The organism is Acinetobacter sp. 1294243 (assembly GCF_000588015.1).
Lineage (GTDB): Bacteria > Pseudomonadota > Gammaproteobacteria > Pseudomonadales > Moraxellaceae > Acinetobacter > Acinetobacter pittii.
In genome coordinates, this window is record NZ_JFXG01000008.1 from 114,282 (window position 1) to 171,952 (window position 57,671).

Below are 57,671 nucleotides of genomic sequence, written 5' to 3' on the forward strand. Positions count from 1 at the left end.
GGACTTGTTTCCCGATGCAGTGCCAAATTTGGTAAAACAATTCGTGATGATTACAACTGGAATCATTTAGATGAAGTGAACCAAGTGCTTGGTATACGTTCTATTTTTGCTTCCGATCCTGTATCAGTTTATCGTCAACACGCAAACCGTTTGAAGCTTCAAGGACTATAGTTTTTAAACAAAAAAATGCGCCAAAAGGCGCATTTTTTTACTCGCTATAAGCTTACGCTTTACGAGCTGGTAATTTTTCACGAATACGTGCAGCTTTACCAGACAAGTCACGAAGGTAGTAAAGTTTAGCACGACGAACGTCACCACGACGTTTCACTTCGATTTTAGCAACAACTGGTGAGTGAGTTTGGAATACACGCTCAACACCAACACCGCTAGAAATTTTACGTACTGTGAACGCAGAGTTCAAACCACGGTTTTTCTTAGCAATTACAACACCTTCAAATGCTTGAAGACGTTCACGATCACCCTCTTTTACTTTTACTTGAACGATGACAGTGTCACCAGGAGCAAAAGCAGGGATATCAGATTTTAACTGTGCATTTTCAACAGCTTGAACTAAAGGATGTTTACCACTCATTGTGGGAATCTCCAATATGTGCGGAGTCAGAAGAGGTCTGAATTTCCGCTGGGGATAGAGGCTAAAGCGCATATCAACCCGTTTATCTTTCCCTTTACGACAATATGTCTATAAAGAGCCTTTAAATTTACATAAAACTATTCATTAAATAGAATTATGCTTTAACTCGAAGCATTGCTTCTCGTCTTGTTGCAGAACTTTCGTTCTTGAGAATAACGATTAAGAATTACCACCATTCTCTTGCGTATCTTTTAGCCATTTTTTTTGCTGCTTAGTCAACTCTACGTTTTCGACCAATTCTGGTCGGCGCTCTAGAGTTCTTTGATATCGCTGCAAAAAACGCCATTTTTCAATATTGCCATGATGTCCAGATTTTAATACCTCTGGCACATCCAGCCCTTCAAAATGGTCAGGCTTTGTATATTGTGGACAATCTAAAAGACCGTCAACAAAAGAATCTTGTACTGCTGATTGTTCATCTGACATTACATTCGGCAAACGGCGAATAATACTGTCAAGTAACACCATAGCGGGCAGTTCACCACCAGATAGAACATAATCACCAATTGACCATTCTTGATCAACATAATGCTGGATCAAACGTTCATCGACTCCTTCATAACGTCCACACAGTACAATTAAGCCGTCATAATCAACAAACTGCTGTACTGCCTGTTCATTTAAGGTTTTGCCTTGTGGGGACATATACACCACAGGAACATGAACATGTCCTGCTTGTGAGGCAAGCTGTTTGGCATGTGCAATTGCTTTCGCCAAAGGCTCAGCCATCATCACCATACCTGGGCCGCCACCAAATGGACGTTCATCCACTCTTCTGTAGTTTCCCTCAGCAAAATCACGAGGATTAATACAAGTGACTTGTACAATATCTCGCTTTGCCGCACGTCCGCTGATGCCGTAGGCTGTAATCGCTTCAAACATTTCAGGAAAAAGCGTAATGACTGCAAAAAACATCACAGACTCCTCTATTTTCCTGCTGTATTAATCCTAAAAGGATTAATAATCTACGCCCCAATTGACGTAAATACGACCAGCTTCAAGATCAACACGTTGTACTACATCTTTATGCCAAGGAATCATGCGCTCTTCTGAATCAATGCTGTCTGGGGTAGCATGCACCACCATCACATCATTAGCTCCAGTTTCAAACAACTCATGAATTTTCCCTAAGTTTACTTCCTGTTCTTCTTCATCAAGACCTAACACAGTTAAGCCCTTTAAATCTGACCAGTAGTATTCATCTACATCTGCTTTTGGCAGTTGAGACTTAGCAATCCAGATATTAGCGCCAACCAAGCTTTCCGCCCCAGTGCGATCACTCACACCTTTCAACGCAACAACTAGGCCTTTGCCATGTGGTTTCCAACGTTTTACATCTATTGTTTGCCAACCGGCCTTGGTCTCAATGTACCAAGGCAGGTAGTCAAACATGTTGCTCATAGGTTCTGTATTTGAATACACCCAGAGCCACCCATTCAATCCATAAGCTGAACGTAACTGTCCAATCTGAATACGATCTTCGGGAACATTCTGTGTTGATGTCATGGGCTACCTACTACAAAAATTATGCAGTAGCTTTTTTAGCTTGAGCAGCTAAAGAAGCAACACGTTCAGAAGGTTGAGCACCTTGAGAAACCCAGTGAGCAAAACGGTCTGCATCTAAACGAAGTTTTTCTGCTTGACCTTGTGCAGTCGGGTTAAAGAAACCGATACGCTCGATGAAACGACCATCACGTGCATTGCGGCTGTCAGTCACAACGATTTGATAGAATGGACGTTTTTTTGCGCCGCCACGTGCTAAACGAATAACAACCATGATAAAAGCCTTATAATTCTTACGGATTATCCCTGCGCCGACCATCGGCAACACTTCAAACCCCTTTCATAGAGGGCGACATTCTACGTGATTTTCGCCCTGAAAGAAAGATTATTTTTTGAGTTATCCGCAGTTTTGAATTTAAAATTACTGTAGCCAATTTGATGTGGCAGATAACGCACAATCAGTTGCACCTTTTGCCCAAAATTTTTGCCCTTGATCATTAAGACAAATGATCCCATCACCAGCTTGAGAACTAGTAGCAATAGGTGTAGCAGTTAACACCCAGCTTGAATCAGTTATGCTAGAAAAAGCTAAGTTATATAAGGCTTGGCCTTGTTGAGGACTGACACTAGAACCATAAATCGAAGTAATCGTCGCATTCGACGGATAACGATTGTGAACTACTTTTTCTGATTCTAATGTTTGGGCAATATTCATCATTTCAGATTGAACAGCTGTACGATGCCCTTTGCGTAAATACTGCAAATATGAAGGTGTCGCTATAGCTGCTAAAATTGCAATTATTGCTACTACAATCATGAGTTCTATTAAGGTAAAACCATTCTTCATTGCCAATTCTCACTATTTGTTTCACATACATTGCAAGTGACCGCTCCACCACAGTCATTATCAACAGCCGTAGCTGTTAAACTTTGGCAGCGCAAACCTGAATTCTTAGCAATAAAATTAAAGTTTCTTGAATCTGTAGTTGTCGCTTTAATGACCCATGTTTGCCCATTTGCAGCAGCATTCGTCAATAAATTTCCTGTCGTCGTATCATCACTAATTTCAATCGTATAACCACCCCGTGGCAAAGTTACAGATGTGGTGGTAAATCCTCTATAGGTAAAGTTCTTGGATTTATGCCGTTCCAACTGTTCTGCCAATTTTAGAATTTCACCTTTAGCAGCAGAAGCCGTCGCTCTACGGCTATAACTTTGATATGAAGGGATAGCAATCGAAGCAAAAATAGCGACAATCACGATGACAACCATGAGCTCAATCAAGGTAACACCCTGATTAAACCGTTGGATATAGTATTTATTCATAAGTCATCCTTTAGCGATAACGCTCATACCAGCGCGCAGGAACTAAGTGACTTGTACATTGCCACTCGCCCGTTCCACTCTCGTTTCCAGACAGCTTTAATTTCCCACAACTATTAGTCGCAGGTGGGTTATCCTCCGTTGGTACAAATGTTACGCCACGAATACCGGAGCCAATAACGTTTTTATTACATTCGGAAGCTCCTACTGGGCAATTAGTACCAGTTTGTGTTTTGAATCCACTTCCATTCTCTTTATTTTGATCAATTGACCCATCAGAATTAAGACAGGCACCAAATGGTAAACAGTAAGTCTGTTGATCCGTTTCACCTACTACACGGGGTAAACATGGGTCTGCCGCTACAATACCTGTTCCCTGCGGGTCATAAACAGGCACAATTAAAGTCCCTGTAATTGCCATAGGCTCTTCAAAAGCTTTTAGCCCACCTTTAATACGGAAATTATTATTAGCTTTCTCGGTACCATCGCTCATACTAGAAAGCGAGCGATACCAACCACTTTGCCCGACCCCAGTGTTTGGAAAGAAAATCTGTGCTACTCGTGTTTCCCCAGACCGTAAAATTTGTGGATTTTTTCGAAGCGTCGATCGAGTAATATCTTTTGTTTCAAGCTGGCTATCTGTTAAAGACATTAAATTCTTTTTAATAAAGTCTTTATCGATAATTCCATAAACGTTGTTTACAGGTCTTCCACTTAATGCTGTACTTGGTGACATCCCCTCACGGCCTGTAAGCGGATAAACATCTAAAGGTGTACTACGGTCACCTGAAGCAATACCGACAGTAATAAAAGTGCGGATTCCATAATCGTGAATTGTCACTGTGGGCGGTTCATAAAAACGCGGCGCATTCCCAGCGGTATAGTCGTTCGAGCTATCATAAGTAGCATCATTCGTTGCCAAATTGGCTAATCGAACAACTCGAACCCCGAAACTGCTATAAGTTGAATTTGTTTTTGTCTGGTTATTATTAAGATCGATACGGAAAATTTGCCCGCCTAAATCGCCAAAATATAAATGGTCGACTAAACCATCAGCATCTCGATCTAAGGTACTAATGCGACTAACAATACTGTGCTTCATATTAGAGTTATCTATATTAGAGCCTGTATCACTAGTCCACCATAAGCGCTCCCCAGTTTTAGCATCAATAATATAAACAGCATTCCCTTTTGCTTTTCCATTCGTAAAGCAAGAATTGCTCAAGGTAATATTCGGGTTTTCATAACATTGGTCGTAGCCACCACCAACAATCATAACGCGTTTAATAACTCCGTTATAACGTATATTTGCAAGTACAGGTTTAGACCAACTCTGCCCCATACGACTATAATCAGTTTGGTCTGCTCCTACTCTAAAGAGGAGCTTAGGTGAAGCAGGATTTAAGACATTTAAGCCATAATAACTGCTGCCCCCCATTCGCATGCCACCATAAATATTCATTTGCTTTGCAGTTACTTTTGATACTGCTGAACTACCGCTTCCTGTTGTAGTAATACTATATGCAGGATCAGATACCCAAGCCCCATCCATACCGTGAGCCGGAGCTGTAGTGTCACTTTGGCCAACCACTAAAGCTTTTGATGCAACTGGATCATTTAATATATCAGCGGGAACGAAAGCCATTTGTTCTACACCAGTTGAAGCATCCACAATATGCAGACCACCTTCCATCGTTCCATAGAGAATAGATTGTGCACGAGCAGATGTTAAATTCCCATTTTCATCTAATGTTCCATTATAGGTAAGCTGTACTGGTAAAGAGTGAATACTACCGCCCATCGATAAATAGGGTTCATTCAATGTAACTAATGACGAAGGTAAAGTCGTAGCGCTAATATCAGTTGAGTAACCTAGATAATTTAATATTTTTAATTTCAAGCCAATCGGGAAAGCTTTTAAAATATCTTGTCCAGTTGATGCATTAAATTTTCCTAAAACATAACTTGCTGTATTAGCCACACTATCAAAAGGATTAGTTCCTTCGGGGGGAGCAGCTGGGATTTTTAGCAAATTAGTTCCAGAAGTCGATATTTTCGTTAAGCTACCATCTGCCGCAACAGCGGAAACATCAGTAAATAAGTTGCGGATTTTAGTTTGTACTGCGTAATAATATTTTATGATATTTCCATCTTCATCACGTGTTTCATTTTGTCCAGCAATTGGTAAAGGAACTTTTGCATATGAACCACCTAAAAAGACGTTACCTCCATCATTATAATTAGAGCTATTCCAATAATCTTTCGTACCCGTTCTAAAAGCCCCACTTGCATTGTAAACCAACCCACCAGTGTTAGCTTCAAAAGCACCTGCATTGCCCCCTGATAAAACAACATGATATTTCTTTAAATTTCCACGCCATGTTAAGTAGGTGTTAGCTGGGTTTGGCTCTAAAGCCCGTAAGTAACCATATTCCTGTAAATTTTTAGGGTTTAGTGCATCATAAGGAACTGAGATAGCGCCAGTGGTTAAGGGTTGTAACGGAACTTTTTCTAAGTTATTAATAAATGCGATAACACTGTCTGTTACACCTTGCGCACTTTGGGTAGGGAAAAAACCTCCATTCCCATAACCAGGTGCAGCGACCGCATTTGTGGTCTGATTCGGTGAACACGCATCATCTCCTTTTCGGTCAGATTGGGTTCTCGAACTTAAACGACAGGCATTTTTTACATCAGAAGAACTTAAACTAGAAAAGTCACTACCAAAACCGACAAATGCTGTTTGAATAGAAACCCCAGCTGGGTTTTTTGTTTTATCAAATAATCTTTTTGCAAATTCCCCCATACAGGCCCAACCAGAGTCTGCTGTAGTGTTAGACAAACCTCCAGAACAAGTAAAATTTGCTCCCAAAGTGCTGCCTAGGGCTGTCGACATGACAGTTGCAGAACGCGTATTTGTTGTATTGTTCGGCTCCCCATCTGATAAAAAGTAGATTCCTTGCCCATCACAACTCTGGCGATTGGTCACCGCAGGTAAAGGAGATTGGTAAATAGCATTTAAATTAGAGGCATTTCTATCTACAACAATATTGGGATTGCTGGCTGTATCGTTTGATTTTGATTTTGGGATACCACTATCTGCATTTGCTACAGCATAATTAAAGGTGGTGTAGTAATAAGTATAAGAATAGGTCCAATCCGACGAAGTATCATAAGCAGTTGCCGTATCCACACCCGGATTAGAAGTTGACCAGTTACTCCAATAGCTATTAGAGCGACAAGGTTGCCATAGATTTGTGGTATCGATTTGTGAATCGCGATAATTCGTACAATATGAGTATTCCGTTCTATTATCAGATTTTCGCACACGCTTTATATAGCTATCTTTTCGGATAGCATAATTCGCCTCTGAATAGGTCGTTGTACCCATCAAATAAGCAGCAGCTTCCGCATAAGCATGTGCTGAAGGCGTTGACCCGCCAGCAGTTAAATTTGCAACAGCCTGTTTTAATTTATAACGTTGAGAACCCACTGTATTTAACGTACTCGCATCTCCTAAAGGAGCAGCAGCCACTAAAACCTGCCCACTTCGGCTATCACCATTTGCAGAGAAATTTCCCAACCCCACACGAGTGTCATTTAAAACAGGATTATTACTTGCTAAAAAAGCATTCATACCATTTTTAAGCATGGCCAGACGGTTTTCGCCATAACTATTGTTGGTCATACTTCCTGATGTATCCAACATCATCACAATAGTTTTTTTACCAGCTGTAGGTGAAGCATAAATTTGTAAATCACTCGCCTGCACAACGGAGCTTGTCATTAGCCATGTAAAAGCAACTGAACTCGAACAGATGGCATACCATAAATTATTTGGCTTAAAATTCTTCAATTTTAGTTTCACGATATTCCCCGTTATGAACCTGGTGCCGTAATTTGAGTGAGTTTATTGGTATAGTTAAATTCTTGAACTTGAGTACTAAAAGGCACGTTATGATTTGCCAAACACTCCGCCAATGTTTGTTTAGCCGTTAATGCGGTATCAAAATTGTCGCTAATTTTTGCTGCACTCGTGCTTAAGCAATCTCTTTGTAAAGTTTCAATAGAGGTAGATGCATAGGCTGGCAAAAAAGCAGTTGTAATCACCCGAATACGTTGCGTAGACAACATGCTTTTAGGTAGTTGCGTACCTTCCGAGGTGTTTGTTCCTCGTGGTAAATTTGAACCTGGAATATCGTTAGCAGCATCTGTTGGAACACTTACAGCAACTTGGGTAACCACTGCTTGACGATTACTTCCATAGTCAGTTGTTAAATTGCAGAAACCCGCCACTCCGCCATCTTCGACAACCGCATTATTGGCACTTCCTGCTCGAAGTAAACTTGCGCCTCTAGTCTGAGCAAAATTTGTTGATGTAGAAACAGGCTTATAACAAAAATTGTATTCTGCACCTGGGTTACTTTCATGCTCTTTAAGCGCGGCACCAATCACATTAGTAATATTAGTTAGGGTGGTAGGATTCATCTGCACAATGAGTTCTAAAGGAGTGTCAGATGACTGAAAATTTAATTGGCTAACTTGGCTATTGGTAGCAACTTTTAAAGAAACAATAGCCACTCTTATTGCTAAAACGCCTACAGAAATAACAATCAATAAAATAATAAGCACAACAATAAGGGTTGCCCCTTTTTCCTTAGATCTACTCTTATGAATTAAATGGGTCATAGACTTTCCCCCATCGCGTTGCGTAGAGCAATTGTTAAGTTATAAGTGCGGCGTAAGAATCGAGTTGTATTATCAGAAGCATGCACGGTTTGATCTAACATAAAAAAAGATTGCTCAGGATCTATTGCTTTGCTTTGGGCATTATTAGTAGAGCGCGCTAATACAGATATTTGTATTGAAAGAATTCGTGGCGGCATCACAGATGGTGTGGCATCTCGGGCAGCCTGTGCAGCAGCGCGATATTGGGGAATGGTATAATAAGCAAAATTGCCAGCCGCATTTTTTGCACCAAACAGCACATGGAAATGATCAATACGCGGCAATACAATTTGACCAGCGTCGCCTAACCCAGCAACAGTGGTCGGTTGAGCTGTGGCTACAGTAGAGGGAGTATTTGCATCACATGCAAGTGCATAATCTTGCTGGGAACTACCATTGCTATCCAGACGTAAAAAATAACGCTCTACAATTAAGTCACCTGCAAGTACATTTACACCTTCACAATTGGTCATATTCGTAGGTGCAATAAATTGGATAGTCAGCTGATCACTTTGCACAGCAGCATTTGAAGTGTTCTGTATATTTGAAAGACCTTTCCAGTGATTACTCACAGCACTCACCGTATCACCTGCACCACGACTAAGTAATGTGTCAGCAATATAGGTATTTGTTCCAACGTTAGGGACAAAATTAACATTGTTGTTATTGGTTGCAGTTGAACCAGTTAATACAACACCGCCCCAAGGGGTCGTATCAGTTAATATTGGGTTGGTTACATTTCCATAATTTAGAAGGCGTATATCACGGGCAATATATTCCAAGCCAAAAATACCGCTATCTTGTATTTCAGCATTTGCTTTTTGTAGACGGCTTGATAGAAGTCCACCAATAAATAATTGAGTCGCCGCGGCTACTAAAATTAGACCTAAAGCCAATGCAACCATCAGCTCAATTAATGTAAAGCCTCGTTGTTTCCATAATACAAATGAGTGAGCCATTAATATGCCTCCATCATTAAACAGTTCGAATTATTGACATAAACGCCATTTGTACTCATACAGCTCGACACATCCGCGCTCGTGACTCCCTCATTTGTTGTAATTACTGGAGCGGTTTTTCCCCAAAAAACAAACAAACATTGCCTCTGCTGGGCCATTGTGCTTGTAACCCCTGGGCAATTTGTCATTGTAATTTTCATGCCAAGTTGATCAGCATTTCTTGCTGCTTGATATGCATCAAATTGGGCAAGCTGAGAAGGTGTACAAGCTGCATTGAAACACAACGTAGGAGCTGCGGTGGTAGATGAATAATTGCTATAACTACGGACAAATGCGGGATACTGACTAGCTTGAGAACTATTTACGCGAATGTTTTCTGCTAATCCTCTCATGATCATAATCGCTTGAGATTTGCTTAATGCCTCTGAAGAAGCATCCATAGCACGGACTTGCAAGGCAACATATCCTAAAACCCCTATCGCAATTAAAATTAAGGCAACCAACACTTCTAATAAACCCACCCCAACTTGAGCCTTTTGTTTAGAGCCCTGCATTAACATGTCTCCTCAGCTTTAAAAATTAATGTGCCAAGCTTTGTTAAAATAAGAATTTTCTTTTTATTTATTTTTGAATTACAGATAGATAAAAGTGTGTCTTGGGTAATATTAGTTATCACCCCATTCGCATTAAAAGTTAAAGTCGTCGCTGTTAACGAACTCTGCGTACCATCAGCAGCGATATTTTTAAGCTCAAGACTGTTATTGGAATCAGCTTTCCAATTCAAGGAAGTGGGAGTATTTAAAGCTGTTGAATTCAGATTAATAGAAACGTCTTGTCGACCAAGTATGGCTTGGCTCTTTGCTTCCGATAAAGTATTGATTAGATCTCGTTGGTTTCCATCTAGTCGTTTGCTTTCTAATAAATTCGACATAGATGGTGCAGCCATCATCGCGATAATAGCCATGACCGCAATCGTCACCATAAGCTCTACCAAGGTGAACCCGTCTTGCGGAATAATTCCCCTCATCCCCACACCCCAAATAAACTTTAAAATTTTTTATTTATTAATTAAATTTTACGTCTTATGTTTACAAAACAAATACAAAGCAGATAAAGGGTATAAAAAAACAGATAACTGTCATATCAACAATTATCTGTTTAACTTTTTAAAATCAGTATGTTAAATACATCACACTTTACGCTTGAGTCACATGAATGCGTAATTCTTTAGGAAGACTAAAGGTTATGTTCTCTTCACGCCCATCTAATTCTTTCGGCGCTTGAGCACCCCAATCTTGTAAACGTTGAATCACTTGTTTAATCAAAATTTCTGGCGCAGAGGCGCCAGCTGTAACACCAATTTTACACGTTTCATTAAACCATGACTGCTCTAACTGATCAGCATTATCTACAAGGTAAGCGGCTTTACCCATACGCTCTGCAAGCTCACGTAATCGATTTGAATTTGATGAGTTAGGTGAACCTACAACTAAAACCACATCACACTTCTCAGCTAAATCACGTACAGCATCTTGTCTGTTTTGAGTAGCGTAGCAAATGTCATCTTTACGCGGACCCTGAATATGCGGAAATTTTGCACGCAAAGCATCAATAACTTTAGCTGTATCATCAATAGAAAGCGTTGTTTGAGTTACAAATGCAAGTTTTTCAGGATGTCGTACGGTAAGTGCGGCGACATCTTCTTCATCTTCAACCAGATAAATATTACCGCCTTTTAATTTGTCATATTGCCCCATTGTGCCTTCGACTTCTGGGTGCCCTTCATGACCAATTAAAATAGCTTCAGTACCTTCACGCGCATATTTAGTCACTTCAATATGAACTTTTGTCACTAAAGGACAAGTCGCATCGAAAACTTTTAAGCCTCTGCGTTCAGCTTCTTGTTGAACTGCTTTTGAAACACCGTGCGCACTAAAAATTACAATTGAATCATCTGGAACCTGATCTAGTTCATCAACAAAAACGGCCCCTCTTTGACGCAAGTCATCTACCACAAATTTATTGTGTACAACTTCATGACGTACATAAATAGGAGGATTGAAACATTCTAAAGCCCGATTGACGATTGCTATGGCTCGATCAACACCGGCACAAAAACCACGCGGATTAGCTAACACAATTTCCATAACAGCCTCAAAATTAATAAAACAGGGGAATTTCTCTTGAATATTTGCAATTAAAACTATTCAGTTTAAACGCACGGTACACTACAATAGCGAAGATATTTTATCATATCAGGAAAAATATCATGTCGGGTCTATTGTTTGTCGTTTCTGCTGCATCAGGAACGGGCAAAACATCTTTGGTAAAAGCCCTGCTTGACCGTGTGAGCAATTTACATGTTTCAGTCTCGCATACAACCCGAGGTCAACGTCCCGGTGAGTTAGATGGTGTTCACTATCACTTCACTACAAAAGATGAATTTCTAGACCAAGTTAACCATGATGGATTTATCGAATACGCTGAAGTATTTGGTAACTACTATGGCACTTCTCAAGCTACGGTAAAACAACAGCTAGCTCAAGGACACGATGTCTTACTTGAAATTGATTGGCAAGGTGCAGAACAAGTACGCAAACTTTTCCCTGAATCCAAACAAATATTCATTTTACCCCCAACTCAATTTGATCTACGTCAGCGTTTATCTAATCGCGGCACTGACTCAGTTGAAGTCATTGAGCATCGTTTAAGCTGTGCAGTTGAAGATATGCAGCATTACACGAACTTTGACTACATCATTATCAATGATGATTTTAATAAAGCCTTACATGAGCTTGAAGCTGTGATTACAGCGAACCGTTTGGTGCTATCGCAGCAAGCAAAACGTCATCAAGCTTTAATTCAGGACTTGATTACTCCTCAACCAAAACAGGAATAACTTGAGTCTAGATCGAAAGCCTTTTATACTATTTAGTCTGTTCAAATTTACCATTCCAGAACGAGAACTTTTATGGCACGCGTCACCGTTGAAGATTGTTTAGATCATGTAGACAACCGTTTTGAGCTTGTGCTCGTTGCAAGTAAACGTGCTCGTCAATTGGCACGTCAAGGCATGGAGCCAACTGTAGAATGGGATAACGACAAACCGACTGTAGTTTCTTTGCGCGAAATCGCGGCAGGGCACGTTACTAAAGAAATTCTTAAACAACGTGAGCAAGATTATCAAACTTCTAGTCTTGATCTTGCCCTTTCTACAAACAGCTTGAATTTAGAAGGTTTTTCTTTCTAATTCACTCTGTTTCATAAAAAAACCATCGTTTTTCTGCGATGGTTTTTTATTTGGCTTTGCGCCATATTCAAACATATTGGGAAAAGCAATTATTTTCATTGAAAAAAAATACACTTTTTCAAATGAAAAAATTGACAAGTTCCGCAATATGCTTTTCATTAAGAAGCAGATAGATTTAGTTTTTCAGCAATAGGAAAAAGGGTGATTTATGCCAGGCGAAGAGGTCAGCCAAGCCAAGCAACAGCTCAAATTAATTATCGACCCTTACTTATCGGTAAGCGAAGTCGAAAAAGTGCTTGCTGCCTGCGATTTTGCCGATCTAGCGCATACTGGCATTACACGTAAAAGTGGCGAACCCTATATTTTGCATCCGATTGCGGTAAGCTGCATTCTTGCAAACATGCGTTTAGATGCTGAAACTTTAATGGCAGCACTTTTGCATGATGTTATTGAAGATACTCAATATACAAAAGAAGATATTATTGAGAAATTTGGCTTAACAGTTGCAGAGCTAGTTGATGGTGTAACCAAACTTAGCCAATCAAGCGATAAAGAATATAACAAGGCAGCTTCATTCCGAAAAATCTTGCAAGCGACCTTACAAGATCCACGTGTCATCATTATTAAATTAGCAGATCGCTATCATAATATGACCACTCTAGGTGCTCTACGTCCAGATAAACGTGCCCGCATCGCTCAAGAAACTTTTGATATATTTGTACCGATGGCAAGATTAGTCGGCATGAATGAAATGGGCGATAATCTAGAGAATCTCTGTTATCAAAACCTTGATCTAGATATGTTTGATAACGTTCAAAATGCTTTGCTTCAAACAAAGCCAGAACGCTGTAAATATCAAAGTATTTGGGAACAAAACCTCGCTGAACTTCTGCATAATTATCATATTCAAGGCCGTATTAAAAAGAAAAATAACAATATCGAATTATTACGCCATTTCGTTAAAAACGAGATGGATCTCCAAGAGCTTACCCATAGTCATGCTTTTGAAATTGTTCTACAAAGCATTGCCGACTGTGACCGCTTAGAAGAAGCATTAAGAGAAAACTTTCAGGTTATCCAGTATCAGGACCATATTCGTCGCCCATTACCCGGCGGTAATCAGTCTTTACTGATAAAGCTTAAAGGCGAAAAAACAACTCTATCTCTTACCATTCAAACCGAGCTCATGCGTAAAGCTGCCCGTTTTGGGGTGGTTTTAGGTGAAAATGCACCGCAAACTTGCCGCTCTGCCATTCAGGCTTCAATGCAGAACTTAAATACATTGATTGACGGCGAATGTGCTAAAACAACTTTTAATGATTTGCTGGATTACCTACATCAAGAAAAAATCTGGGTATATACGCCCCATGGCCAACTGCATGAGCTACCGCAAGGCGCTACCGTAGTTGATTTTGCTTATTCAGCAAGTTTATTTTTAGGTAACCACGCAGTTGGCGCAAAAGTCGATGGTGAGATTAAACCACTTTCCACCCCATTAGTTAGCGGTCAGGTTATCGAGATTATTACGGATGTTTTGGCAACACCAAATCCAGACTGGCTAAGTTTTATTAATACGCAGAAAGCTCGTCGTGCATTACAGCATGTACTAAAAGATCAAGATATCGAAGAACAACGTCTAGTTGGTGCACAAGCCCTTTCTCGTGCACTGAAACTCTTTAATCGTTCAATCAATGATCTTTCTGAAGCTGATTGGCTAGATCTATTGCAATGGCGTCACATTGATAATAAAAATACATTGTTTGAACAAATTGCGGTTGGTGATTTACTACCTCAGCTTGTAGCAAACCACCTGTTTGCTCATGATAAACATCCGCAAGTAGAAAACTCAGATCGACTTATTCAAAGTACTGAAGGGGTCGACGTTAAATATGCACACTGTTGCAATCCAATTTTAGGCGATCCAATTCAAGGACATTTAACGCGTCGCGGGTTAATTGTGCATCGCATTCGCTGTCATAACTTACTACATGAACAACATCTACACCCTGAAAATATTATGCCGCTTCAATGGAAAGCAGATGATGTAGATGATGTCCGCTTTACAGCCTACCTTGCTATTTATATGGCGATGAATGATGAACAAGTATCAGATCTGATTTATCAATGCCGTAAAAACAATGCTGGGGTAGAGATGGTTCACTCAAATGAGCAAAGAACTTTTGTGAATATTGTAGTGAATAACCGTAAGCACATTGCAAAAGTCATCCGTGATTTACGCATGCACTATGGTTTCCCACGTATTGAACGTTTAGATGCCCCTGCTCCACAAATGGAAATTTCAAAAGTAAGTTAAATTTTTATAGAAACTATTGGTTATAAATTTTTGTTTCCTTAACAAAATCAAACTTTCCAAATTCACTTAATCAATTAAATCGATGATACTTTTGTCCAAAGCTATCATCGATTATGATGGAAATAGATTTAATCAAGGAGAACCAAATGTCCCGCCAAGTCATTCATACTGAAAATGCCCCTGCTGCTATCGGCACATACTCTCAAGCTATTTTAGTAGACAATACGCTATATCTTTCAGGGCAAATTGGTTTAGACCCATACAGTATGGAACTTGTAGAAGGTATCGAAGCTCAAATTCGCCGTGTATTTGATAATTTAAAAGCAGTTTGTGAAGCTGCTGGTGGTTCACTTGCAGATATTGCTAAGCTCAATATTTTTTTAACTGATCTATCAAATTTCCAACTCGTAAACCAAATTATGGGTGAATATTTTGCTCAGCCCTACCCTGCACGTGCAGCTCTTGGTGTAGCAAGCTTGCCAAAAGGCGCACTAGTGGAAATGGACGGAATTGTAATTATTAATCAATAAGATATAAATTTTCAAACTATCCAATTTTAAATATTTAGTTTTTAAAAAACGAACCACCTTGGCATAAAAATCTAAATTCTTTTTAGATTTCCGCTTAGGTGGTATTTTTTTATCCAAAATCCCAATAATGATAAATGAGATTTTAAATGAATTTCATTGACAAACGATAATAATTATCAATAATATCAATTATCGCATTTATATCTGGGGATCACTCCCATGTACGTTTGCTTGTGTCGTGGCATTACCGATCAGGATATTAAAGACGCTATTGAAAATGGCGCTGAAAGCTATCGTGAAATTCGCGATTTGCTTGATCTTGGTACATGCTGTGGACGCTGTGCACCAGAAGCTCGCGCTATTATTAGCGAAGAATTAGCAGAAATCGCTGCTCGCATTTCTGTAGCTGCATAATAAAAATTAATATTTAACAAAATTTATTGACTCCTCCACCGCTTTTTGCGGAACCTTTATAGTTCCTCATTCAAGCGGTTTTTTTTGACATAAAAACCTCCTTTTTAATATTGTGTTGTTTTTGATTGCGATTTTCATTTGCTGTTCCATAAATTACTCGCCATCTCCATGATTGTTCACTAAAATGGATTTATAGATTGCCTTAATTAAGTTTGAGGCAGAAATTGTTTTGGAGTAGCTACAATGAAAGGCAATCGTGATGTCATTAATCAGCTTAACCAAGTGCTGTATCATCATTTAACTGCAATTAATCAATACTTTTTACATTCACGCATGTTTAATGACTGGGGAATTGAGCAGCTTGGCTCTGCTGAATATAAAGAATCAATTCGTCAAATGAAGTATGCAGATAAAATCATTGAACGTATTTTATTTTTAGAAGGACTACCTAACCTTCAACATTTAGGTAAGCTTTATATTGGTCAACACACAGAAGAAGTTCTGCACTGTGACATTCGTAAAGTAAAAGAAAATATAGAAGCAATTCAAAAAGCGGTTGCTTTAGCTGAAACAGAGCAAGATTATGTCACTCGTGACCTTGTTCAAGAAATTCTAGAAAAAGAAGAAGAGTACTGGGACTGGCTAGATACTCAAATTGATCTTATTGGCAATGTTGGTATTGAAAATTATATCCAGAGCCAAATGTAATTTCTCATAAAAAAATCCCCTTATACTTAAGGGGATTTTTTATTACTTCTCTTTTAGTAATTCCGATAGCGTTATTTTTTGCTTATAAAGATGTTGCAAAATAAATATTTGCTGCTGTGCCTGTTCTACTTTCCCGTTGTAAGCGAGCAATTTTGCGTATTTACGTAAGTTATATGGAGTAGGCTTATTCTTTATAAAATTTTCCCATTCAACCAAATCACCTTCAGATAAAATATTTTGGGGATTAAGTTCTATCCAACTTAAACGCTGCTCAAACTGTGTTAAAACAAAAATTTTACTACTTCCCATAAATTCAGCGTTTGGACGCTTATTATTAAAAAGCAAATTACTATTCAAAACATAGACATTGTAATCACGTAGAATTGCAATGATAAGCAATAAACTTACAACCCATGATAAGCGAAAAAGATGTTTGTTGAGGATAATTCCCTTAAGTACAGTAGTTTGTGCTTGTACAATACCCAGTAGGAATCCACAAGTAAGTAAGAAATAAGCATAGCGCTGTGGAAACTCTAACATGGCATGAATAAGCACTGTACAGACCATCATAATCGCTATAATCGAGATGGTATTTTTAGCCTGTTGATTTAACCAAATAAACCAGCAAGCAAAGTAGGTAATGATTACAGCACCCAAGGGAATACCATTCCAGATAATTAAATCAAGCAGTACATTATGTGCACTGGTAGTCCACTCTCCTGTTGGGAAAGCATGGTAAACTGTCATTTGTGCCACGCTGGTTTGATTCCAACCATAACCTAACCAAGGGTGCTGCTGTACAGCAAGCAACATTTGTGACCAGATATTAAAACGCAAATACCCAGAGCTTGCTCTTTCAACCAAACTACTTGCTTCGGTTACATCAGTACTTGACCATGCTTCAATTAAATTAGTAGCAAATGGTAGAATCATACCAGCCATTACGAAAAAACCGGCGCACCACAAAAAACCTTGAAAAACTCCAAATCTTTTTTGTTTCCCAAATTGTTTAACTATCCAATAGATGAATAAGAATGGAAAAACGATCCATGATGTTCGTGATTGACTTAGAGCAATTGTGAACAAAATAATCAGTGCTGAAGGTAATAACAACCAAAGTGTTACCTTATTCTTTTCATATAAGTATAAACATCCTAACAACCCAATAATTAAGAAGGTTGCCATGTTGTTGGGTTGACCAAAATTTCCGTAAGGACGGTTACCAATCAGATGAAGGGTATAAATTAAATGTGATTCAATATTCAACCATTGAAAAATTGCTATAAGACTAGTTAATAGCGATGTAATAATTACTAATAAACTAAAACCTGAAAAAATTTGATCTCTCTTTTTTTGATCTAAAGATAGGTTGTAGCCAGCCAAGACCATAAACCAAAAACCTAATAAGTAAAATGTACTTAATAAAGCCGTACTTAAATCAAAAACTAAACCAAAGCCCCACTGCACAATAGGAATTAAAGTAAATGGTAGCAACAATATCTGTGCTCTAGGAATTTTAATATTATGTTGAAGTAAAGCAATTAATACACATAGCCCAGCCCCAAAAGTACTGACTTCACTTGAGAACATGACCCACGGGCTGTAGTGAAATGGAGACAACCATGCAAAACCCAACAGGATTGCAGCGAAGAACAGAAAGAATACTTGCATAGTGAGAGGCTAGAGACCAAAACTTGTGGGAATTATACATGGAAGCCTAAAAGAAAATGTATGAACTCCTTATGAAAAGATCTTGATAAAATGTACTTCAAAAGTTAAGGAATTTGTGAAGCTGGTACTAAGTGCTCAGCAGCACCATAAAACCAAAAATTTGGCGCCATTCTTCCAATATAACTACCACAACCCCAACACATTAAATCTTGTCCTAAATACATGATCGTAATGTAAAAAAATAAAGACCCCCATAAAGCAATTAGTAGTTTTGTAGCTCTATAAGGATATTTCAAATATTCTTTAGACTGCTCCGGCTGAGAAAAAGCAAATACTAAAAATAATATACAGGCCATTTGTGAAGCGGGATAAACCATACTTCCTGAGAACATCGCATCAACTAAAATTGCAATTAAGCCAGCTTTCGTAATAGGTAAAGCATCCTTATCTCGAAATAACTTAACAACTTGATATATCATCCAAACTAAAAAAATACACCCAACTATTCCCCATTCAAAAATTAACCTTAAATATAAATTATGTATGTGATGTCCATATTTATATTGGATTTCTGAGAGATATCCTCCCCCAACTCCAGACCATGGCTTTTCTTTCCATTGCTCAAAAACAAAACTCCACATCTCTGCACGCATGGATGTCCCCACTCTCATTACGGTCATGGTATTTTTATCAGCGAAATAAATCGTAGTTTTATAAACTACAAAAGCAAAAAAAATGTAAATACAGCTTTGCAAAATGAGCTTTCGATTTTCTCGAGAGTAGATAACGAAAACTAACAATCCTGTCGCTACAGCAAGTAAAGCGGATCTGGCTCCATCAAAAAACCATGCTAGAGCAAAAAAGAAACTAGCAAATGGATAAAAGTAATGAATATATGGATACTTTTTATTTTTTAAAAAAATTAGAAAAAAGAATATAGGCACGATAATACTGTCATAAATTCGGATCGTGCCAGAGTTAAATTGCCAATCAAACCATTGTTTATATAAAATAAAATTAGCGATAGAGATGCAAATAAATAAACATGGAATAAATGCTGAAACAACGATCAATGCTAAGCCATGTTCTATATTTTTTACATTCTTTAAATCATATGGCAAAGCAGAAAATATAAATAGTAATGCTATCGCAGACCAAAGTTCTTGAAACTGAAAAATGCTATAAGTTGTTATCTGTATAGCAATTAATAAACCAATCAGAAAAAAAGTAATTTGAGTGGAAATTGAATATTCTATTTTTTTTGTAAAAATCAAAATTAACAAAGCACATAGTGCCAATGGAAACTGTAATAAACGAAGTTCATCATATTGGAAAACTGACCAACCAATTTGATAACCTAATAATGCTGTAATGAGATAAATTCCTATTAGTAGGAACATTATATTTTTTTTCAACATATTTATTTTCTTCAATAAAAAAAGAGAGGTAGCAACCTCTCTTTTTTATTGGAATATTAAGATTGTGGGCACGATTTTGGAGCTAAATCTTTTTTATCATTATCTAGCCCAGATGTAGCACAAGACCAAGTACCAGCTTTATTTCTTGTCCAAGTAATAGTTGCTCCACGAACTTGAGAAGGCGCATTTAATACTGCACATGCAATAGTACCTGCACCTGCTGTCATTGTCGAAGTAATAGTACAATTAGAAGTTGTGCCTTGTAGACCGATATCTGTCGGTAATGTCCAATCTGAACCATCATTAATTTTTTGTTCAGCAGCGGCTTTACCAGCAGAAATTTCTGACAAACCAGCTGTTAATTTACCTCGTGCCTGATAATTACTATAAGCAGGAATCGCGATTGCTGCCAAAATACCAATAATGGCAACTACGATCATGAGTTCGATTAATGTAAAACCTTTTTGTGCATTCATAGCCTTTTCCCCAAAGATTGTATGTATGTTTTTATATAAGCTTTTTCAGCTATTAACTATATTGCAGCATCCATGCCAACTTTTATTTTAATTAAAAAACAAATACTTATATTAAATTCAACTATTCTTAAATATTAAACAGGTGTAAGTAAGTGACAAAAAATGTCATAAAAATTTATATAAAAACATTTCACGTATTAAAAAAAATAAAATACACAATTCAAAGTTTATATTTATTTATGTGAACAAAATCTCTTTAAAAATAAATAAGTAGGTGACATTTTTTGTCAGTCACCTTAAAAAGTAAAATTATGAAATTAGCTAATACTGGAATGTTACAAGGCGAGTTAATTAAGAATAATCGGAGCATTCCCCAATTCATTGGATTGATCTGGCATGTTTTCATCATAAAAATGTGACAATACCTCTCCAATTTGTTGTACGCCCATTACTACAGCTTGTTGGTATTGCTTTTGCTTCAGCTTTTGTACTATTGCTTCACAAATCTGCTGCCAGACCTGATCATTGGTCGCATTTCTAATACCACGGTCAAATATAATTTCTACTGTTCGTTCACATAAATTTAGGTATAACAATACGCCACTATTTAAGGCGGTATCCCAAACACCTAATTCTGCAAATAATTGCTGTGCTCTTAAACGAGTATTTTGTCTGTAGGCTTGTGACACTGGAATATGGCCTTCAATTACAACCTGTATTTCTCCAACATGGCCATGTTCTGCTTGCTGTACAGCGTCTGCAATAGCTTGCTTATCTTGTTTTGAAAAATAACGGCTACTGGCAGGTAAATAGCATAAATGTTTAAACCAACGTTTTAGGCTTGGCTCTACAGATTCTTCAATTTTTGGTTGAGTAATAATTTGTGTTGTTTCTGATGTTGTTACCATGAGCCTGAAGCACCTCCACCGCCAAAACGACCTCCGCCGCCACCATAGCCTCCGCCACCTCCGCCGAAGCCTCCTCCACGTCCACCGCCACCAGAACCACTTAAAATGGCCTGTAAAATAAGTTGGGCAATTGATGTAATAAGTAAAAAGAAAATACCAAAACCAAGTAGTAAGCTAGTGACTAGCCCCGCCCCATTTACAAATCCTGCTACCGCAGCAGCAACTCCTGCTGTAGATGCACTAAGCGGACGACCAACAATAAACGAACCCACAATTCCAGCAACAAGAATAAATAAAGCCATTGTCAGCGTTGTCTGCTTGGCTTGTTGCTCTTCCGCAGCTTGATGTTGGCGTTCTTTTAAATCTTGAGCAGCTTGCTGTGCTACTTCTGGGTCAAGATTTAAAATTCTTCCGATTTCATCGATACCTGCACTCAAACCTTGTGCATATTGAGCTTGCTTAAAATAAGGTGTAATTTGATTTCGAATAATCCGACTTGCCACAATATCCGGCAATACTCCTTCTAAGCCATAACCGGTTAGTATTTGTATACGGCGGTCATTTACAGCGACTGCAATGAGTAATCCATTGTCACGTTTAGATGATCCCAATTGCCACTTTTCACCAACACGTAATGCATAATCAAAGATATCTTCTTGGCCAGTGGTAGGAACAATCACAATACCAATCTGCGCTTTGCCTTGTTGGTATAAACTTAGAATTTTTTGATCAAGTTGCTGCTTCTCAGCTTCACTTAAGATATTGGCTTGATCAATAACAGGCTGGTTTAAAGTTGGCAAACCACGAATTGATTCGCCATCAGCCATATCATTAGAAACTTGGACTTGAGGAGCAGGACTTGAAGCAGCTTGCCCCTCTAATTTAGTTGCAGCAGCTTGAGTTTGTTGCTTTTGAATAATTTTGCCAGCAACTACTGCATCAGCCTCATCGGTAGCAGTTGCAATATTACTTTCACTCCATGCCGTATTCTGAAAAAGAACACCACAACAGAGCAAAATTAAGGTCGAGATAAAGACCTTAATTTGCTTTGATTGAAGCAATAGAGTATTTCTCATACGGCACTCCTTTGATTTATAAAATTAATCAAAAGAAACTTTTGGAGCCTGTTGTGCAGATGCTTCTGCAGAGAAATTGGCTTTTGGATGCATACCAATTACTTTTGCTGTTACTGCCTGAGGGAACTGACGCACATATGAGTTATAGTCTTGTACTGTTGTAATATAACGATTACGTGCAACAGCAATACGGTTTTCAGTACCTTCAAGCTGAACTTGTAATTCTTGGAATTGAGTATTGGCTTTCAAATCTGGGTAATTTTCCGAAACAGCAATGAGTCGAGATAATGCCCCTGTTAATTGACTTTGAGCCTGTTGATATTTTTCAAGTAAAGCCGGATCTTCTAAAACTTCTTTATCAACTTTTAAACCTGCAACATTAGAACGAGCCTGTGTTACTTCGGTTAATACTTGTTCTTCATGCTTAGCATAGCCTTTAACGACGTTCACAAGATTTGGTACCAAATCTGATCGACGTTGATATTGGTTCTGTACTTCAGACCACGCTGCTGTTACAGCCTCATCTTTTACTTGTAGAGTGTTATAGCCACATCCCGAAAACAGTAAGGTACTGGCAAGTGTTGTTGCGATTGCAAATTGTTTCAACGTTTTCATCGTCACATTATCCTCAAGTTTTTCTTTATATTTTTAACCTCTTTACCTGATTGTATGATGAATTAGGCATTATTGTGTTGCTTTTATTTTATTGATTTAAAAAAACCGGATTTTTAAATCCGGTTATCTATTAGCTCAATCGCTAATCTTTTTCTTGTTCAAAACTTGCCATTTGATATTCTTCTGCTAAAGAGCTTTTCCAATAATTAACCATCCTGCCATAATCTTTTTGGCTCGGATGGAAGTCTTTTTTATAATATGCGAAGTATTCAGGCATTAACTGAACAAACATCTTCATCAATAAATATAATCCAAATAAATTACCCCCGATTTTAGGTAAGCTATTCCATTTATCTTGCCAAAATAAACGAGTTGTCCCATAAAAAGCGAGACTCGCAAATCCTGTTGTGACGCTACGCATGAGTAAACGACGGATACGATCATCACCATATACATGTTGATAAACATCAAATGCGACCGAACGATGTTCAATTTCTTCAATCGCATGCCATACCCAAAGTTTTAGCGCATCTTCATCTAGGGTTTTTAATAACTCTGGATGTTGTAAAACATATCCCCCAAGTAAAGCAGTGAAATGTTCAAATGCACAGGTGAGTGCCAATTGCAGCTTAGGTGGAATTGTTCTTAAATATTTATCGCGCTCATTTAGCCAATTTTGAAAACTGTCCAGATTATAATCATCACGTCGCCAAGCTTCATTAAACTCACCATGTGCTTTGGAATGCATGGCCTCTTGTCCAATAAAAGCTGCAATTTGCGCTTGTAGCTGAGGATCTGAGACTTTATCACGCACATTACGGACGCTATTTACAAAAAATTGCTCACCCACCGGAAACGTTGATGAGAGTGCAGTTAAAAAATGCGACATGAGGGGTGAATTTGCAAAATAGTGTCGCTTGATCGCCTTTGGATTAAATTCAAGACGACGCACTGTAATACCCAACGCTTTTCGACGATTTAAATATGATTTTTCTGCCGTCATACCTGCGATGTTCATATTCAACACCTACTGTATTGAAGAAGGAAGTTTCGAGTATGTCTCGAGCTTAAAAAGCTAAAAAGGGCAAAAAAGCTTATTATATTTGCCAAAAACATCAAAGTGACTAATGGTAGACAATAAAAAAGCCTACTTAAAGTAGGCTTTTTTCAGTTATTTAACAAATTAATTTATTAAACACCAAGATAATCCAAAATGCCTTCAGCAGCTTGACGACCTTCCCAGATCGCAGTCACGACAAGGTCTGAGCCACGTACCATATCACCACCAGCAAAGATTTTCGGGTTTGATGTCTGGAATTTGAATTCTTGCTTTTCAGCTGCGACAACACGGCCTGAACCATCAAGATTAATATCCACATTACCAAACCAGTCTGCTGGGCTTGGGCGGAAACCGAAAGCAAGTAAAACTGCATCAGCTGGTAGTACTTCTTCAGAACCAGGGATTGGCTCAGGGCTACGACGGCCACGACTATCTGGTTCACCCATTTGTGTCGTTACCACTTTTACGCCTGTCACTTTGCCATTTTCCCCAACGATTTCGACTGGTTGACGATTGAATAGGAATTTTACACCCTCTTCATAGGCATTTTTTACTTCACGTGCAGAACCCGGCATATTGCTTTCATCACGACGGTATGCACAAGTTACATCGTGAGCACCTTGACGTAAAGAAGTACGGTTACAGTCCATAGCGGTATCACCACCACCTAGAACAATCACTTTTTTACCATCTAGGCTAATGTATTCACTTGGATCTTTTTCCCAACCTTGGCAACGATTCACGTTAGAGATTAAGAAATCAAGTGCATCATAAACACCATCAAGATCTTCACCCGGGAAACCACCTTTCATGTAGGTATAAGTTCCCATACCCATGAATACCGCATCATATTCTGCAAGTAATTCATCAATCGTGATGTCTTTACCAATTTCAGTATTCAAACGGAATTCGATGCCCATACCCGTGAAAATTTCACGGCGGCGTTTCATCACATCTTTTTCCATTTTAAATTCTGGAATACCGAATGTAAGTAAACCACCAATTTCAGGACGCTTATCAAATACAACTGGTTTAACGCCACCGCGAGCTAGAATATCTGCGCAGCCTAAACCAGCAGGACCGGCACCAATAATTGCAACTTTTTTGTCAGTCCATTTTACACCTGACATATCTGGACGCCAGCCTAAAGCAAAGGCTGTGTCATTGATATATTTCTCAGCATTACTAATGGTTACTGCACCAAAACCATCATTTAAGGTACAAGCACCTTCACACAAACGGTCTTGTGGGCATACGCGACCACATACCTCAGGTAGTGTGTTGGTTTGATGACAAAGCTCAGCAGCTTGGAAAATTTGGCCTTCAGCGATAAGTTTTAACCAGTTTGGAATGTAGTTATGTACAGGACATTTCCATTCGCAATATGGGTTACCACAGCCTAAACAACGGTGTGTCTGATTAGTGACAGTTTCCGATGTAAAAGGCTTATAAATTTCCACAAATTCTGCTTTGCGGACAGTAATATCTTTTTTCTCTGGATCTTGACGTGGTACATCCAGAAATTGAAAGTCATTATTTAGGCGTTCTGCCATGTCTCTCTCCGTGGGTAGGCGCGGATTTCCTTGTTGCCCGCACCTGCCTATGTCTTTGCAGTCGTGGAATTATTGTGGGTCAGCTTGTGTTGTTTTCAAAAGCGTTTGCAAGTTAGCAGCTTTTGGTTTCACAAGCCAGAATTTACGGCTGTAGAAATCGAACTCATTGCGGATTTTATAAGCCCAAGCACTACCAGTTTCTTTAATGTGCTCATCGATAATACGCAACAAGAACTCTTTATGATCTTCCATAGATTCTGTTGAAATACGATTTAAATCGATCAGTTCGTGGTTGTAGTAATCTACGAAGTCATTATCGAGGTCAAGTACATAAGCAAAACCACCAGTCATGCCCGCACCAAAGTTATGGCCTACTTTACCAAGTACAGTCACAACACCACCTGTCATATATTCACAACAGTGATCACCCGCACCTTCGATTACAGCAAATGCGCCAGAGTTACGAACTGCAAAACGCTCACCCGCTGTACCTGCTGCAAAAAGCTTACCGCCAGTTGCACCATACAAACAGGTATTACCAATAATTGCTGTGTTTTGTGTTTGGAAAGGGTGACCTTGGTGGGGGAAAAATAAAAACCCCCCCCCCCGCCATACCTTTACCTACATAGTCGTTTGCATCACCTTCAAGACGGATGTGTAAACCACCAGCATTCCAAACACCAAGAGACTGACCAGCTGTACCAGTTAAGTTCATTACAACTGGATGTGCTTCCATACCCAAGTTGCCGTAGCGACGAGCGATTTCACCCGAAACACGAGCACCGATCGAACGGTCACAGTTCACAACCTTGAAGTTAAACTGACCACCAGCGCTTGACTCAATTGCAGGAAGTATTTCAGCAACCATTTTCTCAGCTAAAACGCCTTTATCAAATGGTGCATTACCTTCTACTTGACAGTATTGTGCTTTACCTTCAGCAGAAGGATGCGAAGTTAACAGAGCACTTAAATCAAGGTGAGCATGTTTTTCAGTCTCGCCCGGTAATACTTCAAGCAAATCAACACGACCAATTAAGTCTTTCAATGAAGAAACACCTAATGCAGCCAGCCATTCACGAGTTTCTTCAGCAATAAAGTGGAAGAAGTTGATGAGCATTTCTGGCTCGCCAATGTAGTGCTCTTGACGTAAATGATCTTGTTGAGTTGCAACGCCGGTTGCACAGTTATTTAAGTGACAAATACGGAGGTATTTACAACCTAGAGCGATCATTGGTGTTGAACCAAAGCCGAAACTTTCAGCACCTAAAATTGCTGCCTTGATTACATCAAGACCAGTTTTTAAACCACCATCAGTTTGTACACGTACTTTGCCACGTAAGTCATTTACACGAAGAGCTTGATGCGCCTCACTCAAACCTAATTCCCATGGAGAACCCGCATGGTGAATTGAAGAAAGTGGAGATGCCGCTGTACCACCGTCATAACCAGAAATGGTAATGAAGTCTGCATATGCTTTAGCAACACCTGCTGCAATTGTTCCTACACCCGGCTCAGATACCAATTTCACAGATACCATTGCTTTCGGGTTAACTTGCTTCAAGTCAAAAATTAACTGAGACAAATCTTCGATTGAGTAAATGTCATGATGTGGTGGAGGTGAAATTAGCGTTACACCCGGTACCGAGTAACGTAAACGTGCGATTAAGCCATTTACTTTACCACCCGGTAACTGACCACCCTCACCTGGTTTCGCACCCTGAGCAACTTTAATTTGCAATACTTCAGCAGAAGTTAGGTATGCAGGAGTTACACCAAAACGACCAGATGCAATCTGTTTGATTTTCGAGTTACGAATTGTTCCGTAACGAACAGGATCTTCACCGCCTTCACCAGAGTTTGAACGGCCACCAATCGTGTTCATCGCGATTGCAATTGCTTCATGTGCTTCTGGAGAAAGAGCACCTAAAGACATACCTGCCGAGTCAAAGCGAGGCAAGATATCTTCAACTGATTCAACCGATTCAACTGGAATTGAGTTCGTTGTTTTTAACTTAAATAAGTCACGAATAGTCGCTACTGGACGATTATTCACCAACTCAGCATATTCTTTAAAGTCTTCGTATTTACCAGAGCGAACGGCTTTGTGTAATGCGTTAATCACATCTGGGTTGAACGCATGGTATTCTTTATCAAATACGAATTTGAGCAAACCACCCTGATCAATTGGCTTACGATTTGACCAAGCTGTCGCTGCTAATTTTTTCTGGTCTTTTTCAAGATCAGCAAATGTTGCACCCTGAATACGACTTGGAACACCTAAGAAACATTGATCTACCACTTCTGATGATAAACCTACTGCTTCAAATAGCTGACCGCCACGATAAGAAGCAACTGTAGAGATACCCATTTTTGAAAGAACTTTTAATAAGCCTTTCTCAATACCTTTACGGAAGTTTGCTTGCGCATGAATTGGGTCACCTAAAAGCTCACCTTTAGCGATCAAATCATTGATCACGTCATATGCAAGGTATGGGTAAACAGCGGTTGCACCGAAACCTAGTAATACCGCAAATTGGTGCGGATCACGTGCAAAACCAGTTTCAACCATGATGTTTGCATCAGTACGCAGGCCAGTTTTGATGAGGTAATGATGTACCGCACCTGTTGCAAGTGCTGCGTTTGCTGGCAGTAAACCTTGACGGATATTTTTATCTGTTAAAACAATTAAAGTTTTGCCATCACGAACTGCTTGTGCCGCTTCTTCACAGATACGCGTGATCGCCGCTTGCAAGCCTTCTTCTTCGGCATAGTTTAAATTGATATCAACCGCTTCATAACCCGGACGCTCAATGCTACGGATTTGCTGCATTTTTGAATTTGACAATACAGGGCTAGAGATGATGATACGGTCAGCATGCTCAGGGCCTTGTTCAAATACATTCTGCTCACGACCTAAACAGGTTTCAAGCGACATTACAATTGACTCACGTAGCGGGTCAATTGGCGGGTTCGTAACTTGAGCGAACTGTTGACGGAAGTAATCTGTTACGTGGCGTACTTGACGAGACAATACAGCCATTGGCGTATCATCACCCATAGAACCAACAGCTTCTTGTCCGCTTTCAGCAATTGGACGTAACAACTGGTCGCGCTCTTCAAATGTCACCATAAACATTTTTTGAGCCGCTTTTAAAGCGTCGCCAGTTAAGCCTTTATCGACTAATTGCTCTTCAAGTTCTGGGTTTGCATTTAAACGAATCGCATGATCACGTAACCACTCACGATACGGACGCATGTTTTTCAAATGTGTACTAACATCTTTAGTATCAAGTACTTTGCCTGTTAAGGTATCAACTACCAAAATTTGGCCAGGACCTACACGACCTTTAGAAACTACGTCTTCAGGCTCATAACCCCAAACACCGATTTCAGATGCCAAGGTAATGTAATCATTTTTGGTAATTACCCAACGCGCAGGACGCAAACCGTTACGGTCAAGCATACAGATCGCATGACGACCATCTTGAATAACAAGACCAGCTGGGCCATCCCAAGCTTCCATGTGTTTAGAGTTGAACTCATAGAATGCGCGTAAGTCTGCATCTAAAGTTTCTACGTTTTGCCAAGCTGGTGGTACGAGCATACGTAAGGCACGGAATAAATCCATACCACCACCTACTAAGATCTCAAGCATATTATCTAAGCTTGAAGAGTCCGAACCCGTACGGTTAACGATTGGGTTAAGCTCAGTAAGACCTGGTAATAACGGGTTTTCAAATTTAGGAGTACGCGCCAGCGCCCAGTTACGGTTTGCTGTAATTGTGTTGATTTCACCATTATGAGCAAGGTAACGGAATGGTTGAGCCAACGGCCAACGCGGCAATGTATTAGTAGAGAAGCGTTGGTGGAATACCACGATATGTGATTTTAAACGCTCATCAGCTAAGTCTGTATAGAACTCAGCAATTGCAGCCGGCATCATCAAGCCTTTATAGCTGATTACTGTCGAACAAAGCGTAGTCACATAGAATGACGGATCATTTTGTAATTGTTGTTCTGCACGACGACGTGCCAAGAATAATTTACGGTTAAATTCAACTTCAGTTACGCCCATTGGACAGTTCACAATGACCTGTTCAAAAGCTGGTAAAGATTGAAGCGCAATTTCACCTAATGCATCGTTATTTGTAGGGACAACCCGCCAAGCCAGTACACGTAGGCCATCTGACTCGATTTCTTTCGTTAAAATATTTTTAGAATGTTGCGCTAATGCCGGATCAGTATTTAAAAATACAGTACCCACAGCAAAAATTTCACTCAGTGTAATATCACTCAGTTTTTTTGCTTCATCACGGAAAAATTGCTTTGGCATCGCCAATAATAAGCCGCAACCATCTCCCGTCTTGCCATCTGCGGCAATACCACCACGGTGCGTCATGCAACTTAAACTGTGAATCGCGGTTTCAACTAGATGATGACTTGATTCACCCTTCATATGGGCAATCAGTCCAAAACCACAGTTATCCTTAAACTCATCAGGTTGATATAAACCTTGAGCGGGAGCTACAGTATTAGGCGATGGCATGTGCATAGCGTACCCTTCTTTCAATAAGGCTCTTTCGAGCGTCAAACAAACAACTTCTTTTTGCGATAGTGCCTACGGACGACAGTTAGCTCAATGTTTCACAAAAAAAATTTTTGGGCTGATAAGCCAATATACGCTGTTCCATTTTTACGTACACTGGTTTTTGCTAGAAAAATGTTTTGACTTATTTCGCACTCTTTTAAAGCAGTTCGACCCCTCGATCCTGCATGGAATTTACTCTTTAGAGCGCTAAAATAGTTTACAGCACATTAATAAGCACAAGAATAAAGCAAAAACTATGCCAATGTTATTTTTTGCAATTAAGTATTTATAATTATTGAAAATAGATCGATTTTATTCGCGTTATCATTTTAATAAATGACTAAATATGCACCACAGGTGATCAAAAAATATATATAACCATTATTATTGCACCATATTTGTGCGATGCATCCTTATAATTAATTACCTCTTGTGCCCTCATTTGTTGCATTTTTTACTGTAGGCTCTGTTATACGATTCTGTTGAGCCTTTTTAGCCACATCAACTGCCGAATTAGACTGATGTACATCCACAACATTCCCCTCAGCATCTCGACGAATAATCGTTGTACGAGTTGTAGAGTTTGTTGCGGGAGCCGCCACTTTAGGTTGAGTAGCCACACCGCCTCCTATGAGTAAGGACTCATCAATTTTAGGCAGAGCAGCTGGACGTAACCGCACTTCATAAGTTTGGCTAATACCACCTTTCATTTCATCCGCACCTAAATCATTGACTAATGGCGCATAGGTCGAAAATTGTTGCGGTTGAGGTTTAATTGATTCAGGTAAATCAAGATTAAGTTGGGTTAACTGCTGAATTGCATCTTCAGAACGTTTAAATACACCATATGTCAAAACATATTGTTCAGATTGTTTATCTCCGCTTAAACGGAAGTAGATAAATTTATTCCGTTCTGGACGATTTTTTAAAAAGTTTTTAATAATATCTTCATCAGACGCACGGAAAAGCTCAAGCGTCCATTGTTTCTTGTTTTCATTAATAAATTTTGTACCGCGGAACTCTGCCTCATGCTGACCAGAAGCAATCGTACGGGTTGTTAAATCAAGAGGTCTAACTTCATCAGCTAAAGCCCCTAAATTAGCCGTTGTTGCTACCTTCTCTGGCTGAATTTGCACTGGGGCATCTGAATCAGCTGATTTTTCAACTTCAACCAGCTTTTTACTATCGGTCATTACCCAAAAAATAAAAGCGAGCAACAAGCAGACGATACCACCCACCAACCAGATATATTGTTGAACATTCTGCCAAAGTGTACGTGATACAGTCATGTGTTACCTTAATTTATTATCCGTGTTGATTTGCCAAAATAGCTTGTTTCATGAGTTCAACATCAAAGTCTTTAGTAATTACTGCTTGTCCAAGTTGTTTTAACAACACTAAACGTAATTGACCATTGAGAACTTTTTTATCATGCGCCATATATCCAAGGAATTCATCCAATGGAATTTTTGGACATGATATCGGCAAATTAGCGCGTTGAATAATTTTTTTTGTACGCTCTACATCATCGCTTGAAATCCAACCTAAACGTTGTGATAAATCAGCCGCCATCACCATGCCTGTCGCTACTGCTTCACCATGCAACCAAGTGCCATAGCCAAGGTAAGATTCAATCGCATGACCGAAAGTATGACCCAAGTTGAGTAAAGCTCGTTCGCCTTGCTCTTTTTCATCGTTAGCAACAATACGCGCTTTATGAGCACATGAACGATAAACAGCTTCTGCTAAAAGTTCAGCATCTCGCCCAATTAACCCATCCATATTCCGCTCTAACCAAACAAGAAAATCAGCGTCACCCAACAAGGCGTATTTAATGACTTCTGATAATCCAGCAGATAACTCTCGATCTGGTAAAGTATCAAGTTGAGCCATATCAGCCAAAACAACTTGAGGTTGCTGAAATGCGCCCAACATGTTCTTACCAAGAGGATGATTAATCCCCGTTTTACCACCCACGCTTGAGTCTACTTGTGAAAGAAGTGTAGTCGGAACCTGAACAAAATAAACACCACGTTGGAAACATGCTGACGCAAAACCAGCCATATCCCCAATAACACCACCACCCAAAGCTAAAACCGTACAATCACGATTAAAACCAGCTTCAAGTAAAGCATCAAAAATTAAATTTAGATGTTGAATATCTTTATATTTCTCACCATCTGGCAAAATACAAGTCGCTACAGTTTTACCCAAACTTTTTAAAGCTTCTTGATAATGAGATAAATATAAAGGAGCGACCGTTTCATTACTCACGATCATGACCTGTTGACCATGAATATAAGGCTCAAGTAACTGCTTAGGATCAAGTTGACTGCCAATAAAAATAGGATAACGGCGTTCGCCTAATTCAACATGTAAAGTTTGCATGAGTTTATAAAACCACAAGTAAGTTTGGCTATTTTAGCGGGTTGGACAAAATAAGTTGCAAAATCTTTTGAGCAAGATCACGAGCAGCACCCTGATTGGTTTCAATCGTGTAATGCGCAACTTCACGATATAAAGGATCACGTATTTTCAACAAATCACGTAATTTTTGTTCAGGGTTTTCAACTTGTAATAGAGGTCTATTTTTATCGCGGTAAGTTCGTTGTAATTGTAGTTCTACAGGAGTGTAAAGATAAACAACAATACCACGTTGCTTTAGAAATTCGCGGTTGGGTGCTTGAGTAATTGCACCTCCACCTGTCGCCAACACTAAGGCTTTACGGGAAGTCAACTCATTTAACACTACGGTTTCACGAGTACGAAATCCAAACTCCCCTTCTTTCTCAAAAATCCAGGGAATAGTGGCACCTGTTTTGCGTTCAATTTCATGATCACTATCTAAAAATTCACGCCCTAATAGTTCGGCTAAATGACGTCCAACGGTTGTTTTTCCTGCCCCCATGGGCCCTACCAAATAAATATTTGGCAGGGTTTCAAACGCTTTGCTTGGCAAGGCGCCACCTATTTCAATTGCTTTCATTAAAAAATATATTAATGATTTCTCACCAAAGTGTCATTAACAATTCGTGGCGTAACGAAAATCAGTAACTCTTGCTTATCATCAGATTTCACATCTTTTCTAAATAAACGCCCAACTACAGGAATGTCTCCAAAGAAAGGAACCTTGGTTTGTGAATTAGAAGTAGTCTGCTCAAACACCCCTCCTAAAATGACTGTCTCACCATTATTAACAAGTACATTGGTATTAATATTATTTTTATTTAAAATTAATTCACCATTAGGTGCTTCGCCAGCTACAGAATCCTTAGAAATATCCAATTTCATTTGAATTTTACCGTCAGGCGTAATGCTCGGGGTAACATCTAGGCTTAATAGTGCATCTTTAAATGATGTACTTGCTGTGGCACCCGCAGCAGAATTCGTCGTGGTTTGATAAGGAACTTGTTGACCTGTTGCCACTCTCGCAGGTTGTTTGTCTGCGGTCATCACTTTAGGTGTAGAAATCACCTCACCATAACCGTCAGCTTGTAATGCAGAAAGTTCGAGATCAAGCATAAAATCAGACATACTAATCAAGCCAAAGGCAATACTTCCAGCCGGATTGGTTACACCCAAATCGACATTTAAGTTATCTGGACGTTCAATCGTGTATTTATAACCACCCGTAGTCTCATCCTTTTTGGGCTCTCGTAAATTCCATAAGGTCGTTTCGCTACCACCAACTAATAAATTATTATTGTTGGTAATCCCTTGCGATAATATTCCCCATTTAACACCGAGCTCTTTAGTAAAAGAAGTAGAAGCTCTTACAATTCGAGCTTCCACCATGACTTGTTTGATCTGTACATCAATCAAATCAATCATTTTACGAACTTTATCAATATTTTGGGCTGTATCATTTACAATCAAAGTATTAGTACGCGTATCGGCAACAGCACTACCTCTTGAGCTTAATAAGCTTTCTAAAGCAAGAGAGTCTGAACCTGCTGTACGATTTGCGACAGCTGTCTTGCCATCACGAGTCTCTTCAATTAGTTTAAGGACATCTGCTGCTTTTGCATAATTCAAACGAATATAATCTGTTTGGATCGGTGCTAATTTAATAGTTTGTGCTAAAGCTTTTGCCTCATCGTCTTCTGCCTTGATCAGTTCCGCAACTGGAGCAATCCAAATTACATTACCATTTCTGCGTTTATCTAAATTTTTAGTTTTTAAAATAATATCAAGTGCCTGATCCCATGGAACATCTTTTAAACGCAAAGTGATGTTACCTTGCACACTGTCAGCCGCAACCATATTAATGCCAGTAAAATCAGCAAGTAATTGTAAAACGCGACGAACTTCAATATCTTGAAAATCAAGAGAAAGCTTATTACCAGAATAATTAGATGGTTTAGATGAAGTGTTTACAATTTTATCTTGAGGACGCTTGAGACTGATGGTTAATTTATTTTCCGCCTGATAAGCCATATATTCATAGCTACCAGTAGATTGAATCGTAATAACACCGTTGCCTTTATCATTATAAGATTCAATGGTCGAAACAGGCGTTGCAAAATCATTTACATTTAAGCGCTTAGCTAAATGAGTAGGAATTTTAGAACCCAAAGTTTTTACTACAACTTTGCTGCCTTGTTGTTGCACATCAACAGGGGTATTACTCCCCAACAGGTCAATAACAATAAGACCTTCCCCTTGACTACCGCGTTGGAAGCCGATGTTTGAAACACCTTGGATTTGCATTGCACTTGCTGATACAGGTTTAGCTACAACCTGCGCAGAATTAATCTTTAAAATAAAAGTGTTGCCTTCAATACGAGTTGTAAAAGCACCTGCCTCTTTCAAATTAACAGTTAAACGTGAACGCTGATCATCGGAGCTTACATCGACCGAACTCGCTTCATTCGTTCCAATCGCTACTTTTGACTGTGTTAAATTCTGCTGCGCTTTATTAAAGTCTAAAATCAAACGTGAAGGATTCTCAAGCTGATATGCCTGTGGTTGCGGTGGAAAGCCATTAAATATCACTCGAATTTCTGTTCCCTGACCCGCTATTTGCGTCGGTACAATATTAGTCATGCTGACCTGTGCAGACGCAACCTGCATAATTGCAATCGCCACAGCTCCCATAGAAAACTGACGGAATACGTGATTCATTGTCTAACCATCCCCAATAAATAATCTTTAAAAATAATTTTTTCTTTGTTATTCCCTAAATTTTAGGGTGCGGGTCCAATTAACACTAAGGTTCTTGGTCTCTCCACATAGCCTTCTCGCCCATCAGGGACAATCTCCACCAAATCAATCTGAGTAGGACCAATATGGGTAATTCGACCTTGATTCATCCCGATATAGTTCCCTACCTGCACTCGCTCAATTTGTTGATCAGGTGTTTGGATCAGAGCCATGACTTGCCCGCGGCTGTTACGCATACTTCCTTTCATATTTAAGGACTCTAATGCATAGCTTTCGAGTGGCTGTGGTGCTCGTGAGAAATTCGGATATACTCGTTTCCCCGCCATAATTTTGAGCTCAGCAGCAAGTGAGCTTGGTAAAAATGGGCTCTTTAACTGATGGGCTGCATAATTAAATTGTGGCACAGGCGTAAAAACAGGCGCGGGTTCTATGGCTTGTGGTGGCTGATTACGTATATCGGCCATTTGCTGATTTACGGCGTCGATTCTAGAGTCGCATCCAGCTAAAGCTAAACATGCCAAAATAGAAAGAGAAAATTGTTTAAGTTTCATCGTAATTCTCCTATTTCGGCTGTATGTTAGCAGTAGAAGAATCAGGTGCTACCGAGGAAGCCGAAGCATTTTTTTCCTGATGTTCAGGATTTTCTGCAGCACCCATATAGCGATAAGTTTTTGCTTTGATAGAATAATTAAGCACAGGAATATCTGATTTACCATCCTTAACAGGAGCAGCTTCAACAATAAAATCATGCATCGTCACAATACGTGGTAATGCCGCAATACTGCTAACAAAAGCACCGAAAGCGTGATAATCCCCAGTTGCTTCGATAGTAATAGGCTGTTCAATAAAAATTTCCTGCTTCACTTCATCTTCTAAGCGGATATTTTTAAACTTCAGACCAGAATTCACCCCCGTTAAGTTAATATCTTCAACTAAACTTGGAATTTCGGTTTCTTTTGGCAATTGTTCTAACTGCTGATTGAAGTTGGCTTGCATCTCTTGAAGTTGAAGCTGGTATTGCTGCAAGTTGCGTAATTTTGAGTCTTTTTCTCGAAACTCATTTAATAAATTACTTTCTTGTGCTTGAGCATTATCAATTGCTTGTAGCTTTGGTTGAATAGCAACAAAATACCCTAGAGCCAGTACAGCAAAGAAAATAAAAATCCAACACGTAATTTTCACAGATAATGGCCAGCTGCCATAACTGTTCATGTCGAGCGTGTTAAATTGCTGAAGGAATTTTTCTAAGGTGATCTTTTTTTTCTTAGATGGAGCTTGTTCTAAAGACAGCTCATGAAGTTCATCAGGACTCATTTTGCCGCCTCCTTATCCGTACCTACAGACGTATTGGCGGTATCATCTGTTGTAGTCACACCCATTTCCCCTACATCAACAGTAACAACAAAACTGCCATAGCTATCTTCAACTCTAGGAAGCAAAGAACTGATAGCCTTATCTTTTTTCTCTTCGGTTGCCAAGAAAGAACTCATAAAAGCGTTGCGATACCATGGCGATGCTTCGAGATTACGTAATAACTCTGCAACTGTATTTGGACTTTCCGCTTTACCTTCAATCGTAAATTTATCTCCGGTTCGGCTGAATTTAGTCAAATACATGGCTGCTGGAGTCACACGTACTAATTCATCCACCAAACGCACAACGACCGGACGTTGGCTTTGCAAACCTTGAATGAGCTTCATGCGCTCAATAATTGCGTCACGCTGTTCTTGCAAACCATTTAAGGTTTTAAGTTGTTGATCTAGATTCTGGTTTGTACTGATAATGAGCTGATTTGCTTGTTCTTGATCATTTAATTTTTGATTCAAATAAAACCACCCTGCAAATACAGTGGTTATCCCCAAAACAACGACCCCAAAACATAAAATAATAAATTGTTTTTTACGCTGCTCCCTAAGCCCATCACGCCAAGGGAGTAAATTAATTGTTGCCATTAATCAAAACTCCTTAAAGCCAAGCCACATGCCACCATTAATGAAGAAGCATCATTTTCAATTTTTTGAACGTCGACTTGAGGAGAGAAACCCATTTGTAAAAATGGATTGGCAATAGTGACTCGGTAACCGAGTTTCTGCTGCAACAATTTAGCAAGCCCTGGAATGTTGGCATTGCCACCCGCTAGCAAAATATGGTCAATTTCATTGAATTGGGATGAAGAGAAGAAAAATTGTAGAGATCTAGCAGCTTGCTGAACTACAGCATCTAAAAATGGTTCTAAGATTTCGATGTCATAATCATCTGGCAAAGAACATTCTTTTTTAGCGCGTCCCGCTTCTTCTAATGACAAACCGTAACGGCTTTGAATTTCCAAAGTAAGCTGTTTACCGCCAAAGACTTGTTCACGGGTATAAATGATTTTGCCATTTTGCATAACCGATAATGTGGTCATGGTATGGCCAATATCTAAAATACCAATGGTATTTGCACCCATGGGTAAGCTATCAGCAAACACACTAAAAGCACGTTCGACAGCATAACTTTCAACATCAGCAAGCTTAGGCGTTAAATCAACCAGTTCCAGTACTTCTACGCGTGTTTCAACATTTTCTGTTCGTGTTGCGACTAAAAGTACATTCACACGATTTGGATTCGGCAGTCGATCTGGTAAAACCTCAAAATCAAGGCTCACCTCATCTAAAGGGAACGGTATATATTGCTCCGCATCTAATCGAATCTGAACTTCACGTTCATCATCGTTCATATCTGCATCCATTTCGATAGTTTTATGAATAACCGTCGATGTTGGAACAGCAATTGCAGCATTAGTGGTGTGGGGATTTGCTAAATTCATCGCCCGTTCCAAAGCTTCTGCAACTGCTTCTGGATTCAAGATATTTTTTTCAACTACACTGTTCTCAGGTAAAGGCGTTAAAGCATAGCTTTCTACCCAATATTTACCGTTCTTAACAGAGAGCTCTAACAACTTAACAGAAGTCGAACTAATATCGACGCCCATTAACCCCTTATTCGGTTTACGATATAACCTGAGCACACTATTGTCCTATTATTTTTTTATCCCCAAAAAAAATTACAAACCAATAATCTAGGTCTTTATTTTTACACGGATACAATATCTCATCTAACAATCCGCATGTCTAAAGGCTATACTGACCACAATTAGTTTGTATTCGATCTTATTAAAGCTTACTTATCATGAAAAAGCTATCCAGTTTGGGCTTCGTGCGTCCAATTTTTTTGATCATTATTATTATCTTAGTCTCACTTCCGATGGGCTTTTATGGCATGTATCTCTATATCGCCCCATCGCTTCCAGAAATGAGTTCACTAAAAAAAGCTCCCCTCTTAAAACCATTACAGGTCTACACTTCAGACAATCAACTGATTGCCGAGTACGGTGGTAAGCTTTCTATTCCGGTTGAATACAAACAAATTCCCCCTGCTTTTATTCATGCATTTTTAGCAGCAGAAGACTCTTCTTTCTTTGAACATAGCGGGATCAGTTTTAAAGGTTTAGGTCGTGCTTTGAGCGAAAGTGTGACGGGTTCAGATGTGCAAACTGGTGGTTCAACGATCACCATGCAAGTTGCAAAGAACTATTATTTGAGTCCAGAAAGAACTCTAAAACGTAAAATAACCGAAATCTTTTTGGCTCGAAAAATTGAGCAAAATTTGTCTAAAGAAGAAATTCTCAGTCTCTATGTGAATAAAATCTTCTTAGGGAAAAATGCGTATGGTATCGCGGCAGCAGCTAAAATTTATTATAACAAAAGCATTAATGAGCTCAGCATTGCTCAAATGGCAATGATCGCAGGTTTGCCAAAAGCACCTTCTAAATATAACCCTGTAGTTAATCCTGAGCGCGCACTCGAACGACGCAACTGGATTTTAGGCCGTATGTTACAGCTGGGTTATATTTCTCAAGCAGAATATCAAAAAGCAGTTGCAGAGCCGATCAATTTAAATATGCCCAATCGGGATTTAAATAATATTCATCCCTATGCTGGGGAAATGGTTCGTTCAGAACTTGTAAAGCATTTTGGTGAACAAGCCATTGATTCTGGCTATAAAGTCTACACAACAATTAATGCTAAACGCCAAGCGATTGCAGAAAAAGCTGTGCAAGATGGCCTTGAAGCTTATGACCGTCGCCATGGCTGGCGTGGTGCAGAAGCACATGACAAACCGTTAACTGAATTTAGAGCATATGCCAACACCTATCCTGCACAAGTTACTAAGGTAAATAGCAGCTCTTTTGAAGCATTAATGCAAGATGGCTCAACCGTTACGGTTCAGTGGTCCGGCATGTCATGGGCACGCCCCTATCGCAATGCAAATAGCGTAGGTGGCGCTCCTTCACGTGCGTCCCAAATTGTTAAAGTTAAAGATATTGTTCGTTTACGCCCAAACGATAATAAAACAGCATGGTCTTTAGTTCAGGTTCCAAAAGTTCAAGGTCAACTCATTGCAATTAACCCTAATGATGGTTCAATTGAAGCAATCGTAGGCGGCTATAACTTCTATCAATCAAAATTTAACCGCGCCTTACAAGGCTGGCGTCAACCGGGTTCTACAATCAAGCCATTCCTCTATGCTTTAGCATTAGAAAGAGGTATGACCCCGTATAGCATGGTGAATGATAGCCCAATTACGATTGGCAAATGGACACCACGAAACTCTGATGGCCGTTACTTAGGTATGATCCCATTACGTCGTGCTTTATATTTGTCTCGTAACACCGTATCAGTAAGACTTCTACAAACAGTAGGGATTGAACGTACTCGCCAATTATTTATGGATTTTGGTTTACAAGAAGATCAAATTCCTCGTAACTACACCATTGCCTTAGGTACTCCTCAAGTATTACCAATTCAAATGGCAACTGGTTATGCAACGTTTGCAAACGGCGGCTACCGTGTTCAACCGCATTTCATTCAACGTATTGAAGATGCTTACGGCAAAGTCATTTATGAAGCCAAACCAGAATACGCATGTATTCCATGTATTAATGCACCTGACACGACTGGTGATGAACAAAAACCTACAACGACTGATGATGAAGTCATTGAAGTTACGAATAAAGACATAGAACAGAAAGAAAACGCAGCTAAGCAGCTTAATCTTAAACAGACTGACAAAAACAACAGTCAATATCGCCAAGCTCAACGTATTTTAAAGTCAAGCTCTGCTTATGATATGGCGAACATCTTACGTGATGTAATTGAGCATGGTACAGGTCGTGCTGCACTTAAAATTGGCCGTAGTGATTTAGGTGGTAAAACAGGTACTACAAATGATGCAAAAGATGCATGGTTTGCAGGCTTCAACGGCAAGTTAGTGACTGTAGCATGGGTTGGATTTGACCAACCGACTACACTTGGCCGTCGTGAATATGGTGGTATTGCTGCATTGCCGATCTGGATTAACTTTATGGGTCAAGCATTGCAAGGTACGCCAGCAGCTTGGGTCCGTTTAGACAAAGATGCTAAAGGTCCTATTTCACGTGACCAACAAGAAACCGTAACAGAAGTAGCCGATAAGAAAACTTATCGTGCGGCTCCGCCACTAGCACGTCCGCTCTATCGACCAGCACCGCCACAACCAAAATTAAGCAATGACAATGACTTTTCCGATTTACCAGGTGAAGAAATTGTTATTCCGTCAAAAGCTGCGCCTCCTGCCATGAGACCTTCACAGGAGTCCGCTCCTAAGCGAGAAAAAGATGAATTAGAAAATTTGATTAATCAGATTGAATAATAGAAAAAGCCATCGTTAGATGGCTTTTTTATTGCGCTTCTGAAAGACATAAATTTGAAAAGATGCTGTTATTTCTAATTGTGACTGCTGCTCTAACTGCGAACGGCGCTCAGGAGAGGCTTTATAAGCATAAGGTGTCATAGCAATCAGATTTTTTAGGGCTTGTTGATCGAGCACAAAAGGCGCATCAATAATTTGCTCTTGCTTTAATTCAAACAAATCTTGTAGTTGCTCTACAAACTTTTCTGGTGTGTGAGGATTAACTTGCTCAAATAAAGCCTCACGCATGGCATACAAATGTTCAGAAGCAGGCGTAACAACAATTAAATGACCCTCATCTTTTAAGACACGCGCAATTTCTGCTTGCGGAATTGGGCTAAATAAACTGGTGCAAGCATCCATACTCCTATCCAATACAGGTAAAGTTGCTCCTGTTCCCACCACCCAAGTTACTTCAGTGTTGAGCTTTGCCGCACGTTGTACCGCGTTTTTTGCAATATCAACACCAACACACTGTTCAACAACTTGCTGCATAGCACTTGTATAGTAGCCCTCACCACATCCGATATCGAGTATTGCTTTTACATCTAGTTGCTTTAATAAAGCGACTACAGCTTGCTGTAATGGCTGATAATAACCACCTTGCAAAAAAGCTCGTCGCGCATCGACTGACTCGGGCGTATCCCCTGGGTTTTTACTATGTTTATGTTGCACCACATGTAAATTGACATAGCCTTGTTTAGCTACATCATAACTATGTCCTTGCTCACATCGCCAAGTTCGTTCAGTTAAATTCAGGGACTGACGACACACAGGACACATTAAAACTTGCTTAGCCACTTTTAATTATTCTCTTGTTCTTTTTGTTGTAAATAAGTCTTTGCGTGTAGTCCAACAAAGGTGCGACCTGCATTTGTACCATTAATCCATTCATCTACCTGAAACAAATCAAACAGACCTACCTTGACTAAAGTTGGAATTGCGATCTTTAACTCTTCCTCAATTTGCCCTCTTTGCCCAGCATTATATAATTCAATATTGTGCAGCATTGTCGCTACAGTTCCTGTTTGCACCTGACTTCCATCTTTAAGTACAACTTGAGGTAATACTTCGCCCTCTCCAACTACTTTTTGATTAATCACAGATAATTGGTCTAGACCAGCAACTTTTGTCATTCACCTCTCCAATAAAAAAAGCCAGTAGAACTGGCTTTATATTGACACTAAAATAAGATCTATCGCAATTTTAAAGTCATTAGACCTAAAACTACTAATATAATTGTAATAATCCAAAAACGGATCACAACTTGCGTTTCTTTCCAGCCCTGCTTTTCATAGTGATGATGCAGCGGTGCCATTAAGAACACACGTTTATTACGCATACGCAAGGAGCCGATTTGTAAGAATACAGATACTGCCTCCATTACAAATACACCACCCATAATTGCAAATACGATTTCTTGACGAACCATAACTGCAATTGTTCCAAGCATCGCACCTAAAGCTAAAGCACCGACATCCCCCATAAATACTTGAGCAGGATGCGCGTTATACCAAAGGAATGCCAAACCAGCACCAATCATGGCAGAACAGATTACTACGAGTTCAGATGTATATTTCACATATGGAATATGTAAGTAGTTAGCGAAACGAATGTCACCAGACAAGTAAGCAAATACGCCTAAGCCTGTAGCTACCATGACAACCGGCATGATTGCCAAGCCATCTAAACCATCTGTTAAGTTAACAGCGTTAGAAGCACCATTAATCACTAGATAGGTAAATACAATAAATGCCAGACCTAAAGGAACAATTGAGAGTGGAATTGAAAGATTCTTAAAGAATGGAATCAATAAATCCAACATGTTTGCGGTATGTTCTGCATTGGACTGTTGAGTTGCGATTAAATATAACGCAATACCAGCACCCAGCGATGCAACAGAAGTCCAGAAAAACTTCTTACGTGCAGGTAAACCTGCATTGTCTTTATAGCGAATTTTAATCCAGTCATCTGCCCAGCCTACAGCACCGAATACAACCATTACACCAAGCACAATCCAGACATAGGGGTTAGATAAATCAGCCCATAGTAAAGTACTAATACCAATTGAAAGCAGAATTAAAATTCCGCCCATCGTTGGTGTACCCATTTTTTTAGCATGATTTTCAGGAGCAAACGAACTTACTGCCTGACCGTATTTTAACGCTTGTAATTTACGAATCATGATCGGTCCAAGGACCAGACCAATGGTCAGTGAAGTTAATACACTGAGTAAAGAACGTAATGTTAAATAACGAACGACCTGAAACGAGCTGTGATAGCCCGCAAGTTGTTCAAACAACCATAACAGCATTTAAAGTTTCTCCATCAAATCAGCCATCAACGTTTCCATATGAGTAAAGCGAGAACCTTTAAACAGGAAACTCATGGACTGGGGTTGATGTGTTTGGATTAGATTGATTAAAAATGGAAGCGCCTCAGCTTGTGTCTGAAATGCTTTCACTTTATTAGAATGAGAGTCTGCACCCTCGAGAGCAGCTGGAGCGAACTGTCCAACTGCAATAATATGATCTAAAGGAAGTTCGGCAAGATCACGACCTAAATCATAATGCTCTTGCCAACTGCTATCACCTAACTCACCAATATCCCCCATGACCATCACTTTTACGCCTTGTTGCTGCAACAACACTTGTGCAGCAGCACGCATAGAAGTCGGATTGGCATTGTAGGTATCATCAATAAATAAGTAAGGTGACTTTTGAATAAAGTTAAGACGACCTTTGGCTCCCTGAGCTAGCTCTAAACCTTGGACAATATCTTCTAGTCCAATACCAATTGCCAAAGCAAAAGCTACAGCTGCGGTCGCATTTTGAACATTATGCTCACCCGCAAAAGGAAGCTTAACTGCACTGCTACCTTGTGGTGTATGAAGGATAAAATTCGTTGATTGAGGCAGTAACTCCACATCTGTTGCATAGATATCGCCTCCTACACCAAATGTAGAAATACGATGAACTTTCGCAGCATCAAGAATCTCGGCAGTGAAGTCATCTTGTTGCGGCACAATTGCAACACCATTTGGTAAAATATGACGATAAATTTCTGATTTTGCGCGGCAAATACCTTCACGGCCACCAAATTCGCCTAAATGAGCTGTACCAATATTTAATATGCCCGCAACATGAGGCTGAACGAGTTTTGATGTGTAATCAATCTCGCCTTGATGGCTTGCACCCAACTCCATCACCGCATATTGATGTTCCTTGCGAAGCTCTAGCAACATCATTGGTACACCAAGGTCATTATTTAAATTCCCTCGGGTGATTAGTGTCGGCGCTAAGCGCGACAATATACTTCCCAGCATTTCTTTGGTTGTAGTTTTACCACTACTTCCCGTTAAGGCAATCACCTTTAATTGTGAGTTTTGCTCACGGCGATAAGCGCCGAGTTGCCCTAAAGCCAATCGGGTATCGGCAACAACGAGTTGCGCAATATCTACATCTAGCGGACGTTCAACAATAGCTATTTGACAACCATTTGCAGCAACTTGCGCAACGAAATCATGCGCATCGAAACGCTCACCTTTTAGTGCTAAAAAGGCATCCCCAGTTTCCGCATGACGAGAGTCCGTCAAAATACGTTTAATTTCAGTTTGAGGGATTTGGTCTTTATGCCAGTAGCCCTGTGTTGCCTGTTGTAATTGTTGAGCTGTCCACGGTTCCAAAGGCACGGTACTGGTGGTTGAAGTATGCATAATTTGTCCTATTGTGCAGGGTAAGCAGCGTCTACAGTGTGATGTTGTGCATCAATCGCAGAACGCACTTCAACAACATCATCAAACCAGTGACGTACGCCATTAATTTCTTGATAATTTTCATGTCCTTTACCGGCAATTACAACAATATCACCAGCCTGAGCCTGCTGTGCAACAAATTTAATTGCTTCACGGCGGTCATGAATTTCATGCATACGGTGCCCTGAAAAATCGATTCCTTGCTTCATGTCAGCAAAAATTTGTTCAGGGTCTTCTGTTCTTGGGTTATCCGACGTCAAAATAACTGGATTTGCGCCGTCTAAAGCTGCTTGAGTCATTAATGGGCGCTTACCGCGATCACGGTCCCCGCCACACCCAAATACAGCCCAAAGTTGATTCGAAACATGACGTTTTAATGTTTTAAGCACTTGAATTAATGCATCTGGTGTATGCGCATAATCAACAACAAATAAACGCTCACCATCACGAATAACTTGCATTCGACCTGGAGCACCAATCAGCTCAGGAACGAAAGCTACTAGCGCTTTTAAATCAAAACCTGCTTGCTCAGTAGCAATAAGAGCTGCAACCAAGTTTTCGACATTAAAATGCCCTAACAATGGACTTTGCACAGCAAAAGAACCTTGCGGGCTCACTAAATTAAATGTCGCCCCCGCTAAACTGTAACTCAGGTCAGTAATATAATAATCAGCAGTATTTTGAGTAAGTGAATACGTTAAAATTTTCGGTTGAGCAGGATTTTGCTTTGCTGCATTAATCATGAGAGCTGCATGCTCATCATCTAAATTAATAACGGCTACTTTTAAAGAGCTAAAACGGAATAAAAGAGCCTTCGCTTCTGCATAAGCCTCTAAAGTGCCGTGGTAATCCAGATGGTCACGACTCAAATTGCTATAAACAGCAATCTCAATCGCACAACCATTTAAACGACCTTGTTCCAAACCATGTGAACTTGCCTCTAAAGAAGCAAAAGTCGCGCCTTGTTTTGCATAATCATGCAATGCATTTTGCAGTTGTAAAGCATCAAGCGTAGTGTGAGTTGATGGTGTTAAGTCTGGTAAAATACCATTGCCTGTAGTGCCCATAACAGCACAGCGCTGTTGTTGAGAGCTAATTAATTCAGCCACTAGACGCGAAATTGTGGTTTTACCATTTGTACCAGTCACTGCAATAATACGCACTGGTACTACGGGATCTATACGCTGTAAATAACGTTCTTGCCACTCACCCATACGTTGACGCACATCAGAACACACCCACTCATTTGCTACGCCCAACTCAGTTTCGCTAATAATGGCAAGTGCACCATTAGCTAAAGCTGACTCAGCAAAAGCGCGTGTTTTTTCAGGTTGGCTATAACTGGTCAAAGCGATAAAGATCTGGCCTGACACAACCTTACGGCTATCTAAACTAAAGCCTTGAAAAGGCTGTTTAGACCACTGTGCATCGATCTCGACTGGATTAATTTCTTGGAAAGAAACAGACATAGCTTACCTGCGAATAGGATTTTCTGGAGTATCAAGGGGCTTATCAAGCGGCACATTCATTAAGCGCAATGATTCTTGCATAATGCGTGCGAAAACAGGGGCCGCAACCAAACCACCGTAATAACGACCTTGTGGATTTTCAACAACTACGATAACCGCTAAACGAGGATCACTAATCGGAGCTACGCCTGCAAATAAAGCACGGTATTCATTATTTGAATAACCTTTACGGTCTGCACGAAGTTTATGAGCTGTACCTGTTTTACCACCAACGCGATAACCCGGAATATTAGCTTGCTTTGCAGTACCGCCCGGCATCGTCACCTGTTCTAGCATAAGCAAAACCTGATCAGCAATTTTTGGAGCAAGAACTTGCTCACCTTTAGGTGCTTGATCGAGCTTATGCAAACTTAGAGGCATTTTCACCCCATGGTTTGCAAGCATTGCATAGCCTTGCGCCAACTGAAGAATAGTTGCATTTAGACCATAACCATAAGCCATGGTACCAATTTGGGAAGAGTTTAATTTGCTTACAGGAAGTACTAAACCAGAGCTTTCACCGGGGAACTTCACAGCAGAACGTTTACCAAAGCCAGCACGATTAAAGAAGCTTGGTAACGTTTCTTTAGGAAGTGACAACGCAATTTTTGCCGAACCCACGTTTGATGACTTAATAATTACGCCACTGACAGTCAAAGCACCATAGTTATGCGTATCACGAATAGTATGCCAGCCTAAACGCATTGAACCTGGCGAAGTGTTGACAATCGTATTTGGGGTATATTGTCCAGTTTCGAGTGCAGCAGAAACTGTAAAAGGCTTCATAGTAGAACCCGGCTCGAACATATCAATCGCACCGCGGTTACGCATGGCATCTTTATTAGATAAACCGTTTTTATCATTCGGGTTATAAGATGGCCAACTGGTCATAGCCAGAATTTCGCCTGTTTTAACATCTACAGCAATTGCTGTCGCCGAACGGGCGTTATTTGCAACACCAGCAGCAGTCAACTCACGATACATAATATATTGCAAACGAGAGTCGATACTTAAAGTGATGTTTTCGCCTGGCTCACCTTCACGAATAACCTCAGAAACTTTTAAGCGGTTACCACGTTTATCACGAATAATTTTTTGTTCGCCATCTATCCCAGACAGTTGTTTATTCAACTGCATTTCCAAGCCTTCAATCCCTTGGCCTTCACTATTGGTTAAACCAATAATCTGAGCATTTGGCTGCGGTTGAGGATAATAACGTTTATATGTTTTCTCAGCATAAACGCCTTGGAAGTTACCCTTTGTAATGAGATCTGCCTGCTGTGGCGGCACTTCTTTTTTCAAAACCAAATAACGAGAACGTGGACGCGCATTCATCTGTTTTTTTAGATCTGCACGATCTAAACCAACCACATCCGCTAACTCATCAAGGTTTAGGTTTTTATCTGGTAATTGTCGTTTTAACTTACGATTATTTGGATCTTTTTTTAATTCCGCTGTAATTTCGTCATATAAATGCTTGGTATCAAAGTAATCACGTGGATCAATGACAATTTTCATAATAGGCGTACTAATGGCCAAAGGCACACCATGACGGTCGCTAATAACCCCACGCATTGCCTCAATACGTTCCGTACGCAAAATATTGGCATTGGCCTTGTTTTGTAAAAAGTCTTTATTAATCACTTGCACATAAAATGCACGTGCAATTAATACAACAAAACAGAGCAGTACTGTTGCCCATAGCAGATAAAACCGCCACATATCGAAGGCAAGAGTTGGTTTTCCCGAAATAGACTGCTGTTTTTTCCGTGTTTGCTTTGTTCGCTTATCTACCATACAGCAAGGCCTTACTTATTTTGCTCTGAGGTCATCGGTAAAGAAATTACCACCGTTTCTGCAGCAGGTGGCGAAAACATGCGTAGTTGAGTTACAGCACGCGTACCAATCTGTGCTGTTGCACCGAAGGTTTGTTGCTCAATAAGCAAACGCCCCCATTCAGCATTGAGATCATCACGTTCACGCATATAAGAGCTAAGCTCTCTATAATCATGACGATATTCAAATACTTGAAATACCACCATCATGGCACTGATAAAAACAAGCGCCACTAATACGGTGTATGCCACAACTTTTTTCACCACTTTATTTTCGGTGGTTTCAATTTCATCACTGCTTTTCATTACGCGCCTTTTTGTTCCAAGCGTTCAGCAACCCGAAGCCATGCACTACGTGAACGTGGGTTCGCTTTTACTTCTTCTCCACTCGCACGAACCCGTGAAATTTTCTTTAACCTTCTTGTATCTACCTGTTGCTGAGGCATTCCCCAGCCAATATCTTCTGCCAAAGTCGATTCTTTTTGAATAAATTGTTTGATTAAACGATCTTCAAGAGAATGAAAGCTAATCACAGACAAACGCCCTTTTGGTTTTAGTAAGTCTACAGCTTGTGGTAAAAATACTTCAATATCATCTAGTTCTTTATTAATAGCAATACGAATTGCCTGAAATGTACGTGTTGCTGGATGCTTATGTTTTTCCCATTTTGGATGAGCTGTTTTAACAAGTTCTGCCAATTGGGCTGTTGTATCTAGTTTTCCAGCTTGTTTAATCGCTTTTGCAATACGTCGACTATAACGTTCTTCGCCATATTGATAAATAATATTTGCTAATTGTTCTTCTTCAATTTCAAGTAACCACTCAGCTGCGGTTAATCCCTTAGAATTATCCATTCGCATGTCTAGAGGACCATCCTGCATAAAACTGAAACCACGCTCAGCTTGGTCGAGTTGAGGAGATGACACCCCTAAGTCAGCCATAATGCCATCAACACTCATCACACCAATTTCCTGCATTTTTTCTTTAATATCAGCAAAACTGGCATGAATAATGGTAAATCTCGGGTCTTCTTGTGCCAAAGCAGCTGCAACTTCCAAAGCTTGAGGGTCTTTATCAAATGCATATACTCGTGCATTTTCATCAAGTTTCGAGAGCAATAAACGTGTATGCCCACCTCGTCCGAAGGTTGCATCGATATACACCCCTGTTGTGCGATCTGCCAATAAGCTCTCAACGGTCTCAAAAAGTAAGACAGAAATATGCGACATAGGTGTTAAATCATTGCGTAAAAATGTAACTGCACATTATCACCTTGTTTATGACCAACGCCAAACGGCTTTTTGTAGGAAAATATTAATTTTTCATAGATAAAACCGTTTTGTTAGCATTTTTTAAGCAAAAAAAGAAAGCAAGCTTACTTTTTTAAGTTTGCTTGCTTTCTTTATGAATATTTAACTTCTAAGTTTTCTTTTTGGACAATTGTTTTTAGATCATTTTATTTACTGCTTGCCATCATAAATTTGATCAAAAATAGCACCGTTTGCAAAGTGAGTTTTCTGAGCCTTAGCCCAACCACCGAACACATCATTAATGGTAAATAATTTAATTTTTGGGAATTGCGCTGCATATTTCGCAGCCACTTGAGCATTACGCGGTCGGAAATAATGTTTAGCAGCCAATTCTTGGCCTAAAGGTGAATATAAAAAGTTCAGATAACCTTTTGCCAAGGTTCGGTTTCCATCTTTATCTACGGTTTTATCTACAATCGCGACAGATGGTTCAGCCAAAATTGAAATTGATGGATAAACAATTTGATATTTATCTTTATCAAGTCCTTTCGTCGCCAACAAAGCTTCATTTTCCCAAGACAACAAAACATCACCAATGCCACGTTCAGCAAATGTCGTAAGTGAACCACGAGCTCCAGAATCTAGAACTTTCACATTGTGATAAAGCTTTTTCACCAACTCCCGAGCTTTAGCATCATTTCCACCCGGCTGTTTTAAAGCATAACCCCATGCAGAGAGATAAATCCAACGCGGTGCACCACCCGTTTTAGGGTTAGGAGTGATAATTTCCACACCTGGTTTTGTTAAATCATTCCAGTCGCGTATATTTTTCGGGTTACCTTTTCGTACTAGAAACACGACAGTTGACGTATAGGGGGCAGAATTATTTGGGAATTCTTTTTGCCAGTTCGGCTGAATAAACCCAGCTTTCACAATCTCATCAATATCATTCGCTAATGCTAACGTTACTACATCAGCTTCAAGTCCTGTGGCTACCGCGCGGGCTTGTTTGCCAGATCCACCATGTGACTGTTTGAATTCAACGTCTTGCCCTGTTCGCTGTTTCCAAAATTTACCAAATGCTTGGTTATATTCTTGATAGAACTCTCGAGTCGGATCATAAGAAACATTTAAAAAAGAGGTCGCTGCTTGAACCGCTGTTGTCGCTATTCCCACATATAAAGCGACCGCTATTATTGATATTTTTTTCATTTACAAAATCCATCATTCGTTTTAGTTTAACTATATTTTTAATTTTATTTTTTACAATCAATTACTTATATTTATATCTTTTTTATTAATCTTTTTTAGATATATAGCTTAGAATGTCGAAGTTATTTCATTTTTGAAAAATTTTGTAATTATTCTTACAACTTATTTAGGGCCTTCACTTTATCTACACATTAATTTGTTAAATAATGAAGCGTAAAGGATACATATGGTCTACATTTGAGTCGACCAATTTAAAATATAGGTAAATTTTGTAAAAAGTGTGACACAGTTCCACTTTTTTATTAATATTTATGTTTAAATCGTAGCATTACCGTAATTTTACATTTTGTTAAACTCAAAAAATAGATGAAATGTAATGAACAGAGGGGATGATTAACAATGAAAATTCATTATGGAAAAGCTTTAAGCTTAAGTTTGGTGCTGAGTTTGGCATCACAGTTTTCTGCAGCAGCAGTACTTAAAGATACTCCAAGCAAAACTGGTTCAGAGAAACAGACTTCGCTTATTGAAAAAGCTTTAGATCAGCAGAAACGTAACCCTATTGTGTTACCTTCTACAAATGATGAGCTTAAAGTTCTAAATACGATTCGCGTTACACCAACTCAAAATTTTCTTGCTGCACAACACGAACGTTTTTCACGTTTTGTTCAGGCAATCTTTCAGCCCCATGCTTCTTAAAATCTGAAACACCCCCTCTACGTTTCAGTTTTAGCCCAGACTGACGTTAAATAAAACGTCAGAATACTGGGCTTTTTCGTTATAATAGTTTCAATTTTTATTCTGACCCATTATCTATGAAAGTTCGTACTCGTATTGCACCTTCCCCTACTGGTTTTCCTCATGTGGGCACAGCCTACATTGCTTTATTTAACATGTGTTTCGCGAAACAACATGGCGGAGAATTTATTTTAAGGATTGAAGATACAGACCAACTTCGTTCTACACCAGAGTCTGAAAAAATGATTTTGGATTCATTACGTTGGTTAGGTTTGAATTGGTCTGAAGGTCCAGATGTAGGTGGCCCACATGCACCATATCGCCAATCTGAACGTATGGGAATTTATAAGCAATACGCATTAGAACTTGTTGAAAAAGGTCATGCTTTTTACTGTTTCGCAACCGCAGAAGAACTTGACCAAATGCGTGCTGAACAACAAGCACGTGGCGAGACACCAAAATATGACGGCCGCGGTTTAAAACTTTCTCAAGAAGAAGTGACTCGACGTCTTGAAGCGGGTGAACCTCATGTCATTCGTATGAAAGTGCCTGAAGAAGGTGTTTGTAAATTTAACGACTTGCTACGTGGAGAAGTTGAAATTCCTTGGGCTCAAGTCGATATGCAAGTCCTTCTTAAAACAGATGGTTTACCAACTTACCATTTAGCTAACGTTGTTGATGACCATTTAATGGAAATCACTCATGTATTGCGTGGTGAAGAATGGCTTCCTTCTGCACCTAAGCATCAGTTGCTTTACCAATATTTTGGTTGGGAAATGCCAACACTTTGCCATATGCCACTGTTGCGTAACCCTGATAAATCAAAATTATCTAAACGCAAAAACCCAACATCAATTAACTACTACCGCGATATCGGTGTATTACCAGAAGCCTTACTCAACTATTTAGGCCGTATGGGTTGGTCAATGCCAGATGAAAGAGAAGTTTTCACATTACAAGACATGATGGATAACTTTGACATTCAACGTGTATCACTAGGCGGACCAATTTTTGATGTTGAGAAACTCAACTGGCTCAACGGTCAGTGGATCAAAGGGTTAACTCCAGGTCAATTATTAGACCGTTTATTAACATGGAAGAGTGATCGCAGCACTTTAGAAGACATTGCTGCCGCTATTCAACCACGTATTAACTTACTTTCAGAAGCTGTAAATTGGGCTGGTTTCTATTTTAACCATATGCCACAAATTACTGCTGAAATGTTTGAAAGTAAAAAATTGACTCAAGAGCAAGTTCGTCAAAGTTTACAATTTGCAATTTGGCGTCTTGAAGGTCAGTTTACTTGGAATAATGACACCGTTAGCCAAACCCTAATGGATCTTGCGAATCAGATGGGCATTAAACTACGTGATTTCATGCCAGCGTTCTTTATCGCAATTGCCGGTTCAACGAGCTCAACACCAGTGATGCAATCAATGGTTACGCTTGGACCTGATTTAACTTTCGCTCGCTTACGTCATGCCTTAGAAATTGTGGGCGGACCAAGCAAGAAAGAAGTTAAAAATTGGGAAAAACTCAATGAGAGCTTAAAATTGCCGAAAAATGACGCAACTAGCGAAGTTTAATTCATTTTTTTGTTGACGTATGAGCGCATTCACCCTAAGATTGCGCTCACACAAACTGGGGTCATAGCTCAGTTGGTAGAGCGCTACAATGGCATTGTAGAGGTCAGCGGTTCGATCCCGCTTGACTCCACCACGCTCCTTTGTGTTTGCCTCATCAAGTCCCTATCGTCTAGAGGCCTAGGACATCGCCCTTTCACGGCGGTAACCGGGGTTCGAATCCCCGTAGGGACGCCATATTCTGCTTTAAAAATTATAAAAAGACTCTATCGTCACCTTACTGTTTATTCTTTATCTCTTTCTAGATTGCACATTTGTCTATTTTATCTAAAATAGCGTCTTTCTTAATTCTCTCAATGTGTAATATGCAGCCATCTGACAATCAACTAGATGCTCATCAGCATCAGAACAGTACTGCACCTTTAAAAAGAGCCATGAGTACGCGCCATCTTGTGATGCTATCACTGGGCGGAGCGATCGGAACTGGTCTATTTTTAGGTTCAGGGGAAGTCATTTCACAAACTGGAGCTATTGGCGCAATTATTGCCTATATTCTTGGTGGCGCGCTCGCTTACATGGTCATGCTCTGCCTAGGAGAACTCGCTGTACACATGCCTGTTTCAGGTTCTTTTGGTGCCTATGCCAAAAAATATATCAGTCCAAGTACTGGCTATATGATTTCTTGGATGTACTGGCTCACCTGGACTGCAACGCTTGGAACTGAATTCACTGCCGCAGCTCTACTCATGCAAGAATGGTTTCCACAGATTTCTATGTGGATTTGGACAATTATTTTTGCAGTTACTATTTTTGGCTTAAATATTAGTTCAACTCGTATTTTTGCTGAATCTGAGTTTTGGCTGGCTCTTGTTAAAGTCGTTACCGTGATTGCCTTTATTGTGCTCGGCCTATTAGCAATTTTTGGTTTAATTCCATTCCATGGTGCCCAGACTGCTCCACTCTTTAGCAATCTTACGGCTCAAGGCTGGTTCCCTCATGGTTTAATTCCTATTTTTACGACCATGTTAATTGTTAACTTTGCTTTCTCAGGAACCGAATTAATTGGTGTAGCAGCTGGCGAAACAAAAGATCCGGCTCAGAATGTACCAAAAGCGATTAATGCCGCGATCTGGCGCCTCCTTATTTTCTTTGTGGGTACCATCATTGTTATTAGCGCTTTACTTCCTTTCCAACTTGCGGGTTTAGGCGGTGACGGTGTAAGTAGCAGTCCTTTTGTGACGGTATTTAATTATATTGGCATTCCATATGCGGATGACATTATTAGGTTTGTAATCATCACAGCTCTGCTTTCAGCAGCCAATTCTGGCCTATATGCAGCTTCACGTATGATGTGGTCTCTGTCAGAACAAAAATTACTACCTAGTGTGTTTGCGACTTTATCAAAAAGTGGAACACCAATCGTAGCTCTAGTTGTAACTATGTTCGGTGCAATTCCAGGTTTGTTATCAGAGCAATTTGCACCCGAGACTATTTTTAAGAATCTGCTTGGTGTAGCGGCTTTTACCATGGTCATTGTATGGATGAGCATTTGTTTAAGTCAGTTCAATTTCCGCCGCCAATGGTATAGATCAGGACATACAGTTAAAGACTTACAATATGCTGCGCCTTTATTCCCTATTGTGCCAATTTTAGGTTTTGTTTTCTGTTTTATTACTTGCTTGAGTATGGCAGCAGACCCTGAAATGCGCGCTGGTTTTGTAGGCTGTCTTATTTTTACAGCTTTATGTTATGTCAGTTATTTTATTTTTTATCGCAATAAAGGCTAAACGCGTCGTTATTCAATTAAAGTGTAGCAAAAAGCTACACTTTTTTTTGCCTATATACTGGTTTTAAATAACATACCGTTGTAGATTAAAATTTATATTAAAAACAAAATCTTGTATAGAATGAAAATTATATTTATCCATGGGATGAATCAACAAAACTACACAGCACATCGCTTGAAAGAGCATTGGTTAAAAGTGTTTAAGCTGGGCTTAAAACAAATGCCTTGCAGAGTTAATGTCCGGGATCTTCATATCCACATGCCATTTTATGGCGACTTAATGACCAAATACCAGTTAAGTAACCAATTAGATCTTAACACTTTGTTACCTAAGTCATTTTTTAATAATTATTTCCCTATTAACTTACACCCAAGTAATCCTCCGACTAGAGAGCACACTCCATTTGTTCCATTGTTACGTCCCTCAACCGATCAAGCTGATAAAAGCTTCTCAGAACGGCTTTATCTCACTTCTCAATTAGTTAAAGATCGTGTACTGAAAGAACTAGTTGTTTTATTAAATAACTTTCCTAAACTGCATGAAAGTTTGATTCAACAATTCCTCATCGAAACCTATATGTATCTATCTAACCCAGAGTTTATGGAGGAAGTACATCAAAGAATTTTAAAGAAAATGCGAGAAGACGAAGATTATATTGTGGTCGGACACTCTCTTGGTTCAGTTATCGCTTTCCAATTATTATCAGATCCATCTTATCAATTCTCAGTTAAGCGTTTTATCACCCTAGCTTCCCCTTTATCTTTTCGCGTGATTCAAAGTAAGCTCCCGAGTCCAATTTCTAGACCGCCATGTATTTACGGTGATTGGTTTAATTTTTACTCTCAAGATGATTTTTTGACCGCATTTCCATTGTGCGAAGCCCCATTTAATTTTGAACCTGCCATTATTAATCAGAAAATTTATACTTTCGCCAACCAACCTCATGAGATTTTAGGGTATCTACAACATCCGTCGGTCATAAAGGCAATTATTGAGCCTTTTCAGAAAAATGAAGGCTAAATGTATATATTTTCTACAATTTGAGTTATTTTTAATCGCTTGACTGTTTTTTTTAATATTTCTTCAGAAAACTATTTGACACTTTTATTAAATCGACCTAATATACGCCCACCTCTGAAACGTCCCTATCGTCTAGAGGCCTAGGACATCGCCCTTTCACGGCGGTAACCGGGGTTCGAATCCCCGTAGGGACGCCAATATTTTTTCAGATGTATGCCTCATATAAGTCCCTATCGTCTAGAGGCCTAGGACATCGCCCTTTCACGGCGGTAACCGGGGTTCGAATCCCCGTAGGGACGCCAATATTTTTTCAGATGTATGCCTCATATAAGTCCCTATCGTCTAGAGGCCTAGGACATCGCCCTTTCACGGCGGTAACCGGGGTTCGAATCCCCGTAGGGACGCCAATATTTTTTCAGATGTATGCCTCATATAAGTCCCTATCGTCTAGAGGCCTAGGACATCGCCCTTTCACGGCGGTAACCGGGGTTCGAATCCCCGTAGGGACGCCAAATTCTAAAAAGCCACTGCATAACGTCAGTGGCTTTTTTCTTGCCTAAAAAAATAAAAAGCAAATCAATGATTAGCTTTTCATATGCTCTATCAACCCGCAATTCCTACTTGTACTTCAAGGCGACCTGACTGCACTCGTAGTCCTCTAATTTCAAACTGATCTACGAGCTGCTGCACAAGCTCGCGACTTTCTCTCAAAATATTCAAGCCTGGTAAAATACTAAAATCAGTCAAACTTAAAAGCTTTTCAACCATCCATGAACGGTTGTTAATAAAGTCAATAAATCCTGCTTGCTCTAGGTCAATAAACCACATGCGATGCCCATCGCGTTGGATTCCGGGAATATCACCAATCAAATGATTAATGAGTGATGGAATAGGCAACATATTTACCACTTCGAAACCAACTCGACCAATACGGCGCACAGCCCAATTTGACAAGGTACCGCCATGTCGAATCTGAACATCAAGACTTTCATCCATTTGACGTAGGCGTAAGAATTTTTCCTGCCCAATACGACATTCCAATACTTTAAAATCTAAACTCAAACGATACATGAAGCGATGATAATGCCCATCGATCTCGACTTGGAAACTGTCATTGCCGCACTTGATTTTAATATCATCAATTTCGGAGCGATCAATGCGCTTACGAATTTGATTATTTAATAACATTTCGGGTAAGTACAACGTTAAGGTACTTTTGCCCAAAAAAGTTCGCGCCATAATCAACGCGACTTGGCGTGCTGTTTCACTGGTTTCAGACACCATATCTCTTACAGTACCTGCTGCCAGATTTGTCATTCCGACAACTCCACGTCGTGTATGAGTAGTTACTTGATCGAGTGCGTCCAAAGCAGCATCAGCAACCTCTTCAATATTACGTGTCGTGTCGCTAGCAAACCCAACTGCATCTTGGGCATGTTGCAATGTCTTATGCAGTAATCGACGAGATAATGACGGTTTAGCGGTATCTGGGGTAGCTAAAACCGATGCTGTCGTTGTAGGCTGCGACTTATTGTCATCTTGTTGACCCAAGTCCCTCTCTCCTTTTTATATTTATCCCACATCCTATTCGAGTATTTAAGCTCATTTATTGTGCTAATCACACTTCATTTTTCTGTAGATTAGCATGCTCTACAATATTATTTTAATTTTTATGTGTACGGATAAATCATCTGTTTTTTATATTTCTTTGTTTATTCATAAGTAATTTTTCTGCTAACTCAACGCATTTCATCGATATCTTACAAATTTTTTTCTTTCTGCACATTTCCGTTAGAATAGATTCAAACTAAATGTGGAGTTCTCATGCAATATCGTTGCCCTAAATGTCAAAGTGTTAAAATTATGCCTGTGAGCCAAGGCGTGAACAGCGCAAAACCTGTCGTTCCTAAAAGTCTGGTTATCTTGATTCCTGCAATTTTTGTGCTTTTACTGTTAGTAGTCATTAGCATCTTTATGTGGATTTTTGGCAATGGTGCAGGTAGTTCTCTTCAAATCGCAACAGTAGTTGCATTTGTGGTTACTGTAGGGGCTGGTTTTATGTTCTGGCGTGATTTGCCTGATTTTAAATTGTCTATGCAAGCATTTATGCAGTCACAAAAACACTGGAAATGCCGTGACTGCAATAACGAATGGGAAATTTAAAAAAACTGTTCACATCAGCTTAATGCTGATGTGAATGTGCATTATCTGCTTCATCATATTTATGCGAAGCATGCTGAGCAATGTGCTGACAATTAATCTCGGCATCGTCCTCAATTTGCAATGTCACTTCACCAATACCA

At 39.6% G+C, this 57,671-nt stretch carries 52 protein-coding genes, 6 tRNA genes and 3 pseudogenes (2 of these 61 cut by a window edge); 20 read left to right on the forward strand and 41 right to left on the reverse strand.

Annotated features, from left to right (window positions below):
- Positions 1-171, forward strand: partial view of a lipase family alpha/beta hydrolase gene (locus J655_RS15605; protein ID WP_080612940.1) — the end only. The gene continues 771 nt to the left of window position 1, outside the view; the window shows 171 of its 942 coding nt (coding positions 772-942); its start codon lies beyond the left edge, outside the window; its stop codon occupies positions 169-171.
- 52 nt (positions 172-223) lie between these two features.
- Here J655_RS15605 and rplS read toward each other — a convergent pair whose 3' ends face one another.
- The 12 genes from rplS to ispH all read right to left on the reverse strand — a co-directional run bounded on the left by rplS (position 224) and on the right by ispH (position 11,312).
- Positions 224-592, reverse strand: a complete 369-nt coding sequence (gene rplS / locus J655_RS15610; protein WP_002116654.1) for a 50S ribosomal protein L19 — start codon at positions 590-592, stop codon at positions 224-226.
- A 219-nt stretch (positions 593-811) separates the two neighbouring features.
- A complete protein-coding gene (trmD, locus tag J655_RS15615) occupies positions 812-1,567 on the reverse strand; it encodes a tRNA (guanosine(37)-N1)-methyltransferase TrmD (RefSeq protein ID WP_005067137.1) in 756 nt (251 codons plus the stop codon).
- 42 nt (positions 1,568-1,609) lie between these two features.
- Positions 1,610-2,158 carry a ribosome maturation factor RimM gene (gene rimM, locus J655_RS15620; protein ID WP_002116736.1) on the reverse strand — a complete coding sequence of 183 codons (549 nt, stop codon included), beginning with the start codon at positions 2,156-2,158 and terminating at the stop codon, positions 1,610-1,612.
- A 19-nt stretch (positions 2,159-2,177) separates the two neighbouring features.
- Positions 2,178-2,429 (reverse strand): 30S ribosomal protein S16, encoded by a 252-nt coding sequence (rpsP, locus tag J655_RS15625; protein ID WP_000260334.1) that lies wholly within the window; start codon positions 2,427-2,429, stop codon positions 2,178-2,180.
- A 147-nt stretch (positions 2,430-2,576) separates the two neighbouring features.
- The gene (locus J655_RS15630) at positions 2,577-3,002 is read right to left on the reverse strand and encodes a type IV pilin protein (RefSeq protein WP_014207809.1); all 426 of its coding nucleotides are present in this window, start codon (positions 3,000-3,002) and stop codon (positions 2,577-2,579) included.
- Positions 2,999-3,481 (reverse strand): type IV pilin protein, encoded by a 483-nt coding sequence (locus J655_RS15635; RefSeq protein ID WP_002116770.1) that lies wholly within the window; start codon positions 3,479-3,481, stop codon positions 2,999-3,001. The genes J655_RS15630 and J655_RS15635 overlap by 4 nt, the downstream gene beginning before the upstream one ends.
- 10 nt (positions 3,482-3,491) lie before the next feature.
- Positions 3,492-7,346, reverse strand: coding sequence for a PilC/PilY family type IV pilus protein (locus J655_RS15640; protein ID WP_032052644.1), 3,855 nt, complete (start codon positions 7,344-7,346; stop codon positions 3,492-3,494).
- Positions 7,347-7,357: 11 nt separating this feature from the next.
- Positions 7,358-8,167 carry a PilX N-terminal domain-containing pilus assembly protein gene (locus tag J655_RS15645; RefSeq protein WP_017481716.1) on the reverse strand — a complete coding sequence of 270 codons (810 nt, stop codon included), beginning with the start codon at positions 8,165-8,167 and terminating at the stop codon, positions 7,358-7,360.
- A complete protein-coding gene (locus J655_RS15650; RefSeq protein WP_032052645.1) occupies positions 8,164-9,165 on the reverse strand; it encodes a PilW family protein in 1,002 nt (333 codons plus the stop codon). Before J655_RS15650 ends, J655_RS15645 begins: the two co-directional genes overlap by 4 nt.
- On the reverse strand, positions 9,165-9,725 hold the full coding sequence (pilV, locus tag J655_RS15655) for a type IV pilus modification protein PilV (RefSeq protein ID WP_078219781.1): 561 nt from the start codon (positions 9,723-9,725) through the stop codon (positions 9,165-9,167). The genes J655_RS15650 and pilV overlap by 1 nt, the downstream gene beginning before the upstream one ends.
- Positions 9,719-10,192 carry a pilus assembly FimT family protein gene (locus J655_RS0104575; protein WP_005067119.1) on the reverse strand — a complete coding sequence of 158 codons (474 nt, stop codon included), beginning with the start codon at positions 10,190-10,192 and terminating at the stop codon, positions 9,719-9,721. Before J655_RS0104575 ends, pilV begins: the two co-directional genes overlap by 7 nt.
- A gap of 169 nt (positions 10,193-10,361) precedes the next feature.
- A complete protein-coding gene (ispH, locus tag J655_RS15660; protein WP_032006348.1) occupies positions 10,362-11,312 on the reverse strand; it encodes a 4-hydroxy-3-methylbut-2-enyl diphosphate reductase in 951 nt (316 codons plus the stop codon).
- Between the two features lie 122 nt (positions 11,313-11,434).
- Between ispH and gmk the strand changes: the two genes are divergently transcribed.
- From gmk to J655_RS15680, 5 genes and pseudogenes are all read left to right on the forward strand, one after another.
- On the forward strand, positions 11,435-12,064 hold the full coding sequence (gene gmk, locus J655_RS15665) for a guanylate kinase (RefSeq protein WP_005804544.1): 630 nt from the start codon (positions 11,435-11,437) through the stop codon (positions 12,062-12,064).
- Positions 12,065-12,136: 72 nt separating this feature from the next.
- On the forward strand, positions 12,137-12,415 hold the full coding sequence (gene rpoZ, locus J655_RS15670; protein WP_002116990.1) for a DNA-directed RNA polymerase subunit omega: 279 nt from the start codon (positions 12,137-12,139) through the stop codon (positions 12,413-12,415).
- 38 nt (positions 12,416-12,453) lie between these two features.
- Positions 12,454-12,608 (forward strand): annotated as a pseudogene (locus tag J655_RS25170) (hypothetical protein).
- A gap of 15 nt (positions 12,609-12,623) precedes the next feature.
- Positions 12,624-14,729 (forward strand): RelA/SpoT family protein, encoded by a 2,106-nt coding sequence (locus J655_RS15675; protein ID WP_002116807.1) that lies wholly within the window; start codon positions 12,624-12,626, stop codon positions 14,727-14,729.
- 146 nt (positions 14,730-14,875) lie between these two features.
- Positions 14,876-15,259: a RidA family protein gene (locus J655_RS15680; protein ID WP_002116996.1), complete on the forward strand. Its 384-nt coding sequence runs from the start codon at positions 14,876-14,878 to the stop codon at positions 15,257-15,259.
- On the opposite strand, the pseudogene J655_RS25175 reads toward J655_RS15680, so the two are convergent.
- Positions 15,249-15,376, reverse strand: a pseudogene (locus J655_RS25175) (hypothetical protein). The gene J655_RS15680 and the pseudogene J655_RS25175 overlap by 11 nt on opposite strands.
- 102 nt (positions 15,377-15,478) lie before the next feature.
- Here J655_RS25175 and J655_RS15685 point away from each other — a divergent pair.
- Together J655_RS15685 and bfr are read left to right on the forward strand one after the other, a co-directional pair.
- On the forward strand, positions 15,479-15,673 hold the full coding sequence (locus J655_RS15685) for a bacterioferritin-associated ferredoxin (protein WP_000289091.1): 195 nt from the start codon (positions 15,479-15,481) through the stop codon (positions 15,671-15,673).
- A 243-nt stretch (positions 15,674-15,916) separates the two neighbouring features.
- Positions 15,917-16,381, forward strand: coding sequence for a heteropolymeric bacterioferritin subunit Bfr (gene bfr, locus J655_RS15690; protein ID WP_032006355.1), 465 nt, complete (start codon positions 15,917-15,919; stop codon positions 16,379-16,381).
- 42 nt (positions 16,382-16,423) lie between these two features.
- On the opposite strand, the gene J655_RS15695 is transcribed toward bfr, so the two are convergent.
- The 17 genes and pseudogenes from J655_RS15695 to J655_RS15775 all read right to left on the reverse strand — a co-directional run bounded on the left by J655_RS15695 (position 16,424) and on the right by J655_RS15775 (position 37,919).
- Complete coding sequence (locus J655_RS15695) at positions 16,424-18,052, reverse strand: PglL family O-oligosaccharyltransferase (protein ID WP_032052646.1); 1,629 nt, start codon at positions 18,050-18,052, stop codon at positions 16,424-16,426.
- A gap of 104 nt (positions 18,053-18,156) precedes the next feature.
- On the reverse strand, positions 18,157-19,470 hold the full coding sequence (locus J655_RS15700) for an O-antigen ligase family protein (protein WP_032006358.1): 1,314 nt from the start codon (positions 19,468-19,470) through the stop codon (positions 18,157-18,159).
- 56 nt (positions 19,471-19,526) lie between these two features.
- On the reverse strand, positions 19,527-19,946 hold the full coding sequence (locus tag J655_RS15705; RefSeq protein ID WP_005804539.1) for a pilin: 420 nt from the start codon (positions 19,944-19,946) through the stop codon (positions 19,527-19,529).
- A 347-nt stretch (positions 19,947-20,293) separates the two neighbouring features.
- The gene (locus tag J655_RS15710; protein ID WP_032052647.1) at positions 20,294-20,854 is read right to left on the reverse strand and encodes a TPM domain-containing protein; all 561 of its coding nucleotides are present in this window, start codon (positions 20,852-20,854) and stop codon (positions 20,294-20,296) included.
- Positions 20,848-21,930 carry a TPM domain-containing protein gene (locus J655_RS15715; protein ID WP_032006360.1) on the reverse strand — a complete coding sequence of 361 codons (1,083 nt, stop codon included), beginning with the start codon at positions 21,928-21,930 and terminating at the stop codon, positions 20,848-20,850. The genes J655_RS15710 and J655_RS15715 overlap by 7 nt, the downstream gene beginning before the upstream one ends.
- A gap of 24 nt (positions 21,931-21,954) precedes the next feature.
- Entirely contained in the window at positions 21,955-22,545 is a 591-nt protein-coding gene (locus tag J655_RS15720; RefSeq protein ID WP_002117090.1) for a LemA family protein, read from the reverse strand.
- Between the two features lie 142 nt (positions 22,546-22,687).
- The gene (locus J655_RS15725) at positions 22,688-23,563 is read right to left on the reverse strand and encodes a metal-dependent hydrolase (RefSeq protein WP_032006362.1); all 876 of its coding nucleotides are present in this window, start codon (positions 23,561-23,563) and stop codon (positions 22,688-22,690) included.
- A gap of 173 nt (positions 23,564-23,736) precedes the next feature.
- Positions 23,737-25,158 carry a glutamate synthase subunit beta gene (locus J655_RS15730; RefSeq protein WP_032052648.1) on the reverse strand — a complete coding sequence of 474 codons (1,422 nt, stop codon included), beginning with the start codon at positions 25,156-25,158 and terminating at the stop codon, positions 23,737-23,739.
- 69 nt (positions 25,159-25,227) lie between these two features.
- A pseudogene (gene gltB / locus J655_RS15735) lies at positions 25,228-29,704 on the reverse strand (glutamate synthase large subunit).
- 461 nt (positions 29,705-30,165) lie between these two features.
- Positions 30,166-31,035 (reverse strand): hypothetical protein, encoded by an 870-nt coding sequence (locus J655_RS15740; protein WP_032052649.1) that lies wholly within the window; start codon positions 31,033-31,035, stop codon positions 30,166-30,168.
- Between the two features lie 16 nt (positions 31,036-31,051).
- Positions 31,052-32,134: a 3-dehydroquinate synthase gene (aroB, locus tag J655_RS15745; protein ID WP_032006366.1), complete on the reverse strand. Its 1,083-nt coding sequence runs from the start codon at positions 32,132-32,134 to the stop codon at positions 31,052-31,054.
- 28 nt (positions 32,135-32,162) lie between these two features.
- On the reverse strand, positions 32,163-32,732 hold the full coding sequence (gene aroK, locus J655_RS15750; protein ID WP_002116987.1) for a shikimate kinase AroK: 570 nt from the start codon (positions 32,730-32,732) through the stop codon (positions 32,163-32,165).
- 11 nt (positions 32,733-32,743) lie between these two features.
- Complete coding sequence (gene pilQ, locus J655_RS15755) at positions 32,744-34,870, reverse strand: type IV pilus secretin PilQ (RefSeq protein WP_032052650.1); 2,127 nt, start codon at positions 34,868-34,870, stop codon at positions 32,744-32,746.
- 62 nt (positions 34,871-34,932) lie between these two features.
- The gene (locus tag J655_RS15760; RefSeq protein WP_002116864.1) at positions 34,933-35,460 is read right to left on the reverse strand and encodes a pilus assembly protein PilP; all 528 of its coding nucleotides are present in this window, start codon (positions 35,458-35,460) and stop codon (positions 34,933-34,935) included.
- A gap of 10 nt (positions 35,461-35,470) precedes the next feature.
- Positions 35,471-36,223, reverse strand: coding sequence for a type 4a pilus biogenesis protein PilO (locus tag J655_RS15765; protein ID WP_032006367.1), 753 nt, complete (start codon positions 36,221-36,223; stop codon positions 35,471-35,473).
- Entirely contained in the window at positions 36,220-36,861 is a 642-nt protein-coding gene (locus J655_RS15770; RefSeq protein ID WP_002116944.1) for a PilN domain-containing protein, read from the reverse strand. The genes J655_RS15765 and J655_RS15770 overlap by 4 nt, the downstream gene beginning before the upstream one ends.
- Positions 36,861-37,919 carry a pilus assembly protein PilM gene (locus J655_RS15775; RefSeq protein WP_032006368.1) on the reverse strand — a complete coding sequence of 353 codons (1,059 nt, stop codon included), beginning with the start codon at positions 37,917-37,919 and terminating at the stop codon, positions 36,861-36,863. The genes J655_RS15770 and J655_RS15775 overlap by 1 nt, the downstream gene beginning before the upstream one ends.
- Positions 37,920-38,080: 161 nt before the next feature.
- Here J655_RS15775 and ponA point away from each other — a divergent pair, with 161 nt between their 5' ends.
- On the forward strand, positions 38,081-40,642 hold the full coding sequence (ponA, locus tag J655_RS15780) for a penicillin-binding protein PBP1a (RefSeq protein ID WP_032052651.1): 2,562 nt from the start codon (positions 38,081-38,083) through the stop codon (positions 40,640-40,642).
- 15 nt (positions 40,643-40,657) lie between these two features.
- On the opposite strand, the gene J655_RS15785 is transcribed toward ponA, so the two are convergent.
- The 9 genes from J655_RS15785 to J655_RS15825 form a co-directional block, all read right to left on the reverse strand.
- Positions 40,658-41,482, reverse strand: coding sequence for a putative RNA methyltransferase (locus J655_RS15785; protein WP_005078486.1), 825 nt, complete (start codon positions 41,480-41,482; stop codon positions 40,658-40,660).
- Positions 41,483-41,484: 2 nt separating this feature from the next.
- Positions 41,485-41,817 carry a hypothetical protein gene (locus tag J655_RS15790; protein ID WP_002116981.1) on the reverse strand — a complete coding sequence of 111 codons (333 nt, stop codon included), beginning with the start codon at positions 41,815-41,817 and terminating at the stop codon, positions 41,485-41,487.
- Between the two features lie 59 nt (positions 41,818-41,876).
- Positions 41,877-42,995 (reverse strand): phospho-N-acetylmuramoyl-pentapeptide-transferase, encoded by a 1,119-nt coding sequence (gene mraY, locus J655_RS15795; protein WP_002116751.1) that lies wholly within the window; start codon positions 42,993-42,995, stop codon positions 41,877-41,879.
- Complete coding sequence (locus J655_RS15800) at positions 42,996-44,396, reverse strand: UDP-N-acetylmuramoyl-tripeptide--D-alanyl-D-alanine ligase (protein WP_005078488.1); 1,401 nt, start codon at positions 44,394-44,396, stop codon at positions 42,996-42,998.
- A gap of 8 nt (positions 44,397-44,404) precedes the next feature.
- On the reverse strand, positions 44,405-45,904 hold the full coding sequence (locus tag J655_RS15805) for a UDP-N-acetylmuramoyl-L-alanyl-D-glutamate--2,6-diaminopimelate ligase (protein ID WP_032052652.1): 1,500 nt from the start codon (positions 45,902-45,904) through the stop codon (positions 44,405-44,407).
- A 3-nt stretch (positions 45,905-45,907) separates the two neighbouring features.
- Positions 45,908-47,740: a penicillin-binding protein PBP3 gene (ftsI, locus tag J655_RS15810; RefSeq protein ID WP_032006375.1), complete on the reverse strand. Its 1,833-nt coding sequence runs from the start codon at positions 47,738-47,740 to the stop codon at positions 45,908-45,910.
- 11 nt (positions 47,741-47,751) lie between these two features.
- Positions 47,752-48,084: a cell division protein FtsL gene (gene ftsL, locus J655_RS15815; RefSeq protein ID WP_002116847.1), complete on the reverse strand. Its 333-nt coding sequence runs from the start codon at positions 48,082-48,084 to the stop codon at positions 47,752-47,754.
- Entirely contained in the window at positions 48,084-49,007 is a 924-nt protein-coding gene (gene rsmH / locus J655_RS15820) for a 16S rRNA (cytosine(1402)-N(4))-methyltransferase RsmH (protein WP_032006377.1), read from the reverse strand. Before rsmH ends, ftsL begins: the two co-directional genes overlap by 1 nt.
- 231 nt (positions 49,008-49,238) lie before the next feature.
- Positions 49,239-50,240 (reverse strand): sulfate ABC transporter substrate-binding protein, encoded by a 1,002-nt coding sequence (locus J655_RS15825; protein WP_032006379.1) that lies wholly within the window; start codon positions 50,238-50,240, stop codon positions 49,239-49,241.
- A 399-nt stretch (positions 50,241-50,639) separates the two neighbouring features.
- Between J655_RS15825 and J655_RS15830 the strand changes: the two genes are divergently transcribed.
- The 10 genes from J655_RS15830 (at position 50,640) to J655_RS15875 (ending at position 55,880) form a co-directional block, all read left to right on the forward strand.
- Positions 50,640-50,939 carry a hypothetical protein gene (locus J655_RS15830; protein ID WP_002116889.1) on the forward strand — a complete coding sequence of 100 codons (300 nt, stop codon included), beginning with the start codon at positions 50,640-50,642 and terminating at the stop codon, positions 50,937-50,939.
- Between the two features lie 116 nt (positions 50,940-51,055).
- The gene (gltX, locus tag J655_RS15835; protein WP_017400508.1) at positions 51,056-52,564 is read left to right on the forward strand and encodes a glutamate--tRNA ligase; all 1,509 of its coding nucleotides are present in this window, start codon (positions 51,056-51,058) and stop codon (positions 52,562-52,564) included.
- 57 nt (positions 52,565-52,621) lie between these two features.
- Positions 52,622-52,697: transfer RNA gene (locus J655_RS15840), tRNA-Ala, on the forward strand.
- A gap of 25 nt (positions 52,698-52,722) precedes the next feature.
- Positions 52,723-52,798, forward strand: a tRNA-Glu gene (locus tag J655_RS15845).
- Between the two features lie 128 nt (positions 52,799-52,926).
- On the forward strand, positions 52,927-54,348 hold the full coding sequence (locus J655_RS15850) for an amino acid permease (protein WP_032052653.1): 1,422 nt from the start codon (positions 52,927-52,929) through the stop codon (positions 54,346-54,348).
- A 120-nt stretch (positions 54,349-54,468) separates the two neighbouring features.
- On the forward strand, positions 54,469-55,368 hold the full coding sequence (locus J655_RS15855) for a hypothetical protein (protein ID WP_078210317.1): 900 nt from the start codon (positions 54,469-54,471) through the stop codon (positions 55,366-55,368).
- A 121-nt stretch (positions 55,369-55,489) separates the two neighbouring features.
- Positions 55,490-55,565 (forward strand) — tRNA-Glu (locus J655_RS15860).
- Positions 55,566-55,594: 29 nt separating this feature from the next.
- Positions 55,595-55,670: transfer RNA gene (locus J655_RS15865), tRNA-Glu, on the forward strand.
- Positions 55,671-55,699: 29 nt separating this feature from the next.
- Positions 55,700-55,775: transfer RNA gene (locus J655_RS15870), tRNA-Glu, on the forward strand.
- A 29-nt stretch (positions 55,776-55,804) separates the two neighbouring features.
- Positions 55,805-55,880, forward strand: a tRNA-Glu gene (locus tag J655_RS15875).
- Between the two features lie 91 nt (positions 55,881-55,971).
- Here the strand turns inward: J655_RS15875 and J655_RS15880 are convergent.
- Positions 55,972-56,919 carry a hypothetical protein gene (locus tag J655_RS15880; protein ID WP_032052654.1) on the reverse strand — a complete coding sequence of 316 codons (948 nt, stop codon included), beginning with the start codon at positions 56,917-56,919 and terminating at the stop codon, positions 55,972-55,974.
- Positions 56,920-57,192: 273 nt separating this feature from the next.
- Here J655_RS15880 and J655_RS15885 point away from each other — a divergent pair, with 273 nt between their 5' ends.
- Complete coding sequence (locus tag J655_RS15885; protein WP_002117013.1) at positions 57,193-57,531, forward strand: hypothetical protein; 339 nt, start codon at positions 57,193-57,195, stop codon at positions 57,529-57,531.
- A 19-nt stretch (positions 57,532-57,550) separates the two neighbouring features.
- On the opposite strand, the gene J655_RS15890 is transcribed toward J655_RS15885, so the two are convergent.
- Positions 57,551-57,671, reverse strand: the end of a protein-coding gene (locus J655_RS15890) for a cation diffusion facilitator family transporter (protein WP_032052655.1). 836 nt of this gene lie beyond the right edge of the window; the window shows 121 of its 957 coding nt (coding positions 837-957); its start codon lies off the right edge, out of view; its stop codon occupies positions 57,551-57,553.

Coding starts and splice junctions, on each gene's coding strand:
- rplS (WP_002116654.1), bottom strand. CDS start 592: ATGAGTGGTAAACATCCTTTAGTTCAAGCTGTTGAAAATGCACAGTTA.
- trmD (WP_005067137.1), bottom strand. CDS start 1,567: ATGTTTTTTGCAGTCATTACGCTTTTTCCTGAAATGTTTGAAGCGATT.
- rimM (WP_002116736.1), bottom strand. CDS start 2,158: ATGACATCAACACAGAATGTTCCCGAAGATCGTATTCAGATTGGACAG.
- rpsP (WP_000260334.1), bottom strand. CDS start 2,429: ATGGTTGTTATTCGTTTAGCACGTGGCGGCGCAAAAAAACGTCCATTC.
- J655_RS15630 (WP_014207809.1), bottom strand. CDS start 3,002: ATGAAGAATGGTTTTACCTTAATAGAACTCATGATTGTAGTAGCAATA.
- J655_RS15635 (WP_002116770.1), bottom strand. CDS start 3,481: ATGAATAAATACTATATCCAACGGTTTAATCAGGGTGTTACCTTGATT.
- J655_RS15645 (WP_017481716.1), bottom strand. CDS start 8,167: ATGACCCATTTAATTCATAAGAGTAGATCTAAGGAAAAAGGGGCAACC.
- J655_RS15650 (WP_032052645.1), bottom strand. CDS start 9,165: ATGGCTCACTCATTTGTATTATGGAAACAACGAGGCTTTACATTAATT.
- pilV (WP_078219781.1), bottom strand. CDS start 9,725: ATGTTAATGCAGGGCTCTAAACAAAAGGCTCAAGTTGGGGTGGGTTTA.
- J655_RS0104575 (WP_005067119.1), bottom strand. CDS start 10,192: ATGAGGGGAATTATTCCGCAAGACGGGTTCACCTTGGTAGAGCTTATG.
- ispH (WP_032006348.1), bottom strand. CDS start 11,312: ATGGAAATTGTGTTAGCTAATCCGCGTGGTTTTTGTGCCGGTGTTGAT.
- gmk (WP_005804544.1), top strand. CDS start 11,435: ATGTCGGGTCTATTGTTTGTCGTTTCTGCTGCATCAGGAACGGGCAAA.
- rpoZ (WP_002116990.1), top strand. CDS start 12,137: ATGGCACGCGTCACCGTTGAAGATTGTTTAGATCATGTAGACAACCGT.
- J655_RS15675 (WP_002116807.1), top strand. CDS start 12,624: ATGCCAGGCGAAGAGGTCAGCCAAGCCAAGCAACAGCTCAAATTAATT.
- J655_RS15680 (WP_002116996.1), top strand. CDS start 14,876: ATGTCCCGCCAAGTCATTCATACTGAAAATGCCCCTGCTGCTATCGGC.
- J655_RS15685 (WP_000289091.1), top strand. CDS start 15,479: ATGTACGTTTGCTTGTGTCGTGGCATTACCGATCAGGATATTAAAGAC.
- bfr (WP_032006355.1), top strand. CDS start 15,917: ATGAAAGGCAATCGTGATGTCATTAATCAGCTTAACCAAGTGCTGTAT.
- J655_RS15695 (WP_032052646.1), bottom strand. CDS start 18,052: ATGCAAGTATTCTTTCTGTTCTTCGCTGCAATCCTGTTGGGTTTTGCA.
- J655_RS15700 (WP_032006358.1), bottom strand. CDS start 19,470: ATGTTGAAAAAAAATATAATGTTCCTACTAATAGGAATTTATCTCATT.
- J655_RS15705 (WP_005804539.1), bottom strand. CDS start 19,946: ATGAATGCACAAAAAGGTTTTACATTAATCGAACTCATGATCGTAGTT.
- J655_RS15710 (WP_032052647.1), bottom strand. CDS start 20,854: ATGGTAACAACATCAGAAACAACACAAATTATTACTCAACCAAAAATT.
- J655_RS15715 (WP_032006360.1), bottom strand. CDS start 21,930: ATGAGAAATACTCTATTGCTTCAATCAAAGCAAATTAAGGTCTTTATC.
- J655_RS15720 (WP_002117090.1), bottom strand. CDS start 22,545: ATGAAAACGTTGAAACAATTTGCAATCGCAACAACACTTGCCAGTACC.
- J655_RS15725 (WP_032006362.1), bottom strand. CDS start 23,563: ATGAACATCGCAGGTATGACGGCAGAAAAATCATATTTAAATCGTCGA.
- J655_RS15730 (WP_032052648.1), bottom strand. CDS start 25,158: ATGGCAGAACGCCTAAATAATGACTTTCAATTTCTGGATGTACCACGT.
- J655_RS15740 (WP_032052649.1), bottom strand. CDS start 31,035: ATGACTGTATCACGTACACTTTGGCAGAATGTTCAACAATATATCTGG.
- aroB (WP_032006366.1), bottom strand. CDS start 32,134: ATGCAAACTTTACATGTTGAATTAGGCGAACGCCGTTATCCTATTTTT.
- aroK (WP_002116987.1), bottom strand. CDS start 32,732: ATGAAAGCAATTGAAATAGGTGGCGCCTTGCCAAGCAAAGCGTTTGAA.
- pilQ (WP_032052650.1), bottom strand. CDS start 34,870: ATGAATCACGTATTCCGTCAGTTTTCTATGGGAGCTGTGGCGATTGCA.
- J655_RS15760 (WP_002116864.1), bottom strand. CDS start 35,460: ATGAAACTTAAACAATTTTCTCTTTCTATTTTGGCATGTTTAGCTTTA.
- J655_RS15765 (WP_032006367.1), bottom strand. CDS start 36,223: ATGAGTCCTGATGAACTTCATGAGCTGTCTTTAGAACAAGCTCCATCT.
- J655_RS15770 (WP_002116944.1), bottom strand. CDS start 36,861: ATGGCAACAATTAATTTACTCCCTTGGCGTGATGGGCTTAGGGAGCAG.
- ponA (WP_032052651.1), top strand. CDS start 38,081: ATGAAAAAGCTATCCAGTTTGGGCTTCGTGCGTCCAATTTTTTTGATC.
- J655_RS15790 (WP_002116981.1), bottom strand. CDS start 41,817: ATGACAAAAGTTGCTGGTCTAGACCAATTATCTGTGATTAATCAAAAA.
- mraY (WP_002116751.1), bottom strand. CDS start 42,995: ATGCTGTTATGGTTGTTTGAACAACTTGCGGGCTATCACAGCTCGTTT.
- J655_RS15800 (WP_005078488.1), bottom strand. CDS start 44,396: ATGCATACTTCAACCACCAGTACCGTGCCTTTGGAACCGTGGACAGCT.
- J655_RS15805 (WP_032052652.1), bottom strand. CDS start 45,904: ATGTCTGTTTCTTTCCAAGAAATTAATCCAGTCGAGATCGATGCACAG.
- ftsI (WP_032006375.1), bottom strand. CDS start 47,740: ATGGTAGATAAGCGAACAAAGCAAACACGGAAAAAACAGCAGTCTATT.
- ftsL (WP_002116847.1), bottom strand. CDS start 48,084: ATGAAAAGCAGTGATGAAATTGAAACCACCGAAAATAAAGTGGTGAAA.
- rsmH (WP_032006377.1), bottom strand. CDS start 49,007: ATGTCGCATATTTCTGTCTTACTTTTTGAGACCGTTGAGAGCTTATTG.
- J655_RS15825 (WP_032006379.1), bottom strand. CDS start 50,240: ATGAAAAAAATATCAATAATAGCGGTCGCTTTATATGTGGGAATAGCG.
- J655_RS15830 (WP_002116889.1), top strand. CDS start 50,640: ATGAAAATTCATTATGGAAAAGCTTTAAGCTTAAGTTTGGTGCTGAGT.
- gltX (WP_017400508.1), top strand. CDS start 51,056: ATGAAAGTTCGTACTCGTATTGCACCTTCCCCTACTGGTTTTCCTCAT.
- J655_RS15850 (WP_032052653.1), top strand. CDS start 52,927: ATGCAGCCATCTGACAATCAACTAGATGCTCATCAGCATCAGAACAGT.
- J655_RS15855 (WP_078210317.1), top strand. CDS start 54,469: ATGAAAATTATATTTATCCATGGGATGAATCAACAAAACTACACAGCA.
- J655_RS15885 (WP_002117013.1), top strand. CDS start 57,193: ATGCAATATCGTTGCCCTAAATGTCAAAGTGTTAAAATTATGCCTGTG.